This is a genomic window from Amycolatopsis sp. NPDC004378 (genome assembly GCF_053602455.1).
In genome coordinates, this window is record NZ_JBSGDR010000001.1 from 500,079 (window position 1) to 556,419 (window position 56,341).

51 protein-coding genes, 1 tRNA gene and 1 pseudogene (1 of these 53 running past the window's edge) are annotated in these 56,341 nt (G+C 71.9%); 21 read left to right on the plus strand and 32 right to left on the minus strand.

What is annotated here, in order from left to right; translation table 11 throughout:
* Positions 1 to 776: 776 nt before the first annotated feature.
* From ACWEN0_RS02485 to ACWEN0_RS02500, 4 genes are read left to right on the plus strand one after another with little or no spacing between them, the layout of a single operon-like run.
* Positions 777 to 2,807, plus strand: coding sequence for a hypothetical protein (locus ACWEN0_RS02485; protein ID WP_451968238.1), 2,031 nt, complete (start codon positions 777 to 779; stop codon positions 2,805 to 2,807).
* Complete coding sequence (locus ACWEN0_RS02490) at positions 2,794 to 3,231, plus strand: hypothetical protein (protein ID WP_451968239.1); 438 nt, start codon at positions 2,794 to 2,796, stop codon at positions 3,229 to 3,231. The genes ACWEN0_RS02485 and ACWEN0_RS02490 overlap by 14 nt, the downstream gene beginning before the upstream one ends.
* A 53-nt stretch (positions 3,232 to 3,284) precedes the next feature.
* A complete protein-coding gene (locus ACWEN0_RS02495; RefSeq protein WP_451968241.1) occupies positions 3,285 to 3,707 on the plus strand; it encodes a hypothetical protein in 423 nt (140 codons plus the stop codon).
* A gap of 25 nt (positions 3,708 to 3,732) precedes the next feature.
* Positions 3,733 to 4,587: a ferredoxin gene (locus tag ACWEN0_RS02500; protein ID WP_451968242.1), complete on the plus strand. Its 855-nt coding sequence runs from the start codon at positions 3,733 to 3,735 to the stop codon at positions 4,585 to 4,587.
* Here the strand turns inward: ACWEN0_RS02500 and ilvA are convergent.
* A complete protein-coding gene (gene ilvA / locus ACWEN0_RS02505; RefSeq protein WP_451968244.1) occupies positions 4,572 to 5,774 on the minus strand; it encodes a threonine ammonia-lyase in 1,203 nt (400 codons plus the stop codon). The two genes, ACWEN0_RS02500 and ilvA, sit on opposite strands and share 16 nt — an antisense overlap.
* 94 nt (positions 5,775 to 5,868) lie before the next feature.
* Here ilvA and ACWEN0_RS02510 point away from each other — a divergent pair, with 94 nt between their 5' ends.
* Together ACWEN0_RS02510 and ACWEN0_RS02515 are read left to right on the plus strand one after the other, a co-directional pair.
* A complete protein-coding gene (locus tag ACWEN0_RS02510; RefSeq protein WP_451968246.1) occupies positions 5,869 to 6,141 on the plus strand; it encodes a hypothetical protein in 273 nt (90 codons plus the stop codon).
* A gap of 81 nt (positions 6,142 to 6,222) precedes the next feature.
* Positions 6,223 to 6,696, plus strand: a complete 474-nt coding sequence (locus tag ACWEN0_RS02515; RefSeq protein ID WP_451968248.1) for a TIGR03618 family F420-dependent PPOX class oxidoreductase — start codon at positions 6,223 to 6,225, stop codon at positions 6,694 to 6,696.
* A 12-nt stretch (positions 6,697 to 6,708) separates the two neighbouring features.
* On the opposite strand, the gene ACWEN0_RS02520 is transcribed toward ACWEN0_RS02515, so the two are convergent.
* The 6 genes from ACWEN0_RS02520 to ACWEN0_RS02545 form a co-directional block, all read right to left on the minus strand.
* Positions 6,709 to 7,866, minus strand: a complete 1,158-nt coding sequence (locus tag ACWEN0_RS02520) for a cystathionine gamma-synthase (protein ID WP_451968250.1) — start codon at positions 7,864 to 7,866, stop codon at positions 6,709 to 6,711.
* 34 nt (positions 7,867 to 7,900) lie between these two features.
* The gene (locus ACWEN0_RS02525) at positions 7,901 to 8,344 is read right to left on the minus strand and encodes a hypothetical protein (RefSeq protein ID WP_451968252.1); all 444 of its coding nucleotides are present in this window, start codon (positions 8,342 to 8,344) and stop codon (positions 7,901 to 7,903) included.
* A 48-nt stretch (positions 8,345 to 8,392) separates the two neighbouring features.
* Positions 8,393 to 8,785: a hypothetical protein gene (locus tag ACWEN0_RS02530; protein ID WP_451968254.1), complete on the minus strand. Its 393-nt coding sequence runs from the start codon at positions 8,783 to 8,785 to the stop codon at positions 8,393 to 8,395.
* Positions 8,786 to 9,189: 404 nt separating this feature from the next.
* Entirely contained in the window at positions 9,190 to 10,836 is a 1,647-nt protein-coding gene (locus ACWEN0_RS02535; RefSeq protein WP_451968255.1) for a hypothetical protein, read from the minus strand.
* A 128-nt stretch (positions 10,837 to 10,964) separates the two neighbouring features.
* Positions 10,965 to 12,335 carry a cystathionine beta-synthase gene (locus ACWEN0_RS02540; protein ID WP_451968257.1) on the minus strand — a complete coding sequence of 457 codons (1,371 nt, stop codon included), beginning with the start codon at positions 12,333 to 12,335 and terminating at the stop codon, positions 10,965 to 10,967.
* Between the two features lie 346 nt (positions 12,336 to 12,681).
* Positions 12,682 to 13,611, minus strand: coding sequence for a pentapeptide repeat-containing protein (locus ACWEN0_RS02545; protein WP_451968259.1), 930 nt, complete (start codon positions 13,609 to 13,611; stop codon positions 12,682 to 12,684).
* Between the two features lie 113 nt (positions 13,612 to 13,724).
* Between ACWEN0_RS02545 and ACWEN0_RS02550 the strand changes: the two genes are divergently transcribed.
* Complete coding sequence (locus tag ACWEN0_RS02550) at positions 13,725 to 14,945, plus strand: acetyl-CoA C-acetyltransferase (protein ID WP_451968261.1); 1,221 nt, start codon at positions 13,725 to 13,727, stop codon at positions 14,943 to 14,945.
* Between the two features lie 71 nt (positions 14,946 to 15,016).
* Here the strand turns inward: ACWEN0_RS02550 and ACWEN0_RS02555 are convergent, their stop codons facing one another.
* From ACWEN0_RS02555 to ACWEN0_RS02570, 4 genes are all read right to left on the minus strand, one after another.
* Positions 15,017 to 16,552, minus strand: a complete 1,536-nt coding sequence (locus ACWEN0_RS02555) for a DHA2 family efflux MFS transporter permease subunit (RefSeq protein ID WP_451968263.1) — start codon at positions 16,550 to 16,552, stop codon at positions 15,017 to 15,019.
* Positions 16,553 to 16,618: 66 nt separating this feature from the next.
* The gene (locus ACWEN0_RS02560) at positions 16,619 to 17,887 is read right to left on the minus strand and encodes a YeeE/YedE family protein (protein WP_451968265.1); all 1,269 of its coding nucleotides are present in this window, start codon (positions 17,885 to 17,887) and stop codon (positions 16,619 to 16,621) included.
* Positions 17,888 to 18,036: 149 nt separating this feature from the next.
* The gene (locus ACWEN0_RS02565) at positions 18,037 to 18,738 is read right to left on the minus strand and encodes an LppU/SCO3897 family protein (protein ID WP_451969815.1); all 702 of its coding nucleotides are present in this window, start codon (positions 18,736 to 18,738) and stop codon (positions 18,037 to 18,039) included.
* Positions 18,739 to 18,932: 194 nt separating this feature from the next.
* Complete coding sequence (locus ACWEN0_RS02570; protein ID WP_451968267.1) at positions 18,933 to 19,766, minus strand: Bax inhibitor-1/YccA family protein; 834 nt, start codon at positions 19,764 to 19,766, stop codon at positions 18,933 to 18,935.
* 320 nt (positions 19,767 to 20,086) lie between these two features.
* Between ACWEN0_RS02570 and ACWEN0_RS02575 the strand changes: the two genes are divergently transcribed.
* The 4 genes from ACWEN0_RS02575 (at position 20,087) to ACWEN0_RS02590 (ending at position 25,609) form a co-directional block, all read left to right on the plus strand.
* Complete coding sequence (locus ACWEN0_RS02575; RefSeq protein ID WP_451968269.1) at positions 20,087 to 21,547, plus strand: MSCRAMM family protein; 1,461 nt, start codon at positions 20,087 to 20,089, stop codon at positions 21,545 to 21,547.
* Positions 21,548 to 21,552: 5 nt separating this feature from the next.
* Positions 21,553 to 22,230 carry a class F sortase gene (locus ACWEN0_RS02580; protein WP_451968271.1) on the plus strand — a complete coding sequence of 226 codons (678 nt, stop codon included), beginning with the start codon at positions 21,553 to 21,555 and terminating at the stop codon, positions 22,228 to 22,230.
* A gap of 101 nt (positions 22,231 to 22,331) precedes the next feature.
* The gene (locus tag ACWEN0_RS02585) at positions 22,332 to 24,326 is read left to right on the plus strand and encodes an SDR family oxidoreductase (protein ID WP_451968273.1); all 1,995 of its coding nucleotides are present in this window, start codon (positions 22,332 to 22,334) and stop codon (positions 24,324 to 24,326) included.
* Between the two features lie 131 nt (positions 24,327 to 24,457).
* The gene (locus ACWEN0_RS02590) at positions 24,458 to 25,609 is read left to right on the plus strand and encodes a cell division protein DivIVA (RefSeq protein ID WP_451968275.1); all 1,152 of its coding nucleotides are present in this window, start codon (positions 24,458 to 24,460) and stop codon (positions 25,607 to 25,609) included.
* A gap of 60 nt (positions 25,610 to 25,669) precedes the next feature.
* Here the strand turns inward: ACWEN0_RS02590 and ACWEN0_RS02595 are convergent, their stop codons facing one another.
* The 4 genes from ACWEN0_RS02595 to ACWEN0_RS02610 all read right to left on the minus strand — a co-directional run bounded on the left by ACWEN0_RS02595 (position 25,670) and on the right by ACWEN0_RS02610 (position 28,196).
* Positions 25,670 to 26,995: an amidase gene (locus tag ACWEN0_RS02595; protein WP_451968277.1), complete on the minus strand. Its 1,326-nt coding sequence runs from the start codon at positions 26,993 to 26,995 to the stop codon at positions 25,670 to 25,672.
* Between the two features lie 26 nt (positions 26,996 to 27,021).
* Positions 27,022 to 27,624, minus strand: a complete 603-nt coding sequence (locus tag ACWEN0_RS02600) for a helix-turn-helix transcriptional regulator (RefSeq protein WP_451968279.1) — start codon at positions 27,622 to 27,624, stop codon at positions 27,022 to 27,024.
* 63 nt (positions 27,625 to 27,687) lie between these two features.
* Positions 27,688 to 27,942, minus strand: coding sequence for a WXG100 family type VII secretion target (locus ACWEN0_RS02605; protein ID WP_451968281.1), 255 nt, complete (start codon positions 27,940 to 27,942; stop codon positions 27,688 to 27,690).
* Positions 27,939 to 28,196: a WXG100 family type VII secretion target gene (locus ACWEN0_RS02610; protein WP_451968283.1), complete on the minus strand. Its 258-nt coding sequence runs from the start codon at positions 28,194 to 28,196 to the stop codon at positions 27,939 to 27,941. Before ACWEN0_RS02610 ends, ACWEN0_RS02605 begins: the two co-directional genes overlap by 4 nt.
* A 229-nt stretch (positions 28,197 to 28,425) precedes the next feature.
* On the opposite strand from ACWEN0_RS02610, the gene ACWEN0_RS02615 reads away from it, so the two are divergent.
* Together ACWEN0_RS02615 and ACWEN0_RS02620 are read left to right on the plus strand one after the other, a co-directional pair.
* Positions 28,426 to 31,626, plus strand: a complete 3,201-nt coding sequence (locus tag ACWEN0_RS02615) for a BTAD domain-containing putative transcriptional regulator (RefSeq protein WP_451968285.1) — start codon at positions 28,426 to 28,428, stop codon at positions 31,624 to 31,626.
* Between the two features lie 220 nt (positions 31,627 to 31,846).
* A complete protein-coding gene (locus ACWEN0_RS02620) occupies positions 31,847 to 35,446 on the plus strand; it encodes a BTAD domain-containing putative transcriptional regulator (protein WP_451968287.1) in 3,600 nt (1,199 codons plus the stop codon).
* 44 nt (positions 35,447 to 35,490) lie between these two features.
* On the opposite strand, the gene ACWEN0_RS02625 is transcribed toward ACWEN0_RS02620, so the two are convergent.
* From ACWEN0_RS02625 to ACWEN0_RS02645, 5 genes are read right to left on the minus strand one after another with little or no spacing between them, the layout of a single operon-like run.
* A complete protein-coding gene (locus ACWEN0_RS02625) occupies positions 35,491 to 36,867 on the minus strand; it encodes a GH1 family beta-glucosidase (RefSeq protein WP_451968289.1) in 1,377 nt (458 codons plus the stop codon).
* The gene (locus ACWEN0_RS02630; protein ID WP_451968291.1) at positions 36,864 to 37,679 is read right to left on the minus strand and encodes a carbohydrate ABC transporter permease; all 816 of its coding nucleotides are present in this window, start codon (positions 37,677 to 37,679) and stop codon (positions 36,864 to 36,866) included. The genes ACWEN0_RS02625 and ACWEN0_RS02630 overlap by 4 nt, the downstream gene beginning before the upstream one ends.
* A complete protein-coding gene (locus tag ACWEN0_RS02635; RefSeq protein WP_451968293.1) occupies positions 37,676 to 38,581 on the minus strand; it encodes a carbohydrate ABC transporter permease in 906 nt (301 codons plus the stop codon). Before ACWEN0_RS02635 ends, ACWEN0_RS02630 begins: the two co-directional genes overlap by 4 nt.
* Positions 38,582 to 38,587: 6 nt before the next feature.
* Positions 38,588 to 39,847 carry an extracellular solute-binding protein gene (locus ACWEN0_RS02640; RefSeq protein ID WP_451968294.1) on the minus strand — a complete coding sequence of 420 codons (1,260 nt, stop codon included), beginning with the start codon at positions 39,845 to 39,847 and terminating at the stop codon, positions 38,588 to 38,590.
* Positions 39,848 to 39,862: 15 nt separating this feature from the next.
* Positions 39,863 to 40,441, minus strand: a complete 579-nt coding sequence (locus tag ACWEN0_RS02645; protein WP_451968296.1) for a response regulator transcription factor — start codon at positions 40,439 to 40,441, stop codon at positions 39,863 to 39,865.
* Positions 40,442 to 40,592: 151 nt separating this feature from the next.
* On the opposite strand from ACWEN0_RS02645, the gene ACWEN0_RS02650 reads away from it, so the two are divergent.
* The 3 genes from ACWEN0_RS02650 to ACWEN0_RS02660 are packed head-to-tail and all read left to right on the plus strand — an operon-like array spanning position 40,593 to position 43,088.
* Positions 40,593 to 41,765, plus strand: coding sequence for a glycoside hydrolase family 3 N-terminal domain-containing protein (locus ACWEN0_RS02650; protein WP_451968298.1), 1,173 nt, complete (start codon positions 40,593 to 40,595; stop codon positions 41,763 to 41,765).
* A gap of 46 nt (positions 41,766 to 41,811) precedes the next feature.
* Complete coding sequence (locus tag ACWEN0_RS02655) at positions 41,812 to 42,681, plus strand: oxidoreductase (protein WP_451968300.1); 870 nt, start codon at positions 41,812 to 41,814, stop codon at positions 42,679 to 42,681.
* Positions 42,681 to 43,088: a hypothetical protein gene (locus tag ACWEN0_RS02660; RefSeq protein ID WP_451968302.1), complete on the plus strand. Its 408-nt coding sequence runs from the start codon at positions 42,681 to 42,683 to the stop codon at positions 43,086 to 43,088. Before ACWEN0_RS02655 ends, ACWEN0_RS02660 begins: the two co-directional genes overlap by 1 nt.
* A 368-nt stretch (positions 43,089 to 43,456) precedes the next feature.
* Here the strand turns inward: ACWEN0_RS02660 and ACWEN0_RS02665 are convergent, their stop codons facing one another.
* A complete protein-coding gene (locus ACWEN0_RS02665; protein WP_451968304.1) occupies positions 43,457 to 43,699 on the minus strand; it encodes a hypothetical protein in 243 nt (80 codons plus the stop codon).
* A 318-nt stretch (positions 43,700 to 44,017) separates the two neighbouring features.
* Here ACWEN0_RS02665 and ACWEN0_RS02670 point away from each other — a divergent pair, with 318 nt between their 5' ends.
* Positions 44,018 to 44,194: a zf-HC2 domain-containing protein gene (locus ACWEN0_RS02670; protein ID WP_451968306.1), complete on the plus strand. Its 177-nt coding sequence runs from the start codon at positions 44,018 to 44,020 to the stop codon at positions 44,192 to 44,194.
* Between the two features lie 336 nt (positions 44,195 to 44,530).
* On the plus strand, positions 44,531 to 45,550 hold the full coding sequence (locus ACWEN0_RS02675) for a glycoside hydrolase family 19 protein (RefSeq protein ID WP_451969817.1): 1,020 nt from the start codon (positions 44,531 to 44,533) through the stop codon (positions 45,548 to 45,550).
* Here ACWEN0_RS02675 and ACWEN0_RS02680 read toward each other — a convergent pair.
* From ACWEN0_RS02680 to ACWEN0_RS02700, 5 genes are all read right to left on the minus strand, one after another.
* Complete coding sequence (locus ACWEN0_RS02680; RefSeq protein ID WP_451968308.1) at positions 45,541 to 46,296, minus strand: thioesterase II family protein; 756 nt, start codon at positions 46,294 to 46,296, stop codon at positions 45,541 to 45,543. The genes ACWEN0_RS02675 and ACWEN0_RS02680 overlap by 10 nt on opposite strands.
* A 110-nt stretch (positions 46,297 to 46,406) precedes the next feature.
* Positions 46,407 to 47,234 carry a dioxygenase family protein gene (locus ACWEN0_RS02685; protein WP_451968310.1) on the minus strand — a complete coding sequence of 276 codons (828 nt, stop codon included), beginning with the start codon at positions 47,232 to 47,234 and terminating at the stop codon, positions 46,407 to 46,409.
* Between the two features lie 78 nt (positions 47,235 to 47,312).
* Positions 47,313 to 48,194 (minus strand): AraC family transcriptional regulator, encoded by an 882-nt coding sequence (locus ACWEN0_RS02690; RefSeq protein ID WP_451968312.1) that lies wholly within the window; start codon positions 48,192 to 48,194, stop codon positions 47,313 to 47,315.
* A 128-nt stretch (positions 48,195 to 48,322) separates the two neighbouring features.
* Positions 48,323 to 49,450 (minus strand): thioester domain-containing protein, encoded by a 1,128-nt coding sequence (locus ACWEN0_RS02695; RefSeq protein WP_451968314.1) that lies wholly within the window; start codon positions 49,448 to 49,450, stop codon positions 48,323 to 48,325.
* Positions 49,451 to 49,671: 221 nt separating this feature from the next.
* Complete coding sequence (locus ACWEN0_RS02700) at positions 49,672 to 50,298, minus strand: TetR/AcrR family transcriptional regulator (protein WP_451968316.1); 627 nt, start codon at positions 50,296 to 50,298, stop codon at positions 49,672 to 49,674.
* 59 nt (positions 50,299 to 50,357) lie between these two features.
* Between ACWEN0_RS02700 and ACWEN0_RS02705 the strand changes: the two genes are divergently transcribed.
* Positions 50,358 to 51,566: a cytochrome P450 gene (locus ACWEN0_RS02705; RefSeq protein ID WP_451968318.1), complete on the plus strand. Its 1,209-nt coding sequence runs from the start codon at positions 50,358 to 50,360 to the stop codon at positions 51,564 to 51,566.
* A 27-nt stretch (positions 51,567 to 51,593) separates the two neighbouring features.
* Here ACWEN0_RS02705 and ACWEN0_RS02710 read toward each other — a convergent pair whose 3' ends face one another.
* Positions 51,594 to 52,364, minus strand: a complete 771-nt coding sequence (locus tag ACWEN0_RS02710; RefSeq protein WP_451968320.1) for a DinB family protein — start codon at positions 52,362 to 52,364, stop codon at positions 51,594 to 51,596.
* Between the two features lie 314 nt (positions 52,365 to 52,678).
* Between ACWEN0_RS02710 and ACWEN0_RS02715 the strand changes: the two genes are divergently transcribed.
* On the plus strand, positions 52,679 to 53,020 hold the full coding sequence (locus tag ACWEN0_RS02715) for a hypothetical protein (RefSeq protein ID WP_451968322.1): 342 nt from the start codon (positions 52,679 to 52,681) through the stop codon (positions 53,018 to 53,020).
* 171 nt (positions 53,021 to 53,191) lie between these two features.
* Here the strand turns inward: ACWEN0_RS02715 and ACWEN0_RS02720 are convergent, their stop codons facing one another.
* The 3 genes and pseudogenes from ACWEN0_RS02720 to cas1 all read right to left on the minus strand — a co-directional run bounded on the left by ACWEN0_RS02720 (position 53,192) and on the right by cas1 (position 54,885).
* On the minus strand, positions 53,192 to 53,692 hold the full coding sequence (locus ACWEN0_RS02720) for an SMI1/KNR4 family protein (RefSeq protein WP_451968324.1): 501 nt from the start codon (positions 53,690 to 53,692) through the stop codon (positions 53,192 to 53,194).
* Positions 53,692 to 53,964 (minus strand): annotated as a pseudogene (locus tag ACWEN0_RS02725) (hypothetical protein); the annotation flags it as partial. The pseudogene ACWEN0_RS02725 and the gene ACWEN0_RS02720, both read right to left, overlap by 1 nt.
* A gap of 279 nt (positions 53,965 to 54,243) precedes the next feature.
* Positions 54,244 to 54,885, minus strand: coding sequence for a CRISPR-associated endonuclease Cas1 (gene cas1, locus ACWEN0_RS02730; RefSeq protein ID WP_451969819.1), 642 nt, complete (start codon positions 54,883 to 54,885; stop codon positions 54,244 to 54,246).
* Between cas1 and ACWEN0_RS02735 the strand changes: the two genes are divergently transcribed.
* Complete coding sequence (locus ACWEN0_RS02735) at positions 54,817 to 55,362, plus strand: hypothetical protein (RefSeq protein WP_451968325.1); 546 nt, start codon at positions 54,817 to 54,819, stop codon at positions 55,360 to 55,362. The two genes, cas1 and ACWEN0_RS02735, sit on opposite strands and share 69 nt — an antisense overlap.
* A gap of 156 nt (positions 55,363 to 55,518) precedes the next feature.
* Here ACWEN0_RS02735 and ACWEN0_RS02740 read toward each other — a convergent pair.
* Together ACWEN0_RS02740 and ACWEN0_RS02745 are read right to left on the minus strand one after the other, a co-directional pair.
* Positions 55,519 to 55,595: transfer RNA gene (locus ACWEN0_RS02740), tRNA-Leu, on the minus strand.
* Between the two features lie 24 nt (positions 55,596 to 55,619).
* Positions 55,620 to 56,341, minus strand: the 3' portion of a protein-coding gene (locus ACWEN0_RS02745; protein WP_451968327.1) for a ricin-type beta-trefoil lectin domain protein. The gene runs 616 nt beyond the window's last position; the window shows 722 of its 1,338 coding nt (coding positions 617-1,338); its start codon lies beyond the right edge, outside the window; the stop codon is at positions 55,620 to 55,622.

A 56,341-nucleotide genomic window follows, 5' to 3' on the forward strand; every position in this document is an offset into this window, starting at 1 on the left:
GCCCGTCGCCCACCCGTGGCAGCGACAGCGCCCCCACGCACGGTGGAGATAGCAGCCCGTCGCCCACCCGCGGCGGCGACAGCACTCCCACGCACAGTGGGGATGGCAGCCCGTCGCCCACCCGTGGCAGCGACAGCGCCCCCACGCACGGTGGAGATAGCAGCCCGTCGCCCACCCGCGGCGGCGACAGCACTCCCACGCACGGCGGGGACAGCAGCCCGTCGCCCACCCGCGGCAGCGACAGCGCCCCCACGCACGGTGGGGATGGCACTCCTTCGCGCGCCGCTGACAGCCCGTCGCACGGCGGGGAAAGCGCGCCATCGCGAGCCACCGACGGCAGCCCGTCGCCCACCCGCGGGAGCGACAGCAGCCCCGCTCACGGCGGGGACAGCACTCCTTCGCGCGCCGCCGACAGCAGCCCATCACCCACCCACAGCGGGGAAAACGCACCTTCGCGAGCCACCGACGGCAGCCCGTCGCTCACCCGCGGCAGCGACAGCAGCCCCGCTCACGGCGGGGACAGCACTCCCTCGCGCGCCGCCGACAACGGTCCGGCGCCGAGTCGCGGCGAGGGTGGTGGCTCCTCGCCCGCCGGGCGGTCCGATGCCCCCGGCTCGCACGAAACCCCCAGCAGCGCCGCACCTCCGCGCACCGACGGTGCCACCACCGCCAGCGGCACCGCGCCGACCGCACCGCGGACCGGCGATCCCGGCACGGTTCCGTCGCCGCGTGGTGGGGATGGGGCCTCCTCCGTCCCGCCGCAGGGTGGCAGCCCGATGATGGGGGGCGGCATGCCGCCCGGCGGAACTCCCGGTGGCGGCCTCGGCGGCGGCTCCCCGCGCACCGGCGGCGGTGGCGGCTGGACCGGCACCCCAGGCAGTCCCGGCCACACCCCGGACGCACCCGGCCGCCCACGCGCAGGCAGCCCCGACGCCCGCACCGGCGCACCCGACGCACCCGGCCGTCCACGCACCGGCGCACCCGACGCACCCGGCCGCCCGCGCACTGGTGGGCCCGATCGGCCGCACACGCCGGAACCCGCCGCCCGGGGCTTCGGGCCCGGCACGCACGGCCCCGACACCCGGCCCGGCGGTCCCGGCCACACCGGTCCCGGCGGCACCCACGAGCACGGCACCCACGAAACCGGCCCCGGCCACCACGACCCGGACGGCGGCACTCCGCACCACGACTCCGCACCGCTCACCCCGGAAGAGGTCAACGCGCGGCACGCGGAAAGCACGCCCTCCGGCAGCTCCTACCACGCCGGCGACCCGGACATGGGCGACCTTCCGCACCGCGTGCTGCCCGACCCGGACGGGCGCTACACCGTCGACGTGCACGTCACCCCCGATGGGCACGCGCGCATCGGTGATCGGCTCTACACGCCCGAGGAGTTCGCGGACATCCTGCGCCGCAACGGTGACTACGATGGCCGGCCGATCCGGCTCATCGGGTGCGACGCCAGCTCCAACGACTTCGCGCACCGGCTTTCGCGGGAGCTCGACACCGAGGTCATGGCGCCGACCAAGCCCGCGTGGACCGACTCGCACGGGCGGGTCTTCTCCTCCGACTACGAGATCGGGCCGGACGGGAAGATGCGGCCGCGCATCCCGCCGGACGGCGAGTGGAACACCCACCACCCGGACGGCTCGTCGCACCGTGCCGGTGAAGACGGCTTCGCTCCCGACTCGCACCACGGCGACCAGCACGACGTCGACGCCGACAGCGCCCGGCACCGCGGCGACGACGACGGTTCGCCTTCGCACGCGGACGAAGATGACGACGACCTCTTCGACAGCAGTGCCTGGAACGACTACGAAGTCCCGCGCACCGACCCGAAGTTCGACGAGAAGTTCGTCGACTACGACCGGCCGGGGCACGAGCACCCGCACGACTCGCCGGAGAACCCGTACCACCGGCCGCCCGAGTCGCCGCAGGAGATCGCGTCCGGGCCGCGCGCGCGGGACCGCACCGAGCCGGGCGACTTCTCGACGCCGGTGCCGACCCACCCGAAGGTCCTCGCCGGCCACGAACTGAAGCCGAACACCGAATACCACGTGGTCAACCGGACCAGGAGCGGCGAGATCGCGTCCGAGACGCGCTTCTACACCGACGCCGAAGGCAAGATCAAGTGGGTGGAGGCCACGCCCGGCGGTGGGCGGACGGCGAGCGGCGCGAAGCTGCAGGCGAACCCGGACTTCAACTACCCGCTGCTGCCCGACTGCCAGTACCGCGTCGACAACTTCAACGACCCGTCGAAGAAGCTCGACTACCACACGGACGCCCGCGGCCAGACGGAAGCGGCGACCGGCCAGCCGGAATACCGCGCGTCGAACGAGGACTACCGCGACGCCGGCGGCAAGTACACCGGCCAGGGCCGGGCCGGGCACGAAGGCCAGAACGCCTACCGGGGCGACCCGCAGCACGGAGAAGTCCGGTGGGCGGGCGGTCACCTCATCGCCACCGAGGCCGGTGGCGCGCCGGGCTACGGCAACATGCACGGGCAGATGGCCGCGTCCAACAGCGGGCACGCGCGCGACGGCTGGGACCCGCCGGAGACCTGGCGGCGGCAGGAGGAACAGCTCGCCGCGTACCACAACCCGCCCGACCGCGAGGTCGAGCTGCTGCAGGTGAGCACGCCGCGGCGGGCCGACGGACTGTCCGAAGAGGACGTCATGCGGTGGCGGGTCACCGAGGTGGACCCGGAGACGGGCCAGCGGGTTTCCCGTGTCTACGAAAGGGTGTTCGTCAACGTGCCGGAGAACATCGACCCCAACGCGACGGTGAGGCGCTATGGCGAGCCCTGACGAGCTGATCCCGGCGATCTTCGCCGAGGTCGAGCGGGTGCTGCCGCCGGACTGGCGGCGCGCGACGTTCCGGGTCTGGGCGACGGTCGTCGCGTACCAGACCGAGCTGACGGTCGTCCTGGCGGACGGCAGCTCCCCCGAGGTCGCGCCGCCGGCGGTGACGAACGTGCTCGCGGCGCTGCGTGAGGCGATGTACCAGCCGGGCCGCGGCACCTGGTTCTCCGCGGTCTTCACGCTGCGCGCGGGCGAAGAGCCGGAGGCCACGTTCAACTACGACCAGGACCCGCGGTGGTTCCCGGAGCTGCCGCCGGTGGCGTTCGCGCGCGACCTCGCCGCGTTCCCGCGCGCGGACGAGTGGATCCCGGACTGGCTGCGCCGGGTGCTCGCCGACGCGGCGGCCATGGCGCCGGGTTCGGAAGACTAAGGTCGGATCGACGAATCTTCGCACCGGTGGACGAAAACGGAGGACCGGACAGCATGACGCTGACCCCCATCGAGCAGAACGAGCTGCTCGGCGAGATCTCGAAGATGCTCATCGACGCGGCGCCGCCGAACTGGCAGCGGCTGATCTTCGACTTCATGGCCGTCGGCAAGCACGTGAACGTCGGCATGGGTGCGGCGCTGGACAACGGCGCCCGGCAGTCCGTGCCCGCGCCGCGGGAGCTGTCGAAGCCGCTTTCCAAGCTGCGCCGCGGGATGTACGCCGACGGCCTCGGCACGTGGTACTCGATGGACATGGTGATCGACCGGCCCGACCGGTTCCACGCGCGCTTCAACCGGGACAACGAGCCGCCGTTCCAGACGCCGCCGGCCCCGGAGCAGTACGCGCTGGACCAGGAGCGCTTCCCGCGGACGCCGGAGAACATGCCGGAGTGGTTCCGGGCGAAGCTGCCGTCGTGAGCCGGCCGAACCGGAGGGGATGACCGTGAGCCAGCCACCGGGGCCGCCGCGCCCGGACCAGCAGCAGGAGATCGTCCGGCAGATCGGCATGGCGCTCGCCTCGCAGGCGCCGCCGGGCTGGCGGCAGCTGCGCGTCGAGTACCGCGCCGCGGGCCGGCACGTCGAGGCCGACCTGCTCGTGACGGGCCCCGACGGGCTGCCCCGGCCGGCGCAGCCGCACCCGGAAGCCGTGCGGCTGCTCGGGGTGCTGCGGTCGGGGATGTACCGGCCGGGCTTCGGCACCTGGCTGGGCGCGATCCTCGTCTTCGACCCCGCGCAGGCCCCGGACGTCGACTTCGTGCGGCCGGACCTCGAGCCGCCGTTCCGGCAGCGGCCGCCGGCGATCGGGTTCCAGGACGAGCTGCGGTTCTTCCCCCGCGCCGACGAGAACATCCCGGCGTGGCTGCGCGAGCGGGCCGGGATGGCGCGCGCCACCCCGCCGGTGGCCGACGGCGAGGTCCGCACGCCGCGGATCTACGACGGTCTCGACGCGTCGGGCAAGCCGCTCGTCCGCCGTCAGCCGCTCGTCCCGGCCGAGGCCGAACGGGTCCTGGCGTACCTCGACGCGGCGCCGGTCATCCTGGCCTCACGCAGCCACGGCCCCGACGCCTTCGCCCCGGAGCGCGAAGACGCCGTGCCGATGAACTTCCGCACCGACGGCGCGTGGGCCTGGCCCGGCGCGGTCGCGTACTACCTGCGCGAGCACGGCGTCCCGCCGGACCCGGACCTGGTCGCCCACATCCGGGCCCGCCGCTTCGCCGCGCCCACGGAAGTCCCCGAACCCGCCAAGGACCTCGCCCTGGCGGCGATCACCGGGGAACAGCCTCAGACGACGGTGTAACCGGCGTCCATGAGCGCGGCCTCGACCTCTTTGCAGTGCTCGGGTCCGCGGGTTTCCAGCGCCAGCACGACATCCGCCTCACCGAGGTCGAGGCTGCCGGAGATCCGGGAGTGCTCGACGTCGAGGACGTTCGCGCCCAGCCCGCTCACGCACGACAGCACGCCGACCAGCGACCCCGGGCGGTCCGGGACGCGCAGGTGGAGCCGCAGGTAGCGGCCGCCGGCGGTCATGCCGTGCTGGATGATCTGCAGGAGCAGCACCGGGTCGACGTTGCCGCCCGAGAGGATCGCGACCACCGGGGGCTCGAAGACGCCGGGGTGCTGCAGCAGCGCCGCGACCGTCGCCGCGCCGGCGGGCTCGACCACCAGCTTCCGGCGCTCCAGGCACAGCAGCACCGCGCGGGAGAGGGACTCCTCGGTCACCGTCACGACGTCGTCGACCAGCGACGCGACGTGCGCGAAGCTGACGGCGCCGGGCTCGCCGACCGCGATCCCGTCGGCCATCGTCGAGGTCGAGCTCAGCCGGAACGGCGCGCCCTGGGCCAGCGACGGCGGGTACGCCGCCGCCTCCTCGGCCTGCACCCCGACGACGCGGACGTCCGGGCGCACCGCCTTCACCGCCGACGCGACCCCGCCGACCAGTCCGCCGCCGCCGGTGGCGACCAGGATCGTCTTGACGCCGGGTACCTGCTCGAGGATCTCCAGGCCGACCGTGCCCTGACCGGCGATGACGTCCGGGTGGTCGAACGGGTGGATGAACACCGCCCCGGTGCGCTCGCCGAACTCGATCGCCGCGGCGAGGGTCTCCTCCAGCAGCGCGCCGTGGAGGTGGACGTCGGCACCGTAGCCGCGAGTGGCCGCGAGCTTCGGCAGCGGCGCCCGCAGCGGCATGAAGACGGTCGACTGGGCGCCGAGCAGCGACGACGCGAGCGCGACGCCCTGCGCGTGGTTGCCGGCACTGGCGGCGACGACGCCGCGGGCGCGTTCCGCCTCGCTCAGCCCGTGGATGCGGGTGTAGGCGCCACGGATCTTGAACGACCCCGTGCGCTGCAGGTTTTCGCACTTCAGGTGCACCGGACCGCCGTGGAGCCGGCGCAGGTCGCGCGCGTGCTCCATCGGCGTCACCCGGGTCACTCCGCGTAGGAGTTCCCGGGCGGCCTGGATCCGCTCGATGGTCACGAGTTCCATGGCCGGGATGATGCCACTCAGGAACTCCACAGGTTGACCGGGCGGGTGGCCGGGTACCCTGGGCGTGTCAACGCACGGTAAACAGGGAGCAACCATGGCACGGGGGAACGACGCGGACGCCGCCCGACGGAGTCGCGCGACCCGGTCGGCCGGCCTGCTCCCGCTCGTGATCGGCGTGGCCTCGGCGGCCGCGCTCACCGGTGCCGCGTACTTCACCGTGGGCAGCGCCTCGTGCGGCGCCCCGGCCCAGTACATCCGCCACGACAGCCACGTCGAGCTGGTCGGCGGCTGCGTGGACGGCTCGAAGCTGCCGGCGGCGGGCACGCCCAAGACGGGCGGCGTCGTGCACGGCAACTACAACCCCTGACCAGGTGGGTTACCCCGGTGTGCCCCCGGAACAGAAAAGTGCCTTCTTCCGCGGGGTTCCCGCGTCCCCGATGATCACCTCGTGACCACCGTCCACGAGCCCGGCCGCGGTCCGGGACCCGCCAAGCCCACCGAAGACGCGCTGAGCGAGCTGCTCCGCGGCCACAGCTTCGGGGCACTGGCCACGGTCAACCGGGCCGGCTTCCCGCACCTGTCGACCGTCGCCTACGCCTGGGACCCCGGGGAACGGGTCGTGCGGATCGGCTCGACGGCGGGCCGGGCGAAGGTCCGCCAGCTCGCCCGCGACCCGCACGCCTCGCTGTACGTCGGCAGCGACGACCACCTGGCCTTCGCCGTCGCGGAAGGCGTGGCCGAAGTGTCACCGGTGAGCGTGGTGCCGGGGGACGAGACCGGGCGGGCGCTGCTCGCGATGCAGGCACCCTTCACCGACCCCGCGGACGAAGCCGTGTTCCTGCGGAACATGGTCGAAGACCGCCGCGTGGTGATCACGCTCCGGGTGGAGCGCCTCTACGGCGGCGGTCTCGAGGTGAGCTGACCCGGGCGAGGGTCAGCCCAGTGCTTCGAGCAGGTCCGCGACCAGGTCGCGGCCGTCCTCGATGCCGACCGACAGGCGCAGCAGGTCGGCGGGTACCTGGAGGGTCGAGCCCGCCGTGCTCGCGTGGGTCATCTTGCCCGGGTGCTCGATCAGCGACTCGATGCCGCCGAGCGACTCGGCCAGGATGAAGAGCTTGGTGCGCGACGCCACCTCGAGCGCCGCCGCCTCGCCGTCCGCGTGGCTGAACGACACCATGCCGCCGAAGCGGCGCATCTGCTTCGCCGCCGTCTCGTGGCCGGGGTGGTCCGCCAGGCCCGGGTAGTAGACCTTCGCGACCTTGGGGTGCTTGAGCAGCGCCTGCACGACCAGCTCGGCGTTGTCGCTGTGGCGCTCCATGCGCAGGGCGAGCGTCTTGATGCCGCGCAGCGTGAGCCACGCGTCGAACGGCCCCGGCACCGCGCCCGCGGCGTTGCGCAGGTAGAACAGCTGCTCGCGCAGCTCGTCCTCGTTCGTGATCACCGCGCCGCCGACGACGTCGGAGTGGCCGCCGAGGTACTTCGTCGTCGAGTGCAGGACCACGTCCGCGCCCAGCGAGAGCGGGTTCTGCAGGTACGGCGTCGCGAAGGTGTTGTCGACCACCAGGCGCGCGCCGGCCTCGTGCGCGACCCCGGCCAGCGCCGCGATGTCGGCGATGCCGAGCAGCGGGTTGGTCGGCGTCTCGCACCAGATCAGCTTGGTCTCGGGCCGGATGGCCGCGCGCACCTCGTCGAGGTTCGCCAGGTCGGCGACGGTGTGCTCGACGCCCCACAGGCTGAGCACCTTGTCGATCAGGCGGAACGTGCCGCCGTACGCGTCGTTGCCGAGCACGAGGTGGTCACCGGGGCGCAGGGTACTGCGCAGCACCACGTCGGAGGCCGCCATGCCGGACGCGAAGGCCAGCGCGTGCCGGCCGCCTTCCAGCGAGGCCAGCGCCTCTTCCAGCGCCGAGCGGGTCGGGTTCGCGGTGCGCGAGTACTCGTAGTCGCCCTCGCGGGTCCCGCCCACGCCGTCCTGCGCGTAGGTCGAGGTCTGGTAGATCGGCACGATGACGGCGCCGGTGCGGGGGTCGGGCTTCTGACCGGCGTGGATCGCGCGGGTCTCGAATCCCAGTACGGAGTAGTCGTCCACCATTGGCTAAGCGTACGGCGACGCCCTGACATTCCCGTCAGGTGGGATGGATCTCAGCACCACACCACCGCGCGGTGGGCGCGGACACGGAGAGCAGCAACGTCGCCAGCGCGGGCGGCACCACGAGCGCCAGCGCCGTCAGCCCGCCCATCGCGAGGTCGCCGGGGCCGCCGAAGTCGACGAAGGTGAGCCCGGCCGCGGCGAGCGCCGTGGACGTCAGGGTGGCGAGCAGGGCGGCGGTGCTGCCGGCGATGCAGCCGATCCGGCCGGCCGGCTGCCGGCGCAGCAGCAGGACACCGCCGGGAACCAGCGCGGACGCGAGCACGACGTCGACCGCGGCGTGGACGCCGACCCGGCCCGCGTCCTCCGGGAACCGCACGAGTGCGACGACGTCCAGGACCAGCCCGACGAGGTAGAGCAGCCCGCCGAGCAGAGCGAGCACCGCCGCGGCGATGGCGGTCCGGCCTTCGGTCCCGGTCATGGCCACCGAGGATACGGCCGGTCACCGTCCGTGTTCGGAGCGGCCCGGTCACCAGGTCCGCGACGAATAGGCGCCCTGGCCCGACAGCACCGGCAGCGTCGGTGTGCGGTACCTCAGGTAGCGGAACGTCGGCGGCAGGAACGCCAGCACCAGGACGAGCACCGACAGCCCGGCGAGACCGACACGGTCCACCATCGCGAAACCGCCGTGGGTGAACATCGCGTCCGTGAACCGGGCCAGCGGGACCCCCACCGAAACCGGCTCGGTCAGCAGCGCCCCCATCGCCAGCAGCGCGCCGACGCCGAGCAGGACCGCGCCCGCCGTCGCGCGGAACAGCGTCACCAGCGCCCCCAGCAACAACACCAGCCCGGCGACGAGGTAGCCGGCCAGGTCCACCAGCACCAGAGCCGGCAACGCGCCGAGGCTGAATTCGGCGGGCATGTCGAGGAAAGTGCGGACCGGTACGAATCCCGACCCGGCCGCGGCCGCGAGACCGAGCAGCGCCGCGAGAACCGCCGTTACTCCGGATGGCCGAGCCGATGAATACGAATGCGAATGCGACACCGGGTAATGCGGACCGGTCACAACTCCCCCATCGGGCAGAACACGGGACGACGGCGCTCACCCTAGTCCGGAAACGGGAGGTGGAACGGAAAAACAACGGAATTCGGCCGGACGGCGGAACCCAAGATCATTTTTGTGCGGTAGCGGCAGAAATCCTGTCACGCGATCACCGCGACCGCGCCAACCCGTTTTTGTCCTGTTCGGACAATTGCGAATTCGGCTATAAATGCAGCGTGCCCCGGAGCCGAATGGCTCCGGGGCACGAGAAGCGGTGTACTAGTTCACCATTGCTGCTGAGGTGGCTGACCGGGCTGGCCGAAGCCCCCGCTCGGCGGGCCCTGCTGGCCCGGCGGCGGGCCGTAGCCCTGCGGCGGCTGCCCCGGCTGCTGCGGGTAGCCCTGCGGCGGCTGGCCCGGCTGGCCGTACCCGCCCGGCTGGTGCGGCTGCGGCTGCTGCGGGAAACCACCGCTCGACGGCTGCGGGAACCCGCCGCTGGACGGGTTGGGCCCGCCCGGCTGGCCGTACCCCGGCGGCGGACCGTAACCCTGCGGGGGCTGACCCGGCTGGCCGTAGCCACCCGGCTGACCCTGCTGGCCCGGCTGGCCGTAGCCACCCTGCTGGCCCGGCTGACCGAACTCGCCCGGCTGACCGAAGCCGCCACCCGGCTGGCCCGGCTGGCCGTAGCCCGGCTGCGGACCGGGCTGCCCCGGCTGGCCGAATCCGCCCGGCTGCTGCGGACCACCGAAGCCCGGGGGCGGGCCGCCGAAGCCCTGCGGCCCGGCCGGCGCGGCGGCGCCGCCGTCGAGACCGACGAACTTCGCGGTCGCCGGCAGGAGCCCGAGCACGCCGACGATCAGGATGAGCACGCCGAGGATCAACGGCGGGAGGCCGATGCCCGTGGCGTTCTCGATGTCCGCGCCGAGTCCCTTGAGCTGGTCGAGGAAAGCGGCGTTCGGGGTGGTCCCCACGAGGAGCAGCACCGAGAAGAGCGCGACCAGCGCACCGCTCGCGGCGACCGCGATCGGCAGGATCTTCTTCAGCGACGCGGGCAGTTTCCCGGCGAGCGCGAGGCCGGCGCCGGCCGCCAGCGCGACCAGGCTGAAGACCAGCAGCAGGATCACGTAGAACCACAGCGTGCCCGGCGAGGCGGTGCCCGCCTGGTCCAGGAACTTGTTGAGCGCGTCCTCGCTCGGCGCGCCCTCGAGGCCCTTCGCGTAGTCGCTGACGTCGCCGATGTAGACGAACGTGAAGATGAGCGCGACGAGGGCGAACACCGCGACGGCACCGCCGGCGATCAAGCCGAACATTCCGGGGCCGCCGCCTGAAGCCGGCGCACCGAACTGCGGCTGCTGCGGACCACCGAACCCGGGCTGCTGCGGGCCGCCGAAGCCGGGGCCGCCGAAGCCCTGCGGGGGCTGGCCCGGCTGGCCGTAGCCCGGGGGCGGGCCGGGCTGGCCGAACCCGCCCGGCTGACCGGGCTGGCCGTAGGCCCCCTGGTCGCCCGGCTGGCCGAAGCCGCCCGGCTGCTGGCCGAACGCCGCGGCCGGGTTGTCGGCCGCGCTCGGCGGCGGGGTGTACGGGATCGCCGGCGGCTGGGAGCCCGGCGGGACCAGCTGCGTGGAGTCCGCGACCGGGGCGTCGCCGCCGCCGACCGGGTTCACCATCTGGGTCGCGTTCGCGTCGACCGGCGGGACCACCTGGGTCGCGCCCGCCCCGCCGTCACCCGGCTGGACCGGCTGGACGACCTGGGTCGGCTCCGGCGTCTCACCGAACGGCGAGCCGCCCTGGTGCGGCTGGCCCGGCTGCACGACCTGCGTCGGTTCCGGGCTGCCGAACGGGTCGTCCTGCTGCGGCTGGGGGCCACTCGGCGGGCCTTGAGGTGGCTGGCCGCCACCCCACGGCTGGTTCGGTGGCTGCGGTGCACTCATGTGGGTCTTGAACCCCCTTGACGAGGACGCGAAAGTGTTCTATTCGCGTCCACGCTATCGGATCACCCGGCAGGTCGCTCGTAACGCCCCTGCCGGGTCCGCCGATTAAGATTTTTCTGGGCAGCCGTTCACCGGCCGGCCAGAAAGCCCAGGAGGTCGTGCCGGGTGACGACCCCGGCCGGCTTGCCGTCGACCAGCACGAGCGCGCCGTCCGCGCCCTCGAGCGCGGTCATCGCGGCCCCCACCTGCTCGCCGCCGCCGATGGTCGGCAGCGGCGGGGACATGTGCCGGTCGAGCCGGTCGGCGAGCTGGGCCTTGCCGGTGAACAGCGCGTCGAGCAGGTCGCGCTCGTTGACCGCGCCGACGACCTCGGCGGCCATCACCGGCGGCTCGGCGCTGACCACCGGCATCTGGCTGACGCCGAACTCCGCGAGGATCGCGATGGCTTCGGCGACCGTCTCGTTCGGGTGCGAGTGCACGAGGGCGGGCAGGTGACCGCTCTTCTTCGTGAGGACGTCCGCGACCGTCGCGCCCGAGGAGTCGGGCGGCAGGAAGCCGTAGGAGGACATCCAGGTGTCGTTGAAGACCTTCGTCAGGTAGCCGCGGCCGCCGTCGGGCAGCAGCACGACCACGACGTCGTCCTCGGTGAGCCGCTCGGCGAGCTTCAGCGCGGCGGCGACGGCCATCCCGCAGGAACCGCCGACCAGCAGGCCTTCCTCGAGCGCGAGCCGCCGGGTGATCTGGAACGAGTCGGCGTCGGAGACCGGGATGATCTCGTCGGCGATGTTCCGGTCGTAGGTGTCCGGCCAGAAGTCCTCGCCGACGCCCTCCACCAGGTACGGCCGGCCGCTGCCGCCGGAGTAGACCGAGCCCTCCGGGTCCGCGCCGACCACCTGCACGCGGCCGTCGCTGACCTCCTTGAGGTACTTGCCGGTGCCGGAGATGGTGCCGCCGGTGCCGACGCCCGCGACGAAGTGCGTGATCTTGCCTTCGGTCTGCGTCCACAGCTCCGGGCCGGTGGAGAGGTAGTGGCTCTCGGGGTTCTGCGGGTTGGCGTACTGGTTGGGCTTCCAGGCGCCGTCGATCTCGCGCACCAGGCGGTCGGAGACGTTGTAGTAGGAGTCCGGGTGCTCGGGCGCGACCGCCGTCGGGCACACCACGATGCGGGCGCCGTACGCCTTGAGCACGTTGCGCTTGTCTTCGCTGACCTTGTCCGGGCAGACGAACACGCACTGGTAGCCCTTGCGCTGCGCGACCATGGCGAGACCGACCCCGGTGTTGCCGGACGTCGGTTCCACGATCGTGCCGCCGGGGCGCAGCTCGCCGGAGCGCTCGGCCGCCTCGATCATGCGCAGCGCGATGCGGTCCTTGACCGAGCCACCCGGGTTCAGGTACTCGACCTTGGCCAGCACGAGCGGCTTGAGCCCCTTGGTCAGTGAGTTCAGCTTGACCAGCGGGGTGTTGCCCACGAGGTCTGCGATGTGCTCTGCGTACTCCACGGCGCCAGCCTAAACGGCCGACCCGTGGCCCTGTCCACTCGTGGGCGCCGGCCCGGGTGGGTCTCCGGGTGCGCGCCGGCGATGCCGGGCCGCGAGCCGCGAGGTCGGACCGCCCGGCGAAGAACCCGAAGCGGCCACCAAGCCGCGTGTCCACGCCGGTTCCGGCCCGAGGGCCGCCGCACGCCGAGCCGTCATCCCGTCCCGGAGGTGCCACCCGGTGCCGGCCGTGCTCCGACACCCCGTCCGCAGGAGCGTGGTCATCGCCGTTCACCTCCCGGTCAGGAAGGGCGATCCCGTTCCTTGACGGGACGATCTCGCCGGCTCACGGGTTGCCCCGTTCCGGAAGTCAGCCGGGTTCTTCGTGGACGAGGGCGGCCCACTCCGGCTCGTCCGGGATCGGTTCCGCGCGCCACCCCGGCGGCCAGCGGCGGCGCGGCCCGCGGTCGGCGCGGGTGAACGCACCGGTCAGGCGCACTTCCGTGCGGCGCCCGAAGTCGACGCCGCCCGCGAACCGCGCCCCCGCGAACGATTCCCCGGTGCCTTCGAAAACCACGGACCGGAAGTCCGCCGTCTCCCGGAACTCCGCGTTCTTGAAATCGGCCTTGCCGGTGAACGTCGTGTTCCGGAACGCCGTGGCGCCGGTGAACGTGACGTCGAGGAACACCGCCGAGCGCACCCGGCAGTGCGTGAACGTCAGCTTGACCAGCGTGGCGCCGACCAGGTCGAGGTCGATGTCCGGCCAGAAGGCCGGGTCCTCGCGACGCAGGTGCAGGATCAGGATCCGCTGGGCGGTCAGCCGCACCTGCAGCTCGCCGGGCGTCTCCGGCGACTCGTCGTCCGGGTCGAAGGGCATCCGAAGGTACGCGCACAGGACGTTGACGATGGTCTGCCGCTGCGGCTCGTAGTCCTGGGCCAGGCGTTCGAGCGCGTAGAGGCCGGCGAGGCGGACCGGGGCCTTTTCGCTGCCGAGCTGGTCGGCGGCCTTGCTGTACATCTCGGTGACGCGGCGCTCGGTCGCGTCGTGGTCCTTCTGGACGAGGTCGAGCTCGGCCGAGCGCTGCCGGCGGGCGGCGAGCAGCAGCGCGGCGGCGCCCCCGGCGCCGACGACGATGTTGGCCGCGGTCCTCAGCGCGTCGAGCCGGACGGAGTCCTCGGGCCGGCCGCTGCCGAGCAGGACCAGCAGCAGCGTGGCCGCCAGCGCGGCGGTCAGCAGCAGCCCGGCGCCCCACAGGAGGATCGTCCGGGTCTTCAGTACGCGCTCGACCTCGTTCGCCACAGAGGTCGATAGTGCCAGGAGTGGCGCAGATCGCGTTCGACTTTGCCGGCGGCGTCCGGCGCGGCACTATGGTGAGCGCACGCTTAGCTCGCCGATACGAGGATGTGTCCGCCATGCCCGAAGCCGTCATCGTCTCCACCGCTCGCTCGCCGATCGGCCGCGCCGGGAAGGGTTCGCTGGTCAGCATGCGGCCCGACGACCTGACCGTGCAGATGATCCAGGCGGCGCTGGCCAAGGTGCCGCAGCTCGACCCCGCCGACATCGACGACCTGATGCTGGGCTGCGGCCTGCCGGGCGGCGAGTCCGGGTTCAACATGGGCCGCGCGGTCGCCGTCGAGCTCGGCTACGACCACCTGCCCGGCTGCACCATCACCCGCTACTGCTCGTCGAGCCTGCAGACCACGCGGATGGCGTTCCACGCGATCAAGGCGGGCGAGGGCGACGTCTTCATCTCGGCCGGCGTCGAGACCGTGTCGCGGTTCGCCAAGGGCAGCTCGGACTCGTGGCCGGACACGCACAACCCCCTGTTCGCCGACGCCGAGAAGCGCACCGTCGCGACCGCCGAGTCGGGCACCGACAGCTGGACCGACCCCCGCGAAGACGGCCTGGTCCCCGACGTCTACATCGCGATGGGCCAGACCGCGGAGAACCTGGCGCGGCTGAAGGGCGTCACGCGCGAGGACATGGACGAGTTCGGCGTCCGCTCGCAGAACCTGGCCGAGAAGGCCATCGCGGACGGCTTCTGGGCCAAGGACATCACCCCGGTGACGCTCCCGGACGGCACGGTCGTCTCGAAGGACGACGGCCCGCGCGCGGGCGTGTCCCTCGAAGGCGTCTCCGGGCTGAAGCCGGTGTTCCGCCCGGACGGCCGCGTCACGGCGGGCAACTGCTGCCCGCTCAACGACGGCGCGGCCGCGGTGGTCGTCATGTCGGACGTGAAGGCGCGCGAGCTGGGCCTGACGCCGCTGGCGCGGATCGTCTCGACGGGCGTCACGGGCCTTTCGCCGGAGATCATGGGCTACGGCCCGGTGGAGGCGTCGAAGCAGGCGCTTTCGCGCGCGGGGCTGTCGATCGGCGACATCGACCTGGTGGAGATCAACGAGGCGTTCGCGGCGCAGGTGATCCCGTCGTACCGCGACCTGGGCATCGAGCTGGACCGCCTGAACGTCAACGGCGGCGCGATCGCGGTGGGCCACCCGTTCGGCATGACGGGCGCGCGCATCACCTCGACGCTGATCAACTCCCTGCAGCACCACGACAAGCAGTTCGGCCTGGAGACGATGTGCGTCGGCGGCGGCCAGGGCATGGCGATGATCCTGGAGCGCCTTTCCTGACCCCGGCTTCGTGAGTGGTCAGGGCGGTCGGAACCGCTCTGACCACTCACGACCAGCCGTGGCAGACCCCGCTAGTGGACCATTGCCGGCGGGGCGGCCACCTCGCCGTCTTCGGAGCCGGCCGGGGTGGCCGGTTTCGTCTTGGGCAGGAACAGCGCCGGGATCACGCACAGGACCACCAGGACCAGGGACCAGACGAACGTCGTCGAGAACGCGTCCGCTGCCAGCACCGTCGCCGCCGTGTGGGACTGGGGGTTCATGATCGCCGCCGTGGCCGCGAGCTGGCCCTGGGCCGTCGGGACGCCGAACTTGCCCGCCAGCAGCGCCGCCAGGACCGTGGCCATCGCCGCCGAGCCGATCGCGCCCGCCGTCTGCTGGACGATGTTCGTCGCCGTCGAGGCCCGGGCCATGTCCTTCGGCTGCAGCGTCTGCAGGGCCGACGTCGTGATCGGCATCATCGTGCAGCCCATGCCCAGGCCCATCACGAACAGCGCCGACAGCAGCGCCCAGTACGGCGTGGTCGCCGTGACCTGCGTCAGCACCGCCATCGAGCCGATGATCAGCACCAGGCCCGGCAGCACGATCTTGCGCGCGCCCACCTTGTCGGCCAGCCGGCCGGTGACCGGCATCATCAGCATCGCGCCGAAGCCCTGCGGCGCCAGCAGAAGCCCGGCGTGCAACGTCGTTTCGCCGCGCACCAGCAGGAAGTACGTCGGCAGCAGCATCATCCCGCCGAGGAACGCGACGAAGAACAGCGACATCGTCACCATCGCCACGGCGAACGACCGGTTCTTGAACAGCCGCAGGTCCACCAGCGGGTTCGCCACGCGCAACGCGCGCAGCACGAACGCGACCAGCAGCACCAGCCCGGCCAGCGCCGGCAGCCACACCTCGACGGCGCCGACCCCGCCCGCGGACGGGATCTTCGAGACGCCGAAGATCAGCGCCGCCAGCCCTGGCGACACCATCAGCATGCCCGCGAAGTCGAAGCGCGAAGCCGCCTCCGGCTCGTCCTTCGGCAGCACGCGCCACGCCAGCAGCAGCGTGACCACGCCGATCGGCACGTTGATGAAGAAGATCCAGCGCCAGCTCACCGCGTCGACCAGCCAGCCGCCGAGGATCGGGCCGCCGATCGGGCCGAGCAGCATCGGCACGCCCAGCACCGCCATCACGCGCCCGATCCGCTGCGGGCCCGCCGCGCGGGTCAGGATCGTCATGCCGCACGGCATCAGCATGCCGCCGCCGAAGCCCTGCAGGACGCGGAAGAGGATCAGCGTCTCGATGTTCCAGGCCGCGCCCGCGAGCATCGAACCCGCCAGGAACAGCACGATCGCGACCATGTAAAGACGCTTGGTGCCGAACTTCTCGGACGCCCAGCCGGTGACCGGGATCACGGTGGCCAGCGCCAGCAGGTAGCCCGTGGCGACCCACTGGATGACGTCGAACGACGTCGAGAACTCGATCGTCAGCTTCTGCAGCGCGACGTTGACGACCGTGGTGTCGAGGATCGCCATGATGGCGCCCAGGACGACCACGGAAGCCACCTTGAGCACCCCGGCGTCGAGCGCGTCACCGTTCGGCGCCGAGCCGGTTCTTTGCGTAGTCATAAGGAGATTTCCCCCGGTTTCGTGGATTCGTCCGCGAGCGTACCGGGGGCCTCCGACAAAAACCGCTCAGCAGATGCTGTCCGTCGGCACCGGGTTCGCCAGCCCGAACAGCGGCCGCAGCTTCACTCCGATCCACGTGCCGCCGAGCGCGAACACGCCCCACAGCCAGCCGTGCAGGCTGCCGGTCGAGATGCCGCCGAGGTACGCGCCGATGTTGCAGCCACCGGCCATGCGCGCGCCGACGCCCATCATGATCCCGCCGAGGACCGCCGCGACGGCCGTGCGCCACGGGATCGAGCTGTGGATCTTCCAGGCGCCCGCGGCCGCGGCGGCCACCGCCGCGCCGATCATGATCCCGATGTCGGTGAGGCTGTTCTTGTCCTTCCAGATCGGGCCGGCCAGCGACGTCGCGTTCGCCTTCTGCCGCCAGAACTCCCACGTCTCCGGGTGCAGCCCGAACACCTGCAGGATCTTGGCTCCCCACAGGGAAAACGCGCTCGTGACGCCCCAGATCCCGCCGGACACCAGGAACACCGCGCCCGCGAGCACGCCGAGCACGACCGCACCGGTGAGCATCGGCCACGAGCCGCGGAAGATCCGCGCGATGCCGCGCGCGGTCGGCACGGCGTCCACCGGCGGCGGCGTGCGACGGCGCTGCACCACGCGGGTGACGAGCACGATCCCGGCGAGCACGGCGATCGTGATCACCCACGAGCCGAACCAGCCGACGTGGTCGGCCAGCAGCACGCCCTTCAGCTCCGGCCACCCGCTCAGCACCGGGTACGCCCAGGTGTAGAGCACGGACCCGGCGACGAACCCGCCCAGCGTCAGGACGATCGCCGACTGGCCGGACCCGACCGCGAACAACGTGCCGGACGCGCACGCGCCGCCGAGCTGCATGCCGATCGCGAAGAGCGTCGCGCCGACGAAGAGGGCGAGGCCGAGCGGGCTGGCCGCCGGGGCGGGCTTGCTGCCGAAGAGCCCGCTGCCGGTGCCGGCGATCAGCGCGATCAGCGTCGCGGCCGTGCCGAGCAGGACGGTGTGGGCCCGCAGGCCCTGGCCGTTGCCGACGGCGATCAGCTGTCGCCACGCGGACGTGAAGCCGAACCGCGAATGGAACAACGCGAGCCCGAGGCCCAGGCCGAGCAGGAGGAGGACGCCGAACTTGGCGCCGTAGGACGCCCACACGTACCAGGTCAGGCCCACCGCGAGGACGCCGGCGACGGCCAGCGGCACGACGCGGGCGGGCTCCTCCGGCCGCGGCACGGGCGCGGCGCAGGAGGTGGGGAAGTCGAGGAACTTCTTTTCCCCGGCGGGGGATTCGGTCGTCGCCACCGGAACTCCAGGCTAGGACGGGCAGGACGACTCAAATTAGGTCCGGTGATCGCTTCGGCGCAGCCCGTCGCACAGTGTGGGACGAACGGAGCAATCCGGGTACGCCGAAGGCCCCTCCGCGAGCGCGCGAAGGGGCCTTCGAACGGGAGTTATTCGTTGGTCTTGACGCACATCGTCGTCGCCGGCTCCGGGTAGATCGCGACGCGCGTGGCGTCCGTGCCCTCGCAAGCGCTTTCGCTCGCCTGACCGGTGGCGACCTTCACGATCTCCGCGTCCTTGGCGGGGTCGGCACACGGGACCTTCTGGTAGCCCTTGGTCTTCGAGCTGAAGTTCGCCAGGCAGTCGCCCTGCTTCGCGTTGATCATCAGGCACAGCTTGTACGAGCTGCGGCCGCTCACCGAGTAGGTGTCGTAGCCGGAGTCGGCGCCGCCCGGGCAGGCCTGGCTCGAGCTGTCCAGCTTGACGCCGATCTTGACGTTGGCCTTCGGGTCGGCGCAGTCGGCCTTCGCCGGGTCGTCGCCGCCCTGGACGAACTCGGTGATCGAGAGGCAGTCGCCGACGGCCGAGCTGGCCGGCGAGTTGCTGAAGGACACGATACCCACGACGATCGCCACGATCACGACGACGCCGATGATGCCGAACCGGATGATCGCGCCGGTCTTCGACTTCTTCGGCACCGGCGGCGGACCGTACTGGCCCGGCTGCCCGGGCGGGAACTGCCCCGGCGGCGGGCCGTACGGGCCGGGCTGGCCCTGCGGCGGAGTGCCCGGCGGCGGGCCGTACTGGCCCGGCTGGCCGAACTGCTGCGGCTGACCGCCCGGAGGCGGCCCGTACGGATCGGGCTGACCCACCGGCTGCTGGCCCCCGGGGGCCGGAGGGGGAACGCTCACTGTGAACCTCACACATGTGAAATGAAGAACCGACCGGCACATCAAACACGCAGGGTGAGCATGAACGGCAGCGGGGTCCCCAAATGCATGAATTACCCACAGAAAAGGCGCCCCGTTGGTTACGGAGCGCCTTCACTGCGGGACTGTGAGCCAGGTTACTCGCGGAGGTAGGACAGCAGCCGCAGGATCTCCAGGTACAGCCAGACGAGCGTCGTCATCAGGCCGAACGCGGTGTACCAGGCCCACTTCGACGGCATGCCCTCGCGGATCATCCGGTCCGCCTGGTCGAAGTCGAGCAGGAAGCTGAACGCCGCGATGCCGATGCACAGGATGCTGAAGGCGATGGCGAGCGGGCTGCCGTCGCGCAGCGGGTTGAACCCGAAGGCGAACGAGCTGATCAGGTTGAACAGCATCAGGATCGCGACGCCGAAGACGGCCCCGACGATCCACTTGGTCAGCTTCGGCGTCACCTTGACCGCGCCGGTCTTGTAGACCACCAGCATGCCGACGAAGACACCGACGGTGCCGATGATCGCCTGCAGCGCGATGCCCGGGTAGACGACCTCGAACACGCCGCTGAGCGCGCCGAGGAAGAGCCCTTCGGCCGCCGAGTACACGAGCGTCAGCGGGCCGCTCGGCTTCCGCTTGAAGATGATCACCAGCGAGATGACGAGCCCGACGAGCAGGCCGCCGATCATCGCGCCGATCAGGGCGCCGGAGAGCCGGCCGGTCTCGGCCAGCGTGTTCTGGGCCCAGATCGCGGTGATGATGCCGACGACGAGCGCGACGGCGAGGCTCATGCCCGTCTTGATGACGACGTCGTCCACGGTCATCGGGCGGTCGCCCTCGCCGGAGGTGACCTGGCCGGGTCCGTACCCGGGCACGCCGCCCTGGGTCTGGTTGAAGCCCACCGGGGGGCCGTACTGGCCGTATGTCTGCGTTCCGCCGTGCGGCAGGTTGCGGAACGCCGGGTTGCTACTGGAACGCACCTGATCCTCCTGGATCTGCTGCTTCGTGGATCGACGCTGCATGGGGTTCAACGACCGCCGGAGCCGGGCGGTTCCCGTCGAGTAAAGACGACTTTACTCGACGGCGGGCCACTGGCCTCGGTGGACACGGTATGCGACGGAGATCACGACCGTTCGGCGACCGCCACCCGAAGGGCGGTAGACGGTCCGGGTCTGCTCGGGCCACGCTCACCTGGCGTGCACGATCGTTCACCGAACGCGTGCCGGGGAGTTGATCAATCGCGTGACCTGCGGAGACGGACCGTCGTCGCCGCACGTCCCGACGGAGGGGCCTGCACACCATGGGGTGGTCGACACATCCGCGCGCGGTTCGCCGCGTGCTCACCGGACTGATCGCCACGGTCCTGCTGGGCCTGCTCTCCGTGACGGCCGGCGCCCCCGCGGCGTCCGCCGGCGTCCAGGAGGGAATCGGCAACCGGGCCGGCGGCCAGCAGGGCACGGACAAGAAGGTCTGGCTCGGGTCCTACGTCGTCGGCGGGCAGCAGGTCTTCTGCGTGAGCTTCCTGCTGCGGGCCCCCGACACCGGCGAGGTCTACAAGCCCGGCGACGAGCTGCTGACGAAGTGGGGCACCAAGCTGCCCGCCGACCAGGCGGCGAACATCTCCTACCTGCTCCTGCGCTACGGCGACACCAAGAACCCGGACGAGGCGACCGCGCTCGCGCACCTGCTGCACTCGTGGACCGCGGCGCCGCGCACGCCGGCGGACCTGAACCCGGACCTGCCCGTCGACAAGATCGCCTACGACGCGCCCGGGCACCTCGCGTACCTGCGCGAGAACCTCGCCGGCGCCGCGAGCGCGGTCGACCGGCTGAAGGCCGAAGCGGAGGCCAACCGCGGCCCGTGGACCGCGTCGATGACCACGCCGAAGGGCGACCAGCACCTCGGCGAGCCCGCCGAGTGGACCGTCACGGTCAAGAACGCCGGGGGCAAGGGCGTCCCGGACGTCCCGGTGAAGCTGACGGCGACCGCCGCGACGCTCGGCGAAGCGGATACAGCGGGCAGCGCGGGCAACTCGAGCCCGCAGGGCGCCGCGAAGGACGTCACCCTCAAGACCGGTGCCGACGGCACGGTGAAGGTGAAGCTGACCCCGGCCGGTGACCAGCCGAAGCTGGTGGCGTCGCTGGCCGCGCCCGCCGACCGGCCGTACGTGCGGGTGCCGGTGAACACCGGCGTCCAGCGGGTCGTCTCCACCGGCGGTGAAAAGGAACTGACCGCGCAGGGTGTCGTCAACGTCGCGAAGCCGGGCAAGGTCCAGGTGACCAAGACCGACGCGAACACCGGCAAGGGCGTCGGCGGCGCCGTCCTGCGGGTCACCGGCAAGGACAGGACCTCGCCCGCGCTCGGCCAGGACGGCAAGCCGCTCACCGGCGCCGACGGGAAGCCCGCGGTCGTCACCACCGACGGCGCGACCGGCGGCGTGACGGTCGAGAACCTGCGCGCGCCGCAGGAAATCTGCGTCGTCGAGGCCGGGCCGCCGCCGGGTTACACGAACGCCTACGACCCGCAGAACCCGCCGTCGGCGTGCGGCACGGTCAAGCCGGGCGAGACGCTCGCGCTGACCGTGGTGAACAAGCCGAACGAAGTGCCGCGCGCGATCCCGGCCGGCGACCGGCCGGTCACGCAGGCGCGGGGCGCGGTCGAGACGAGCTACTCGGTGCCGGGCCTGGCCGGGCTCGGCCTGCTGGTGCTGCTGGGCGCCGGGCTGGTCGGCTTCGCCGCGCGGCGGGCGTCGCGGAGGTAACCGGCGTGGCAGGCAAGGGCCGGCTCGCCGCCGGCTTCGCACTCGGCGCGGCGACGGTGCTCGCCGTCCAGTTCGGCGCGTCCGTCGCCGCCTCGCCGCCGGTGAGCGTGGTGGCCGGGACGGCGCTGCCCGCCGCGCTCTCTGCACCATCGCCTTCGCCCGCCCCGCCGCCGGTGACCCCCGCGGCCCCGGCGGCGCAGACGCCGACGTCGGTCCCGCCGGCGCCGCCACCGCCTCCGCCACCGCAGGGGCGGGGCACCGTCCGGCTGCCCGCGGGCGGGACGGCCACGCTGGTGCGCAAGGACCTCGGCCCCGGCGGCGAGCTGCCCATCCCCGCCGACCTCGGCCAGGCGACGTGGTGGGGCGCCGGGCTCGACGCGGCGGGCGGCGCGAGCGTCTTCGCCGGGCACGTCAACTGGCGGGGCGCGACCGGGCCGTTCGCCGAGCTCTGGACCACGGACATCGGCGGCCTGGTGACCATTGTGGACAGCGCGGGCCGGACCTGGCGCTACCGGGTTTCCCAGCTGCTCACGGTGCACAAGGACGACCTGGCCGCCCGGGCCGACGACCTGTTCGGCCAGTCCGGCCCGCACCGGGTGGTCCTGGTGACGTGCGGCGGCCGCTGGGTCGGCGGCGCGGAGGGCTACGAGGAGAACCGCGTCGTCGTCGCGGACCCAGCCTAAGTTACCGGTGAGTAACTTCACGTCCCGCCACGGTGGTCAGTGACGCCCGCATGCAGCACAATGCCCAGGGTCAGGCAGCGGCGGTGAGAGGTGTGAAGACGATGGCGACGTTCTTGGTGACCGGGGCGACCGGACTGATCGGGCGCCAGTTCACCCGGCTGCTGCTCTCCCGGCCCGACGCCGACCGCGTCGCGCTGCTGGTGCGCGCATCGAGCCGGGCCAAGCTGGCCGCGCTGGTCGACCAGTGGCCGCACTCCGACCGCGTCACGCTGGTCACCGGGGACCTCGGTGAGCCGCTGCTCGGGGTGTCCGAAGCGGACCGCGAGGAGCTGCGCGGCCACGTCGACCACGTCGTGCACCTCGCCGCGCTCTACGACCTCACCGCCGACGACGAGGAAAGCATCAAGGCCAATGTGGACGGCACGCGCAGCGTCGTCGACCTCGCCGCGGACCTGCGCGCCGGCTGCCTGCACCACGTCTCTTCCGTGGCCGTCGCGGGCGACCACGAAGGCGTCTTCACCGAGGAGATGTTCGACGCCGGGCAGCGGCTCGTCACGCCGTACCACCGGACGAAGTTCGAGGCCGAGAAGATCGTCCGCGAACAGGACCGGGTGCCGTGGCGGGTGTACCGGCCCGCCGTCGTCGTCGGGAACTCCGAGACCGGCGAGATGGACAAGGTCGACGGCCCCTACTACCTCTTCCCCGCGATCAGCAGGCTCGCCGGGCTGCCGGACGTGCTGCCGATCGTCGGCCCGGACCTCGGCGACACCAATATCGTGCCGGTCGACTACGTCGCCAAGGCACTGCTGGAGCTGGTGGTCAAGCCCGGGCTCGACGGCCGCGCGTTCCACCTGGTCAACCCCGAGCCGCAGCCGGTCGTCTCGGTCTACAACGCCTTCGCGAAGGCCGCGGGCGCGCCGACGATCACCGCGCAGCTCGGCGAAGGCCTCTCGAAGCGGATCGTCGGGCTGGTCAAGCTGACCGAGCACATCCCGGGCGTCACCATCGCGCGCGACGCCGTGCTCGAGCGCTTCGGCATCCCGCCGGTGCTGCTGGAGACGATGGCGTTCCCGTCGGTGTTCTCCTCGGCCGAGACGCGCAAGGCGCTCGCGGGCAACGTCGAGGTCCCGCGGCTGGAGGAGTACGCGCCGGCGCTGTGGCGCTACTGGCGCGAGCACCTCGACCCGTTCCGCGCGCGCAAGCACGGCCCGCGCGGCGAGCTGGACGGCCGCCGCGTGATCATCACCGGCGCGTCTTCGGGCATCGGCCGGGCGACGGCGCTGAAGGTCGCGGCCGCCGGCGGTGTCCCGCTGCTGGTGGCGCGCCGCCAGCACGAGCTCGAAGAGGTCCGCGACGAGATCGTCGCCGCCGGCGGCACCGCGTCGGTGTACCCGGCCGACCTGACCGACGAGGACTCGGTGCACAAGGCCGTCGACGCGATGCTGGCCGAGCACGGCCGGATCGACATGCTGGTCAACAACGCCGGCCGGTCGATCCGCCGGTCGATCCGGCTGTCGTACGACCGGATGCACGACTACGAGCGCGCGATGGCGATCAACTACTTCGGCGCGGTCCGGCTGATCCTCGCCGTGCTGCCGCACATGTCGGAGCGGAAGTTCGGGCACATCGTGAACGTGTCGTCGATCGGCGTCCAGGGCATCGCGCCGCGCTTCTCGGCGTACGCGGCGTCGAAGGCCGCGCTGGACTACTTCTCGCGCATCGCGGCGACCGAGACGCACGGCGACGGGATCACCTTCACCACGATCCACATGCCGCTGGTGCGCACGCCGATGATCCGCCCGACGAAGATCTACGACGCGTTCCCGACGAAGTCGCCGGAGCAGGCCGCGGACATGGTGCTGAAGGCGCTCGTCGAGCGGCCCAAGCACATCGGCACGCCCGCCGGGCAGGCGATCGGGCTGGCCTACACGCTCACGCCGGGCCTCACGGACGCGATCGCGTACCAGGGGTTCCGGATCTTCCCGGACTCGGCCGCGGCGGGTGGTTCGGGCGGGCTCAAGATCGGACGTGGCGAGAAACACCTCTCGCGCGCGGCGATGGCGTTGGCCCGGCTTTCGCGCGGCTTCCATTGGTGACCCTGCCGTTGGTGACTCTGCGTTTCCCGGGTGCGGCCGTTCCGGCGACTCGCCGCCGGAACGGCGACACGTGTTGGTGATTTGTTAAGCCGAAGGGCGTAAGCGGTGCGTGCCCGGGTACGGTCGGGCCCATGGTTCCTGAGCGCGACCCCGCCGCAAGCGCCCTCAACGGCCTCCTCCCCCTTCGTCGTGAGTACACGCAGGCCTGGCACGGCTACGACCGCAACGAGGTGCGGCAGTACCTCGACCACGTCGAGGCGCAGCTGCGCCGCGTCCTCAGCGAGCGCGACACCGCGGTGCAGCAGGCCGCGGCCGCGGCCCGCGAAGCCGAGTCCGTCCGGCAGCAGGTCGCGTCCCTCGAAGCCCGCATCGAGGAGCTGAAGAAGCCGCCGGAGCGGCTCGAGGACCTCGACGAGCGGATGCAGCGCACGGTGACCCTCGCCCAGGCTCGCGCGGACGAGATCATCAAGCGCGCCGAGGCCGCCGCGGAGAAGACGTGGGCGGGCTCGACCGAGGCGTCGACGAAGCTGCGTGAGCGCTACTCGAAGCTCGTCGCGGAGCTCGACAAGCAGGCCGACCTGCTGCACTCGGAGCACGAGAAGGCGCTGTCCGAGACGCGCGCCGAGGTCCAGCGGCTCACGGTCGAAGCGGCCCAGCGGCGGGAACTGCTCGACAACGAGGCGGAGCGCAAGCGGCGGAAGCTGGAGCGCGAGTTCGAGGCGTCCCAGGCGGCCCAGAAGGCGGCGCTGGAGAAGCACGTCGCGGACCAGCGCACGGCGAGCAAGAACCAGGCCGAGCGCCGGCTCGCGGAAGCGACCGCGGAGGCCAAGCGGCGGCTCGACGAGGCGACGGCGGAGGCGAAGCGCCGCCTCGACGAGGCGACCACCCAGGCGGCCCAGCGCACGACCGCGGCGAACCGCAAGGTCGAGCGGCTGGCGGAGATCCGCGAGCAGGCCCGCAAGAGCCTGGCGCAGGCCGAGGACATCCTCAACCGCAGCGAGACGCAGCTGGCGACGCTGCCCGAGGAGGCCGTGATCCCCCAGGCGTCCAAGCTCGTGGGCGGCGACACGCCCGACTCCCAGACCACTCCGGCCGCGCCAGTGGTCCCGGTGGTGCAGCCGTCGATCCCGTCGGCGGCGAAGCCGGCGGTCAAGGCCGCGGCGCCGGCCCCCAAGCCGGCGGTCAAGCCGGGGAACTCCCACGGCCCGGCGACCAAGCCGGCCAACGGGAACGGCAACGGCGCCAAGCCGCTGTCGCCGACGGCGAGCAAGCCCGGCTCCTGAGCAGTTCGTGAAGCCCACCTTGCGAGTTCCGCAAGGTGGGCTTCACGGCGTCCGGGGGCGTCAGCCGCGGGCGGTGCGGGGCCAGGGGTTGGCCGACTCCAGCTGGGCCGCCAGGCCGAGCAGCAGCGACTCCTCGCCCGGCCGCGCGATCAGCTGGACCGACGTCGGCAGCCCGGACCGGACCGAGCGGCCGACCGGGACCGTGATCGCCGGGTAGCCGGCGAGGTTCCACTGCCCGGTGAAGCCGGCCAGGCGCGTCGACGGCAGGACGTTCGTCAGCCACCGCCGCTCGTGCCAGCGCCCCGCCTTCACCGGCCAGTGCGACAGCGTCGGCGTCATCAGGACGTCGTGCGCCGCGAAGTACTCCTCCGCGCGGGCGACCCACCGGTCGCGGGTGCTCGACCGGATCAGGCCCGCGCGCATCAGCAGCCGGCCCGCCCGCACGTGCGTGCGCGTCCGGCGCTGGAAGCGGCGGAAGTCGAAGTCGCGGGCCTGGACGGCCGGGCCCGCGCACCAGCGGGCCGTCATGCCCGCCACCATCGTCGCCGGGTAGCGCGGGGCCGACGGCGAGATCGCGTGGCCCGCCGAGGCGAGCAGGCCCGCCGCCTGGGAGACCGCCGCGACCAGTTCTTTCGGGACGGGCGTGCGCAGCAGCGGCACGGTCGTCGTCATGCCGATCCGCACGGACGACGGCGAAGGCACCGCGGCCAGGTCCGGGGCGCCGGCCAGCACCGAGAACAGCAGCGCCGCGTCGGCGACCGTCGTGGCCAGCGGGCCGTGCACCGACATGCCGAACCAGCCGCCCTCCGACAGCGGGCCCGCGCCCGGCTTCAGCCCGACCAGGCCGCACATCGCCGCCGGGAGGCGGACCGAGCCCATGCCGTCCGTGCCGTGGGCCAGCGGGACCAGCCCGGCCGCCACGGCCGCCGCGCTGCCGCCGGACGAGCCACCCGACGCGTACGTCGGGTCCCAGGGGTTGCGGGCGATGCCGTCCGGGGTGTCGCTCATCGGCCAGACGCACAGTTCCGGCACCCGCGTCAGCCCGACGAGCACCGCGCCGGCCGCGCGCAGCCGGGCCGCGATCACGCCGTCTTCCTCGAACCGCGCGGACGGCCCCGCCTCGGAACCGTGCGAGGCGAACTCGCCCGCGATCGCGGTGACGTCCTTGACGGCCACGGGCACCCCGGCCAGCGGCAGGGACGCGAGATCGGGCCGCGCGGCCACCTCGGCGGCCTCCGCCAGCGCCTCGTCGGCGCGCACCCGGCGGAAGGCGCCGACGACGCCGTCCGCCGCGGCGATCCGGTCGAGGGCTTCCTTGGTCACGTCCACCGGGTCGAGCTGCCCGGCCCGGACGGACGCCGCGATCTCCGCTGCGGTCAACACCATGATCGTGACCCTAGCCGCACCAGGGGTCAGATGGCGCCCGCCCGCAGCGCGTAGGCGACGGCGTGGGCGCGGTTGTTGAGGCCACAGCGCGTCATCAGGCCGTAGAGGACGTTCTTCACGGTCCGCTCGGAGTAGCACAGCTTGGCGGCGATCTCTTCGGTCCCGAAGCCCTCGGCGACCAGCCGCAGCACGTCGCACTCGCGCGCGGCGAGCCCGGACAGCGTGAGCCCGTTCGGCTCCAGGACGTCCTTGCGCATCCGCTGGACCTGGGAGAGCAGCGCGCCCTGCAGCCGCGGCGGCAGGTTCGCCGTGCCGTCGCCCGCGGCGAGCACCGCCGTCACCAGCTCGGCGCCGCCGGTCTCGCGGCGCGGCAGGATCGCGACGACGCCGCTCTCCAGCACCGCCATCAGGTCGCTCTCGCGGAAGTGCTCGACGACCAGCACGACGTGCGACGCCTTGGCCGCGCGGATCTCCCCCAGCACCGCCTCGGTGACGTGTTCTTCCATCACCAGCAGCACGTCGGGCACGAGGTCGGTGACCCGGACGTCCGGATGGGACTCCAGGAGGGTCACCGCGCCGGCGTGCGTGATCGGGTCCGAGGCGAGGACGGCCACTTCGACGGGCTTCATGACAGCAGTGTGAACTGCGTGTCTTCACGCCTTCCCTATTCCGTCTTCACGCACGTGAAGGAATCACCGCACCCCGCGGCCGAGCTCGCCGAACGCCGCCCGCGCCCGCGCCACGCACGCCGGCATCCGCGCGGCCGCCCGCGCCCAGTCCCGCTTCGCGCGCAGGTACTCCTCCCGCGCTTCGGCCGTCCAGCCGGCCAGCTCCGGCTCCACCGACGACTCCAGCTCGGCGAGCAGGTCGCCCAGCTCGCCGGTGATCGCCCCCATCCGGTCCAGCACCAGGTCCGCGAAGCCGAGTTCGAGCTCGTGCCGGGTCATGACCGCCGGGGCCGCGGCACCCGGCCGCCGGTCGCCTCGACCAGCCGCGCCAAGCTCGCGAGGATCACGTCGAACTCCTGCTCCCAGTCGCTCATCGCCTGGCCCAGCCGCACGGACGCCTCGCCGCGCCACGAGGCCTGGACCATCGCCATCCCGCTGTCGACAGCGCGCAGCCGGGCACCCGCCGTCTCGATGGCGTACGCGAACCGGGCGGCGGCCCGCTTCATGTCCTCCGTCGGCGCGGCTGTGGCCATTCGGGCTCCTCGGGTCTCGGGGGCGTCCCGAGGGTGGCGCACGCCGTCGGCGCGGCGGAACCCCGGCCCGTGCCCCGTTGCCCGAATGTCCGCCATCCTTGCCTGCCGGTTCACCGCGGCCGCGTATGCTCACGTCAGGCATCCGGCGCGTGACGGTTCGTCAGCGCACGAAGGGAGATCGATGTCGGCTGCGGAAGGCTCCGCACCGAGACTCCAAATGCTCGGCCCGGTGAAAGCCTGGCAGGGGGACACGGAGCTCGACCTCGGCTCCGCGCACCGTCGGACGGTTCTCGCGGCACTGGCGATGAACCCGAACCGCACGGTCTCGCGCGAGGAGCTGATCGACGCCGTCTGGGGCGAGGCGCCGCCGCAGAGCGCGCAAGGATCCATCTACACCTACGTCTCCGGCCTGCGGCGCGCCCTCGAACCCGGCCGCGCCAAGGGCGAGGGCCCGCAGCTGCTCGCGTCGATCGGGTCCGGCTATTCGCTGCGCCTCGACGCCGGCGCGATCGACGTCCACCGCTTCGAAGCGCTGCGGGAGCTGGCTCAGCGCAAGCAATCCGCCGGCGATCTGCGAGGTGCGCGCGAAATCCTCGACGAGGCACTGGACCTCTGGCACGGCGTCCCGCTGTCCGGGCTGCCCGGGCCGTTCGCCGCGGCGCAGCGCGCCCGGCTGGCCGAGGTGCGGCTGGCGACGATCGAGCGGCGTGCCGAGATCGTGCTGGAATCGGGCGGGCACGCCGAACTCGTCGCCGAGCTGACCGCGCTGACCCGCGAACACCCGTACCGCGAAACGTTGCGCGGCTTGCTCATGCGCGCCCTGGCCCGCTCGGACCGGCGCACCGAGGCGATCGCCGTGTACACCGACGTCCGGGACAAGCTGGTCGAGTCGTCGGGCACCGAGCCGGGGCCCGCACTGCGGCGGATTTACGAGCAGCTGCTGGAAAAACCGGCCCCGAAGCCGCCGCCGGCCCCCGTGCGCGTGACACGGTTCCCCGTGACGTCACTTCCGGATCGCGCGGACGTCTTCGTCGGCCGCGAGGCCGAACTGGCCCGGCTGCGCGAAGCCGTCGCCGATCTCGAGGCGGGCGCCGGCCGGTCGCTGTGGCTCGAAGGCGAACCGGGCAGCGGCCGCACCGCGCTGCTGGCCGAGCTGCTCACCATGGCCCAGGACCTGAAGCCCGCCTTCGCCGCGGCGGACGCGCTCGACCAGCGGTTCGCGCTGCGGCCGTTGCTCGACGCGCTCGGCGTGCACCCGCGGGCCACCGACGAGCGCCGCGCGAACCTCGCCGCGCGGCTCGGCGAGCAGTCCGGCGAAGACCCCGTCGACGGCCTGCTCGGGCTGGTCCGCGAGCTGTGCGCGGAAGCGCCGCTGGTGCTCGCGATCGACGACCTGCACTGGGCCGACGACACCACGTTGCGCGTCTGGCGCTACCTGAGCCGGGAGACGCGGCAGCTGCCGCTGCTGCTCGTCGGCGCGTCGCGGCCCGTGCCACGGCCGGCCGCGCTCGACGAGCTGCGAGCTGAGCTCGACAACGATGTCACCGTGCTCGCCCTGCCGCCGCTGACCGAGGCCGACACGCACGAGCTGGCCACCGAGCTCGTCGGCGCGCCACCCGGGCCGGGCCTGCGGACACTCGTGTCGTACGCGTCCGGGAACCCGCGCTACGCCAGGGAAATCGTCGAGACGCTGCTGGCGCAGTCGATGATCGTGCTCGACGGCGTCCACGCGCACCTGGACGGCAACTCCTGCCAGACCATCCCGGCGCCGCTGGGGTCGCGGATCACGCTGTACCTGAGCTTCCTCTCCAGCGGCACGCGCGACACGCTGCGCTGGGCCGCGTTGCTGGGGCGGGCGTTCTCGTTGTCGGACATCGCCGTCGCCACCGAGCGGCCGCCCACGGCGCTGGTCGGCGCGGTCGACGAGGCGATCACGTCCGGCGTGCTCGTCGAGTCGGGTGACCGGCTGGCGTTCCGGCACCCGTTGCTGCGCCGCGTGCTCTACGAAAAGACGCCCGCGGCGATGCGCGTGGCGCTGCACCGGCAGCTGGCCGAGGCGTTCACCGCCGCGGGCGCGCCCGCCGACCGCGTCGCCGAGCAGCTCGCCGCCGCGCCCGCGCAGGTTGACCCGTGGGTGACCGCCTGGCTGCTGGACAACATCGGCACGGTCGCCACCGAGACCCCGCGGGTCGCCGTCGACCTGCTGCGCCACGCCGTCACGCAGGGCGCGCTGCCGCCGGACGCGCGCGAGACGCTGACCGCGACCCTGGCCCGGCTGCTGTTCTGGCTCGGCCGGGAGCCGGAGGCCGAGGCGCGCTCGGTCGTCGCGCGGACGTCGGACAGCAGGCGTGCGGCCGAAATGCGCTGGATCCTGGCGTACGTCTACTACCGCCGCGGCGACTTCGCCGAGGCGACGGCCGAGCTGAAGCGGACCCTCGACGACGCCGACGTCCCCGAGACGTGGCGCGGGCGGCACGAATCCCTGCTGGCGACGCTGGAAAAGCTCGGCGACGAGACGGACCTGGTGCCGGCCGGGCTGCACCCGCTCGACGACGCGGCGCTGTCCGTGCCGACCATCGACAGCCTCGACGAAGCCGCCGAACCCCTCGACGCGGCCCGGCGGATCGCCGCCACCCGCGCGGTGCCCGGCGAGATGCACCTGGCCGGTGCCGTGCACTACTACTGGCTGGGCCGCTGGGCCGAAGCCCTCGAAGAGCTGGACGCGGTGATCCGCGATCGCGCGGAAACGACGTCGTACGTCTTGCGCAGTCCCGGCTCGCTCCTGCTCGTGCACGGCGTCGGCGCGCTGATCGCCGGGCACCGCGGCGAGCCGGCGCAGGCCCGGACCCACGTCGACCTGGCCGGGCGGCAGCACTGGCCGCAGGGGCTGGAGCCCGACGGCGGCGACTTCCTGCTCGCGGCCCGGGCCCTGCTGGCCGAGCAGGACGGCCGGCCCGAGGCCGCGCTGGCCGCGTTGCTGCCGCTGCTGGAGGAGAACTACCCTCCCGCCGCGCGGCACCAGTGGCTGCCGGACCTCGTGCGGCTCGCCGGGCAGCTCGGCGACACCGAACGCGCGCGCCAGGCGCTGCGCCTGCTGGAGACCGACGGCGAAGTCCCGCCCGCGCACGCGGCGGCGGCCGCGCACTGTCGCGGCCTGGTCACCGGCGACCCCGAACCGGTGCTGACGGCGGTCTCCCACTACCGCGTCGCGGGCCGGCTGCTCAAGCAGGCCAAGGCGAGCGAGGACGCGGCGATCCTGCTGGCCCGGACGGGCCGGCTCGACGCCGCCCGGACGGAGTTCCGGGCCGCGCTGACCGCGTACACCGGCATGGGCGCGGTGTGGGACGTCCGGCGCGCGGAGAGCCGCATGCAGCCGTTCGGCATCCGGCGCGCCAACGCGGTCCGGCCACGCGCCGCCGCCGGGGAGTAGGTCCGCCGCGGGCATATCGATCGGGTGATCGGTACTCGGCCCGCCCGAAGCCGGGATCATCCGGCCACCGCGCAACCCTTCCGGGCTTGCCACGTCAGTAAGCTGCCGGAGAAGTCGGCACCGAGAGATGTCCGCCGGGGTCCTGGGGGCCCGCCCCCGGCGGGTTCGTCCCCAGAGGGAACGGAACGGCATGCTAGGGGAAGCGGACACCAGTCTGCGAGTGGGCTTGCTCGGCCCGCTACGGGCCTGGCGCGGGGCGGCCGAAATCGGCCTCGGCCCCGCTCGTCAGCGTGCCATCTTCGCCGTGCTCGCGGTCAACGCCGGCCGTCCGGTCCCGCGGGCCGAGCTGATCGCCGGGGTCTGGGGCGACGCCGCGCCTGCGAGCGTCGAGGGCAGCGTCCACACATACGTCTCGGGGCTGCGGCGGGCGCTCGAACCGGACCGGTCGCGCTGGTCGGCCGCCAGCGTCCTGGTGTCGGACCCCGCCGGGTACTCATTGCTGCTCGGTGAAGACGCCCTCGACGCGGCCGTCTTCGAACGACATCGCGAAAGCGCGCAGCTGCTCCTCGACCGGGGCGACCCACGGGCGGCCGTCACCGAGCTGGACGCCGCCCTCGCGCTCTGGCAGGGCGAAGCGCTTTCCGGCGTCCCCGGCGAGTTCGCCGAGCGGCACCGCGAATACCTCGCCGAGCTGCGGCTCAACACGCTCGAGCGGCGCGCGCAGGCGTTGCTGGCCCTCGGCGGGCACCTCGACCTCGCGCCGGAGCTGGCGGTGCTCGCCGGTGAACACCCGCTGCGGGAGTCGCTGCGCGAGTCGCTCATGGTCGCCCTCTACCGCAGCGGCCGGCCCGCCGACGCGCTCGACGTCTTCCGCGACGCCCGCGCCACCCTCGTCGACGAGCTGGGCGTCGAACCCGGCCCGGCGCTCCAGCGGCTCCACCAGCAGATCCTCGCCCAGGACCCGGCACTCGACGCGCCCGCGGCGCCGGTCGAGGTCACCGGGCACCGCCTCTTCGGCCGCGAAGCCGAGACGGCGAAGCTCGCCGAGCTCGTCGCCGACGTCCGGGCCGGGCGCGGCCGGGCCGTGTGGATCGAAGGCGAGGCCGGGATCGGCAAGTCCGAGCTGCTCGCCAGCTCGCTGCCGGACGGCCCCGGTTTCCAGCGGCTCGCGGCGGCGGCCGACGAGCTGAGCACCCGGTTCCCGCTGCAGGTGATGCTGGAGTGCCTGGCGATCGACGCGCATTCGGCCGACCCGCGGCGCGCGCGGGTCGCGAACGAGCTCGCCGGCGAGGGCCCGGTCCGGCGCAGCTGGGGCCCGGCCGACCCGGTGCTCGGCGCCGTCGACCGGCTGCTGGCCCTGGTCGACGAGCTGTGCGCGGACTCGCCGCAGGTGCTCGTGCTCGACGACCTGCAGTGGGCCGACGAGGCGTCCGTGCTGGTCTGGCACCGCCTGTGCGCGGCGACCCGGCAGCTGCCGCTGCTGCTGGTGGCCGCGACCCGGCCGGCGCCGGACCGCGCCGAGCTCGCCCAGCTGCGCCGCGGCGTCCAGGCGCGCGACGGCGTCGTGCTCGACCTCGGGCCGTTGACCGGCGAGGACGTCGGCCGGCTGATCGAGGACCGGATCGGTGCGGCCCCCGGGCCGGGACTGCGCGAGCTGGCCGCCCGTGGTGCGGGAAACCCGTTGTACGTCAAGGAAATGGTCGACGTCCTGGTGCAGGCCGGGGCCGTCGAGCTGAGTGGCGGTCAGGCCGACGTCGACGAGCGCGAGGAGTTCGAGGCGCCGCGCTCGCTGGTCGCGGCGGTGGACCGGCGGCTCGACTTCCTCCCCGCGCGGACGCAGGAAGTGCTGCGCTGGGGCGCGTTGCTGGGCATGGAGTTCGCGGTCGGGGACATCGCCGCGGTGCTCGGCACGCGGCCGTCGGACCTGCTGGAGCCGCTGGAAGAAGCCGTCGCGGCGAACGTCCTGATCGACACCGGGACGCAGCTGGCGTTCCGGCATCCCCTGCTCCGGCAAGCGCTTTACGACCGGCTGCTCGCCGGGACGCGCGCGGCGCTGCACCGCCAGGCCGCCGAGGCGCTCGCCGGGATCGGCGCGCCGGTCAAGCGCGTCGCCGAGCAGCTGGTCGCCGCACCGGCCACTGTGGACGAATGGGTGCTGGACTGGCTGACGGGCCACCACGCGGCCGTGTCGAACCGGGCGCCGCTGATCGCCGTCGAACTGCTGGAGCGGGCACTCGCCACGTGCCCCAGCGACGACCCGCGCCGCGAAATCCTGCTGGTGGCACTGGTCAAGGTGCTCTTCCGGCTGGAGCGCAACCCGGAAAGCCTGGCGCAGCAGGCCCTCGAAGTCGCCACCGACCCCGACTCCGTCGAGGAGGTGCGGCACGTGCTCGCGGCCCTGAAGCACCGCCGCGGCGACACCGAGGGCGCGGTCGCGACGCTCGGCGCGTCACCCGACGACCCGGCCGTGCCGGAGCTCTGGCGGGTGCGGCACCGGCAGCTCCTGGCGAACTTCCGCCGGGGCGACCTGTCCGATTTGGACACCGCGGAGAAGGCCGCGCACGAGACGAAAGCGCTCGCCGGCGGCGACCGGTACCTGACCGCGCACGCGCTGCAGACGTTGTGGCTGGTCGATTCCGTGCGCCGCGAGCACGACTCCGCGCTCGCGCACATCGACGCGGCGATCGACGCGGTCGGCGACGAACACGAGCTGGCCGACCTGCACCTCGACCTGCTCGACAACCGCGTCTTCACGCTGCAGAACCTCGACCGGCTCGCCGAGGCGAACGAGGCCCTGCGCGCGGCGGGCGAAGTCGCGGCGCGGCACGCGATGCCCGTCGGCCTGCAGGTGTCGGTCGCGGTCCACCGGTACTGGGAGGGCCGCTGGGACGAGGCGCTGGTCGAGCTGGACACCGTCACCGAGGACGGCCCGGCGATCACGTTCTACGGCCTGCGCGAGCCCGGCCCGGCGGCGCTGCTGCTGCACGGCGTCGCGGCGCTGATCGCGGGCCGCCGTGACGACCGCGCACAGGCCGCGGCTCACCTCGACGCGGCGGAGGAGTACGCCCCGGCCACCGGCGCCGAGCGCGAGAGCTTCGACTTCCTGCTGGTCGCGGACGCCCTCGCCGCGGAGCAGCGCGGCGACCGGGCCCGCGCGATGACCGTCCTCGAACCGATCCTCAACCCGACGTACGCGCAGATGATGCTGCGGCACCAGTGGCTGCCGACGTTCGTCCGCCTGGCGATGGAGCAGGACGACCGCGTCCGCGCCGGCCGGGCGTTGGCGGTGTGCGAAGAGGAAGCGGCGAAGGAGCGACGGCCGGCCCGGGCGCACGCGGCGGCGTCGTGGTGCCGCGGGCTGATCGAGGAGGACCCGGCCGCGGTCCTGGAGACGGCGGAGCACTTCCGGGCGGTCGGCCGTCGCCCGGAGCTGGCGACGGCATTGGAAGACGCGGCGGTCCTGCTCGCTCGAGCCGGTCGGTTGGACGCGGCCCACGCGGCGTTCGAGGAGGCCGCGGAGCTGTACACGGCGTTGGGAGCCCGCTGGGACCTGCGCCGGGCGGAGACCCGGCTGCGCCGGCTGGGGGTCCGCCGCGGCGCGATGTTCGCCGCGATCCGCCCCGGCCACGGCTGGGAGTCCCTGACACCGATCGAGGTCCGGATCGCGAGCCTGGTCGCCGAGGGCCGGTCCAACCCGGACATCGCGACGGAGCTGTCCCTCCCCCGCCGGACGGTGCAGGCCCACGTGGCCCGCCTGCTGGGCAAGCTGGAAACACCGTCCCGCTCGGGCGTCGCCGACGCCTTCCGCCGACGCCCCTGACCGTGTCGACCCTCGAATCACGCGTGATCGGAGGGTCGACACGGCTAGTCCGGGAGGGCGTTGGCCTTCGCGATCCGGCCGAGGAAGCGGCCCGAGTCCTTGACCGTGCGTTCCTGGGTTTCGAAGTCCACGTGCACGAGGCCGAAGCGTTGCGAATAGCCCATCGCCCACTCGAAGTTGTCCAGCAGTGACCAGGCGAAGTACCCGCGGACGTCCGCGCCGCCGCGAATCGCGTCGTGGACCGCGTGCAGGTGCTCGAGGAAGTAGTTCACGCGGGCGGCGTCGTGCACCCGGCCGGCCACCACGGTGTCCACAAAGGACGCGCCGTTCTCGGCCACCACCAGCGGCAGCCCGCCGGACCGCGTGGAAATCCAGTCGAGCAGCGAAGTGAGCGTCGAGGGCGACTGCTCCCACCCGAACGCCGTCAGCGGTGGCGGAGCGGGCAGGACGTCCAGCCCCCGCAACCCCGGCAGCGGGCAGTTGCTCGGCCCGAGCGGGTCCTCGAGCGGCGTGACGCGCGCGGGCGCGTAGTAGTTGACGCCCAGCCAGTCGATCGCCGCCGCGATGGTGTCCGTGTCGCCGTCGCGCACCGAGGCCGCGAACCGGCCGCCGTGGTGCGCGACGTCGGCCACGACGTCCGAGGGGTAGCCGCGGCCCAGCACCGGGTCGAGGAAGAACCGGTTGTGGATCCCGTCGAACTTCCGCGCCGCCTCCTCGTGCGCCGGCGACGTGCCGTCCGCCAGCGCCGGGGCGAAGTTCAGCGCCAGCGAGAACTCGTGCCCCGGCCGCGCCTGCTCGGTCAGCGCCCGCGTCGCCAGGCCGTGCCCGAGCAGCAGGTGGTGCGCCGCGACCAGGGCCGTGTCGTAGTCCTGGACGCCCGGTGCGTGCACCCCGCTGCCGTACCCGAGGAACGCCGCGCAGAACGGCTCGTTGATCGTCGTCCACTGGTTGACGCGGTCACCGAGGGCGTCGTGGACCACCGCCGCGTACTCGGCGAACCGGTACGCCGTGTCGCGGGCCGGCCAGCCGCCTTCGTCCTCCAGCGCCTGCGGCAGGTCCCAGTGGTACAGCGTCAGCACCGGCACGACGTCGCGGCGCAGCAGCTCGTCCACCAGCCGGTCGTAGAACGCGAGCCCGGCCGCCGACGCCGTCCGCCCGTCCGGCATCACCCGCGGCCACGCCACCGAGAACCGGTACGCGCCGAGGCCCAGGTCCGCGAGCAGCCCGACGTCCGAGGCGTAGCGGTGGTAGTGGTCGCAGGCGACCTCGCCGGACGCGCCGTCCTGCACGTTGCCCGGCACCGCCGCGAAGGTGTCCCAAATGGACGGGCCGCGGCCGCCTTCCCGCACCCCGCCCTCGACCTGGTAGGACGCGGTCGCCGCGCCCCACAGGAAGCCCGCCGGAAACGAAAGCTCGGTCATACTGGCGCTCCTCTCAGGATCCCCCGGACGATGTGGCGGCCCAGCACCAGGAACAGCGCGATCACGGGCAGCACGCCCACGGTCGCGCCGGTGAGCATGAGCGCGTAGTCGGTGTAGTACCCGCTGGCCAGCTGGGACAGGGCGACCTGCACCGTCGGGGTTTCGTTCGGGTCGAGGACCACCAGCGGCCAGAAGTAGTCGTTCCAGGTGGCCATGAACGTGAGCATCGCGAGCACCGCGGCCGCCGGGCGCAGCGAGGGCACCGCGACGTGCCAGTACGTGCGCAGGATCGACGCGCCGTCGACGGTCGCGGCGTCGACGAGGTCCGCGTCGATCGCGTTCTCGCACGCCTGGCGCATCCAGAACACGCTGAACGCGCTGAGCAGCCCGGGCACGATCACCGCCTCCAGCCGCCCGTACCAGCCGAGGTCGCCGACCACCAGGTACAGCGGGATGACGCCAAGCTGGGCCGGCACCATCGCCGAGCCGACGACGAGCAGGAACAGCGTGTTGCGGCCGGGGAACCGCAGCCGCGCGAACGCGAACCCGGCCAGGCTCGCCAGCACGACGTTGGACACCATCACGGTGCCCGCGACGATCAGCGAGTTCCCGATGGCGAGCCAGAAGTCGACGGTGTCGAACACGCGGCGCACGTTCTCGAAGAGGTGCCCGCCCGGCAGCAGCAGCGGAGACGTCTCCCCGATCGCCGAGTTGTCCCTTGTGGACACCACGAACGACCAGTACAGCGGGAAGATCGACGCGCCGAGCACGCCGACGAGCACGACGTAGACCCAGCCGCCGGGGCGCTTCACGCGGCCCTCACGAACCGGCGCACCAGCCGGTAGTTGACCAGCGCGAACAGCGCGCAGATCACGAACATCACCCACGTCAGCGCGGCCGCGTAACCGGCGTCGAAGTGCGTGAAACCCTTCTCGTACAGGTACATCACGAGGGTCTGGAACTGGCGGTCGTTGCCGCCGGTCCCGCCGGACCCGCCGGCGTCGAACAGCTGCGGCTCGGCGAACAGCTGCAGGCCGTTGACCGTGCCGGCGATCGCGGTGAAGGCCAGCGCGGGCCGGATGCCCGGCACGGTGACCGACCAGAACGTCCGCCACCGCGAAGCGCCGTCCAGCGCCGCGGCTTCGTAGAGGTCGCCGGGCACGGCCTGCATCGCGGCCAGGTAGATCAGCGCGTTGTAGCCCGTCCAGCGCCAGAGCACCATCGACGCCACCGCGAAGTGCGACGTCCAGGTCTTCGCCTGCCAGTTCACCGGCGCGACGCCGAACCAGCCGAGGACTTCGTTGACGACGCCGTAGTCGCGGCTGAACAGCTGCCCGAACACGAGGCCGACCGCGACGACGGACACGACGTTCGGCAGCAGGATCCCGGTGCGCCACCAGGTCGCGCCGCGCAGCGGCCGGTCGAGCAGGGCCGCGATGCCCAGCGCCAGCAGGAACTCCGGGACGGCCGCCATCAGGAAGATGCCGACGGTGTTGCCGAGCGCGTTGTAGAAGCGCGGGTCGGTGAGCAGCTCGCCGTAGTTCGCGAGGCCGAGGTAGCCCTGGTCGCCCTCGAGGAGGTTCCAGTGCCGCAGCGACACCCACGCGGTGTACAGCAGCGGGAACGCGCCGAAGACGACGAACAGCCCGAAGAACGGCGCGACGAGCAGCAACGGCGTGACCTTGCGGTCGAAGCGGGCGAGCCGGTGGTGCACGCGCAGCTACTTCAGGACGGCTTGCGCCTGCTGGACGGCTTCCGCCCAGGCCTGGTCGACGCTCTGGTCGGTCTTGTCCTCGATCCGGCCGAGCGCGCGGCCGAACTCGGGCCGGACGTCGGCGTCGCGCAGGCCGCGGTAGTTGGGCCGCAGCTTGTCGGCCGACGCGGCGAAGATCCGGCCGATCGGCGCGTCCCCGAAGTACGGGTCGGTGTGCGCGACGACCTGCGGGTCCGTGTACACCGACGGCTCGCTGGGCAGGATGCCGTCGGAGAGGAAGAGCTTCTTCTGCTGTTCCGGCGCGGTCAGCCAGCGCGCGAGCTCGTACGCCTCTTTCGGGTGCTCGCTCTGCTTCGGCACGGTCAGGAACGAGCCGCCCTGGTTGCCGCTGCTGCCGGGCACGGTCGTGACGTCCCACTTGCCCTTGGTCGCGTCGCCGCCGGCTTCCTTGATCTGGCTGAGCATCCAGGCCGGGCAGGCGACCGTCGCGAAGCTGCCCTGCTTGATGGCGACGTTCCAGGCCTGCGTGAACGTCGTCGCGGCCGCCGTCTGGCCCTTCGCGGCGATGCCGCCGGCGAGGTAGAAGGCGGTGCGCACGCTGGGGTTGCGGTCGGCGATGAAGGAGTCGTCGGCCGCGGAGAAGTAGTTCTCGGGCGACTGGTTGAGCATCGCCGTGTAGACCGTCCCCGCCGAGTCGGCGAACTTCACGTTCGGCGTCTTCTCGGTGAAGCGCTCGGCCGTGGCCGCGTAGGCGTTCCAGTCCGGCATCAGCTTCGCGACTTCGTCGCGGTCGGCCGGCAGGCCCGCGGCCTGGAACAGGTCGCGGCGGTAGCAGAGGGCGAGACTGCCCATGTCGGTGCCGAGGCCCAGCACGAACGCGCCGTCGGTGCCCTGCGCCCACTTCCAGGGCGCCCACTGCTTTTCGAGGTCGCGCGCGCCGTACTGGGCGAGGTCGACGAACTTGTCCTTCGCCTTGCGGTACTGCGGGATGTACTGCTCTTCGATGGCGACGACGTCGGCGGCGCCGTGCCCGGTGGCGAGCTGCGTCGCGAGCCCCTTGTGGTGGGTGTCGAAGTCGGTGACGCGGTTCTGCACCGTGATGTCCGGGTGCAGCTTCTGGTACTCCGCGATCAGGGGTGCGTAGCCGAATTCGCCGAAGGTGGCGATGGTGAGCTTCGTCTTGCCACCGGCGTCACTCGGGCTGCAGGCGGCGAGCAGGACCAACGCGGCGGCCACGGCGGCCGTCCGGCGGGTGAGCGTTCGCACAGGCGTGAGCTTCCCTCAGATCACACCGGCCCGCACGGCATAGGCGACCGCGTGCGGCCGGTTGCGCAGGTTGAGCCGGTTGGTCATGGCGTAGATGACGTTCTTCACGGTCCGCTCCGAGTAGCAGAGCTTGCCCGCGATCTCGGCAGTGTCCCAGCCTTCCGCCATCAAGCGAAGCACATCCACCTCGCGCGGCGTCAGCGACGCCCCCGCGCCCTCGCGGGCCAGCGCTTCGACCTGGTCGCGCAGCGGCGCCGTGCGCCCGCGCGCGGCGGCGAGCACGCTGTCGGTGAGCCGGTCGAGCGCGGTCCGCGGCAGCACCACGGAGACGTGGCAGTCGGCCAGCAGGCTCAGGTGCCCCTCGTCGACGTGCGCGGCGACGAGCACGATCGCGGCGGGCGACTCGGTGGCGGCGGCCCGCAGCGCGGCGACGACGTCGCGGTCGACCTGCCCGACGGCGAACACCAGCACCGACGCCTCGGCGCGGCGCGCACGCGGGACGACCAGCAGCTCCGGCCGCGACTTCAGGTGGTTGGTCAGCCCCGTGAGCGCGATCGGGTCCGACGCCCACGCGGTCACTCGCACCTGGTCCATCGAGGCCCCTCCCCACTGTCCGTGTCCTGGTGGTGTCAGTCTGCTGAGGCCGCCTTCACGAATTCTCTAGCTCGCGTGGAGCCATTCTTCACGCCGTGAAGTCGGCCCGTCGTCTACCGTCGAGGCGCAAGCGAAACGCGTGAAGGGACCGATGAACCGCCGAAGTCCAGCCACCTCCGGGGTGGCGCTGTGCACCGTCCTCGCATCCCTCCTGGTCACGGGCTGCCAATCGGCGTCCGTGCCGGGTTCGGCGGTTCCGTCGGCGCCGTCGCCCCGGGCCCTCCCGGCTTCGACGCCCGCGCCGGCCCCGACGTCCGGCTTGGCCCGGCCCGGTGACTGCGCATCGCTGGTGCGCGGCCTCGACGTCCGCCGCCAGGTCGCGCAGCTGGTCGTCGTGGGGGTGTCGGGCGACAACCCGGGCGCCGCGGTGTCGCTGGTGCGCGACAACCAGGTCGGCGGGATCTTCATCGGCGGTAACGCAACAGCGTTGTTGAAAGAGCGTGCCCTGGACGCCGTCCAGGCCGCGGCCCAGCTCCCGGTCGCGGTTTCGGTCGACGAGGAGGGCGGCCGCGTCCAGCGCATCGACGACCTCGACGGCGACATCCCGTCCGCGCGCGAGATGGCCGCGACGAAGTCGCCGGCCGAGGTCCGCACGCTGGCCGCCGACCGCGGCCGCCAGCTGCGCGCCCGCGGCGTGACCGTCGACTTCGCCCCGGACACCGACGTCACGGACGCCCCGGACGACGACGTCATCGGCGACCGCTCCTTCAGCCCCGACCCGGTGCGCGTGAAGACCTACGCCACGGCGTTCGCCGCGGGCCTGCGCGACGCGGGCGTCCACCCGGTGCTGAAGCACTTCCCGGGCCACGGTCACGCCTCGGGCGATTCCCACCAGGGCACGGTCGTGACGCCGCCGCTCGCGCAGCTGCGAGCCGTCGACCTGGTGCCGTACCGCGACCTCGCGGACTACGGGCCGGTGTCGGTCATGGTCGGCCACCTCGACGTGCCCGACCTGACCAACGGCGTCCCGGCGTCGGTGTCGCCGGCCGCGTACCAGCTGCTGCGCGGCGAATTCGGGTTCACCGGCCCGGTCGTGACCGACGACCTCGGGGCGATGAAGGCGATCACGGCGCAGTACCCGCTGCCGGACGCGGTTCTGAAGGCCCTGCAGGCGGGTGCGGACGAGGCGCTGTGGTCCTCGGGCGGCCGGGTGGACGAGGTGCTGAACCGGCTCGTGCGGGCCGTCCAGTCCGGGGAGCTGCCGAAGGCCCGCGTGCAGGAGTCGGTGACGCGGGTGCTGCGCAGCAAGGGCGCGTGCGGCTGATCCTCCCTAAACTCCTCGGCGGAACGCCACCTACCTGAGGAGCGGAATGGCAAACCTGGGCGGCACTTTCAGCCTCGGCGGGGAAGTCCCCGTGACCCGGATGGGGTACGGGGCCATGCAGCTGGCCGGCCCCGGTGTCTGGGGCCCGCCGCGCGACCACGACACCGCTGTCGCCGTGCTGCGCGAAGCCGTCGAAAGCGGTGTCACCCACATCGACACCAGCGACTACTACGGCCCGCACACCGTCAACGCGCTGATCAAGGAGGCCCTTCACCCGTACCCGGAGGCGCTGACGATCGTGACGAAGGTCGGCGCGCGGCGGACGCCGGACAAGGCGTGGCCACCCGCGTTGTCCGCCGGCGAGCTGACCGAGGCCGTGCACGACAACCTGCGCAACCTCGGCGTCGAGGCCATCGACGTGGTGAACCTGCGCCTGGGCAACGCCGCCGGCGACTACCCGGTGCGGATGTCGCTCGCCGAGCCGTTCGGGGTGCTCGCCGACCTGCGGCAGCAGGGCCTGATCAGGCACTTGGGCGTCAGCCACGTCACCGCGGAGCAGCTCGACGAGGCGAAGGCGATCGCACCCGTCGTCTGCGTCCAGAACCAGTACAACCTGGCGCACCGCGAGAACGACGACCTCGTCGACAAGTGCGCCGCCGAGGGCATCGCCTTCGTGCCGTACTTCCCGCTCGGCGGGTTCAGCCCGCTGCAGTCGGGCATCCTCGACGAGTGCGCCGCCCGCCTCGGCGCTACGCCGATGCAGGTCGCGCTGGCCTGGCTGCTGCGGCGGTCGGCGTCGATGCTGCTCATCCCGGGCACGTCGTCGCTGGAGCACCTGCGCGAGAACCTCGCCGCGGCTTCGCTCGAGCTGCCGGCGGACGTCCTGGCCGACCTCGACCGGATCGGGGCCGCCTGATGGCCGAGTGGGGCGACCTGGTCGCGTACATCAGGCAGGAATACCGCGTGGTGCGCGACGATCCCGACGAGATCCGCATCCGGCTGATCTTCGGCGACGACCCCGACACCGAGCAGCGGGCGCAGGTCGTGGTCATCGCGCGCGAGATCCTCGACCAGCGCGAGGACTGGGTCCAGATCGCGACGCCGTTCGCCCGCCACGACGAGGTCGACCTCCTCGACGTGCTGACCGAGGTGGGCAACTCGACCGTCGTCGGCGGCCTCGCGGTGATGGGCGACCACCTCGTGCTGCGCCATTCGCTGCCGCTGATCAACCTGGACATCAACGAGTTCATCGACCCGCTCGAGCTGGTGGCGGGCGCGGCGGAGCTGCTGGAGCAGCAGTTCACCGGCCGCGACGACTACTGAGCGGGACCACTGCCCAGGGAGAGGCCGCCGAGCAGGGCGACGCCGAGGGTGCCGCCGGGCTGCTCACCGCGTCGAGCAGCCCGGCGGCCGACCCCGTCTCGTGCGGCCGGACGCGGTGCAGCCGCAACGGGACGAGGAACGTCAGCCCGGGTCGTCCTCGCGGCCGCAACCCGCTGACCTGCGGGTGAGTGCCCGCGACGGGTACCCGACGCGGTCCGCCCGCCAGCGGGCCGCAGGTGCTCGCCCAGGCCAAGGCCATCGCGGTGCAGCGGGCGGCGAGCCCACGCCAAAGCCGCCGCGCGCACCCCACAGCGCCCCGGCCGCCCGCGGGTGGCCGGGGCGGCGGTGGCCGCCCCGGCCGCACCCGATCAGCGTGCCTGCGGGATTCGCACTCTCACGGCCGGCGTCTGCAGGATCCGCTGCAGCCGGGCGCGGCCCAGCCGGTGGAGCATCTCCCCCAGCTCCTCCGGCGCGATACTGCCTTCGAGGTCCAGCCGCGTCAGTTTGACGACGCGGTCGATCTCCGCGGCCGGGAGCCGTCCCGCGAACTCCCCGGCCAGCCAGACCCCGACCTCGTCCACGACGTCAGCCGGCCGGCTCCTAACGGTCATCGCTCGCTCTCCTCGTTTCGGGTCGCCTTCACCCAGGTCGGGGCCGGAAAATCCCGGTCCGACGCAGGTCCGACGAAGTGACTCGCGAGCCATGACGCCGAATCGCGGAAATCGGTGGCACAAACGCTTTCCGTGTCCGGTCCGGTGAAATCCGTGACCGTTCCGTGTCACTCACATGGGCTGTTCGCCGCCGCAAGTTGTCGGCCGATCGGGTGGAAAACGGGGGAACCTCGCCCGTGCCGCGTACGGGACAGGACGCTGGAGACGTCCGGTAGTGCGGGCGTTCCCTTGCGGGACGCGGAAACGGAGACGCGATCCATGGCCCGGTACGACCGGACCGACCTCGGGGCGTACAGCCTGGGGTTGCTCGAAGCCGCGGAGGCGGCACGGGTGGAGCGGCACCTCGCGGCGTGCTCGGACTGCCGCCAGGAGGTCCGCGAGTTCGAGGCCGTCCGCTCGATGCTCGACCACCTCGGCCGCGCCGAGTCCACTTAGGACCACGAAGACCTGCGGTTTTCCAGGTATTGCCCGCGTGCGGGCACGAAAACCGGCGCGAGGGCGGGACACGCACGGCGAATCCGGAGTGCAGCGCAGGCGGTTCAACCCGGGAGACGAACGCGCACACCCTCTGCCCGGATCACCCGGTTTCTTGACTGGACTAGACCAATCTGCTCTAGTGACCGGTGTCACCCTCGTCCCGGCCGGATGAGCACACCCCCTCCGACACCGGGCGCCCCCGCGCCCGGGCTCCGTCGTGGCCGAAGGAGTGAGCCAGTCTTGAGAAGACGTCTTGTCGCGGTCCTGTCCGCATTCGCCGCCGTCGCCGGGCTCGTGCTCGGCGTGCCCGCCGCGACCGGCCAGGCCCCGCAGGCCGCGGCCGCCGCCTGCAGCGCGCCGAACTGGGTCGCGGGTCAGTGGTACGACGTGGGCGCGATCGTCCGCTACACCAACGGCGGCTACTACCGCGCCAAGAACGCCAACCCGGGCTACGACCCGGTCATCAGCACCTGGTACTGGGAGCCCTACGGCTGCGACACCGGGGGCGGCGGCACCTCCTGCAGCTACCCGAACTGGGTCGCCGGGCAGTGGTACGACGTCGGCGCCATCGTCCGCTACACCAACGGCGGCTACTACCGCGCCAAGAACGCCAACCCGGGCTACGACCCGATCATCAGCACCTGGTACTGGGAGCCCTACACCTGCGGTGGCGGCACCGACCCCGGCAACCCCGGCGCGTTCGTCGTCAGCGAAGGCCAGTTCAACCAGATCTTTCCCGGCCGCAACAGCTTCTACACCTACAGCGGCCTGACCGCGGCCCTGTCGGCCTACCCCGGGTTCGCGACCACCGGCAGCGACACCGTGAAGAAGCAGGAAGCCGCCGCATTCCTCGCGAACGTCGACCACGAAACCGGCGGGCTCGTCTACATCGTCGAGCAGAACACGGCCAACTACCCGCACTACTGCGACTGGGGCCAGTCCTACGGCTGCCCGGCGGGCCAAGCGGCGTACTACGGCCGCGGGCCGATCCAGCTGAGCTGGAACTTCAACTACAAGGCCGCGGGTGACGCCCTCGGCATCGACCTGCTGGGCAACCCCTGGCAGGTCGAGCAGAACGCGGCCGTCGCGTGGAAGACCGGGCTCTGGTACTGGAACACCCAGAGCGGCCCCGGCACGATGACCCCGCACAACGCGATGGTCAACGGCCGCGGCTTCGGCGAGACCATCCGCAGCATCAACGGCTCGATCGAGTGCAACGGCGGCAACCCCGCCCAGGTCGAGAGCCGCGTTTCGAAGTACCGCCAGATCAGCGCCGTCCTCGGCGTCGACCCCGGCGCGAACCTCTACTGCTGACGTGCCGCGAGCGGCTCGCCCGTCCACCGGGCGAGCCGCTCGCCGAGCAGGCGGCCCACCGCGGCCGGCTGGTCGTTCAGGTAGAAGTGCCCGCCCGGGAACGTCACCAGGTCGAACCCGCCGGACGTGAACGGCGCCCACCGCCGCGCCTCCGCCTCGTCGATCCGCGGGTCACGGTCGCCGATGAGCGCGACGACCGGGCAGCTCACGTCGGGCCCGGGCCGGTAGTGGTAGGCCGCCGCGGCCCGGTAGTCGTTGCGCAGCACCGGCAGCATCATGCTGACGAGCGGCTCGTCCTCCAGCACCCGCGTGTCGGTGCCGCCGAGCCGCAGGAGGTCGGCGAGCAGCTCGTCGTCGGTCCGCTCCTGGACCGGCCCCGGCGGTGGCGGCACCCGGCGCCCGGACACGAACAAGCCCAGCAGCGGGGCCTCGAACCGCCGCGCCACCTCGAACGCCAGGCTGCCGCCCATGCTGTGCCCGAAGAACGCCACCGGTCCGGCGGGCTCGGCGGCGAGCACCTCCGCCACCCGGTCGGCGAGCACGAACAGGTCGTCCACCAGGGGTTCGGCGTGCCGGTCCTGCCGGCCCGGGTACTGCACCGCCAGCACGTCGACCGCGGGGGTCAGCGCGGCCGAAAGCGCGTGGTAGGAGCTCGCCGCACCGCCGGCGTGCGGGAAGCACACGAGCCGCGGCGCGCCGGGTGCGGCGGGGTGGAAGCGCCGGAGCCACAGTCGGGAACGCGTCATACCGGCGAATGTCCCAGACCGGACGGGCCCGGGTCGTCGCCTATCGTGCGGAAGCCGGGCGGGTCCCGGCGCCCGGGCCCGGACCCGCCCGTTCCTCCCTCCTCAGGGGGTCACTCGGCCCGCCACAGCGCGGGGACGGCCGGGGGTTCCCAGCCCGCCTGGGCCGTGTGCCCCTGCAGGCAGACGTAGCTCTTGCCGCCGTAGGTGACCCGGGCGCCGGCCGCGTACGTGGTGCCCGCCGCCCAGGTGGTGCCCCCGGGCGGGGTGGACGTCGGGGGCGTCGAAGTCGGAGGCGTCGACGTCGGCGGGGTCTGCGGGACGTTCAGCACGAAGTCGAAGGCCGCCTCCTTCGCCGGGCCGCTGTCCCGCACGGTCATCAGCAGCCGCGCGTCGAAGAGCGAGTCGGTGTTGTTGCGTGGCTCGTTCGGGAAGTAGAGCTGCGTGGTCAGGATCGGCCGGCCCGGGGCCTGGACCTTGACGTGGATGTGCCGGGTCCGGCCTGGGTAGAGCCCGGGCACGATCGTCGTCAGCGTGAAGGCGCCTTGGGCGTTCGTGTACTGGTGGCCGCGGAAGGCGAAGCCGGCGCTGTCGTACGCGCCGTTGACGTCGGCCTGCCAGAAGTCCAGGAGCGCGCGGGTCACCGGCTGGCAGGCGAGCCCGAAGACGTAACCGGTCACGGTGAGGCGCGTGCCCGGCGTGCCGGGCGTGGTGAGGTCGGTGCGCTCGGGCGAGTCGGGTTTGAAGTAGGGACCCTCGATCTGGTCGGGCGTCGGGTCGTCGCCGTCGTGGCAGGACGGCGTCAGGTCCGGGGCCTGGCCGCCCGCGGCCGTGGTCCGGGCGAGCGCCGGGCCGCCGATCAGCGCGACCGGCGCGGCGACGCCCGCGGCCAGCGCGGCGCGCAGCACCGTCTTGCGGCTGAGCTTGCTGTCTTCGTCCATGCCTGCTCCTCGTGGGGGCGTCGGGAATCCCCTCGAACGTAGGCAGCGCACCGGGTGGGCGGCGATGGACTGGACCGGTCAGTCGTGGTGATTCTCCCCGGCGCGCCGGAAGTCGCCGGGGCTCAGCCCGGTCTCCCGGCGGAAGAACCGGCAGAAGTAGGCGGGGTCGGCGAACCCCACGCGGCTCGCGACCTGCCGCACGGTGAGGTCCGTGCGGAGCAGGAACCGCTGGGCCTCCCGGGTCCGCGCCTCGCGCAGCAGCTGCGCGGCGGTGCGCCCGGTCGCGGCCTTCACCGCCTCGGTGAGGTGGTCCGGGGTGACGCCCAGGCGTGCGGCGTGCGCGGTCACCGACCACAGCCCGAGGTCGGCGCGGCCGGCCAGCCGGGCGAACTCCGCCGCGACGGCCCCGGCGGGCGCGGGCGGCGGCGCTCCCAGCAGCCGTCCGGCCCGCGCGACGAGGACGTGCACGAGCGCCCGCAGCACCGACTCCTCGCCGTGGCGGTGCTCCTCGACGAGGTCCGCGATCAGCCGCGTGACGCCGGCGTCGGCGGACGCGTCGAGCTCGAGCCACGGCCGTTCGCTCAAGCGCCGCAGCTGTTCGCGGTCGCCGGGGTGGTCGAGGAGGAACTCGTCGGTGAACACGACGACGTGCCCGGTGAGGCCGCGCACCCCCGCCCACTGGTGCACCTGCCCGGGCGCGATGACGCCGAAGTGCGGCGGCCGCAGCGGCCGGCGCGTCAGGTCGACGACGTGCGCGCCGGTGCCGCCGGTGACGTGGACGAGCTCGTGGAAGGTGTGCCGGTGCGGGAACTCCGCGCGCGACAGGGGCCCGATCTCGTCGAACGTGCCGACCGCGAACGGCGGCGCGTGCGGGGCGGGCACCTCCAGCCGGTGCATCGGCAGCTCCCCGGCCCGCGGTGGCGGGCAGGGCGTCCCGGGCGGAACGGTGGTACCGCGCATGACCGAAAAGTCTAGACCAATCACCGCGTGGTTCGCCGCTTTTGCCCCGTTGGCCCCACGACGATGGTCGGGTGCGAAAACGGGGCCGGTCCACAGTGGACCGGCCCCGTTCGCGGGTACAGCGTCGCTTACGCGCGGCTGCGGCGCCGGTTCAGCAGCAGCACCAGCGCGCCGCCGCCGAGCAGCAGGCCGCCGATGGTGAACGGAACCGCGGCGTCGACACCGGTGTTGGCGAGCTCGCCGCCACCGCCGGTCGAGCCGGCCGGGGTGCTCGGCGCGGTGGTGCTCGGGGCCGTGCCGGCCTCGGTCCACTTCGCGGCCGCCTTGGCGGTCACCGCGGTCTTCTCCGAGTCGGCGACGATCAGCGACTGCGCCGGCTGCTTGTCGTAGTCCTCGGCGACGAACAGGCGGCCGGTGTCGAGCTGGCCGCTGACCTTGAGCGAGAACGAGCCGTTGCCCGGCTTGGCGTCCTTCGGGACGTCGACGAACAGCTTGCTGCCGTCCTTGACGTCGGTGGCCTTCAGCTCCTTGCCGTCGGCGTCGGTGATCTTGACGCCCTCGGGCAGCTCGCTGGTGAGCGAGGTGACCGAGCCGGTGGTCGCGACGTCGAACGGGCCGATCCGGGTGCCGGCGGCGCCTTCGGTCTTCTGGGCGGCGATGTTCAGCGTCGGCTTCGGCTGCGCGCTGATGCCGGTGTTGTCCTTGCCGGTCAGGTAGTCGTACAGCGCGGCGACGTCCGCGCCGGCGGCCTTGTCGCCGTCGCCGAGCGGGTTGCCGTGGTCGAGGTTCTTGCCGTCGCTGTAGTGCCACACGGCGGCCTGCGTCGCGGCGATGGCTTCGCGGTCGCTCAGCTTGACGCCGCCCGCCTTGGCGCCGAGCGCGTCGAGGCCGACACCCGGGTAGCCGTGGTGCAGCACCCAGTTGATCTTGTCGCGGTTGTCGTTGAACGGCGACTTCGCGTCCGGGTACTTGTTCCACGGGCGCTCGACCATGTCGACGTCGTTGCGCATGCGGACGGTGATCTGCACGCAGTAGAGCTTGAGGGCGCTGCCGTCGGACAGCTTGAACCCGAACAGCTCGGTGGCCGCGTGACCGCCGCCTTCGAGGTTGACCGAGTAGCCGTAGGTGCCGTGGTCGCTGACGCGGCCGCGCGCGGCGCCGTCGTCCGCGAGCGCCGAAGGGGCACCGATCATGACCGCGGCGGCCGCGGCGACGACCGCGATCCCGCCCCGCACGAGAGTGGACCTGACCTGCATAAATCTCCTATCCGAGCCCGAACCACGACGTTGGGGTCGCGTGGGACTGCCAATCCCCGACCACACGACCGCCGATTCGGGTGAGTGATCACCCGGTCAAGCGAGACCGGAGCTTACACGGAGCCCACACGTGCTACACAGGGTGTCCCTGTTATCTCGAATGGGTGAGAAACCTGCCTAAAACGGTCAGCGGAAAACGCGCAGGTCGCGATTAAATCGGTTCAAGATTCAAGCACTTCGGCGGGCCCGGAACGGAGCCCCGCCGCCATCCGGCCGATGACCCCCGCGTACTCCGCCTTCAGCCGGGGTTTGTCCACATCGGACGCCTCGGCCAGCGCCATCCCGGCCGTGCCGACCATGCCGAACACCAGTCGCGTCGTCGTCTCCAGCGGCTGCTCGTCGATGTCGCCGCCGTCGACGAGGGCCTTGATCAGCTGCTCGACGAGGCCGTAGGCGTACTGCTCCTCGGCCGCCTGCCAGCGCACCCAGCCGAGTGCGAGCGGCGCTTCCTGCCAGACGAGCTTGCCGTAGACGGGGTCGCAGCAGCGGTCGAGGAACGCGTCGAGGGCCGAGAACGCCGCCGACCACGGGTCCGCCGCCCGGGCCGCCGCGTTCGCGGACAGTTCCATCGCGTCCGTCTCGAGCTGCTGGAAGACGGCTTCGAACAACGCCTTCTTGCTGGCGAAGTGGTGGTAGATCGCGCCGCGCGTGGCCTGGATGTCGGCGGCGATGTCTTCGAGGGCCGTGCCGGCGAAGCCGTTCTCGGCGAACCGGCGGGTGGCCGCCGCCAGCAACGCGGCGCGGGTGGCCTCGGAGTACTGCTCCCGCCGGCTCTTGACCGTCGACATGCGCACAGCATAGGACATACACTGCGTATGTCACAGACGTCGTGTAGGTGGGGGTACCCATGACCGTGTCCGAGGAACTGCTGTTCAACCCGTTCGCGCCCGGCTTCTTCGAAAACCCGTACGAGCAGTACAAGATGCTGCGCGACGAAGACCCGGTGCAGGACCACCCGCTGGGGTTCTGGTTCGTCTCGCGCTACGAGGACGTGTCGGCGCTCCTTCGCGCCGGGTTGTCCGTGGACGTCACCAACCTGGCGGAGTCCCCGTTCGAGTTCTCCGGCGTCGACGAGGACGCGGGCGCGCTCAACCGCTCGATGCTCGACCGCGACCCGCCCGACCACACGCGGCTGCGTTCGCTGGTGACGAAGGTGTTCACCCGCCGCGCGATCGCCGCACTGGAGCCGAAGATCGCCGGGCTCGTCGACGAAGCACTGGACCGGATGGCCGACAAGGGCGAGTCCGACCTCGTCGAGGAACTGGCGTTCCCGCTGCCGTTCGCGGTGATCTCGGAGATGCTCGGCATGCCGCCGACCGACCACTCGCGGGTCCGCGAACTGAGCGGCACCCTGGTGCGCTCGCTGGAGATCGTCGCCGACGAGGAGACGGCCCGCGCCATCATGGCGGCGGACGCCGAGCTGACGGCGATCACCCGCGAAGTGATCGCGTGGAAGCGCGACCACCCGGCGGACGACCTGCTGACGGCGTTGATCCAGGCGGAGCACGACGGCCAGGTCCTGGACGGCGACGAGCTGGTGGCCCAGGTGGTCCTGCTGTACGTGGCCGGCCACGAGACGACCGTCAACCTGATCGCGAACGGCGTGAACGCGTTGCTGCGCAACCCTTCGCAGCTGTCGCTGCTTCGCGAGCGGCCCGACCTGGCGGCGAACGCGGTGGAGGAGTTCCTGCGCCACGACTCCCCCGTGCAGCAGACCCGCCGCGTCACGACGTCCCCGCACACGGTGGCGGGCAAGGAGATCCCGGCGGGCACGTTCGTCCTGGCCTGCCTCGGCTCGGCCAACCGCGACGAGCGGTTCTTCGGCCCCGACGCGGCGGAACTGCGCCTCGACCGCCCCGAAGCGCGTCACCAGGTTTCGTTCGGCGCGGGCCCGCACCACTGCCTGGGCGCGGCGTTGGCCCGGCTGGAAGGCCAGGTCGCGGTCGGCCGGCTCGTGCAGCGGTTCCCCGACCTGGGGTTCGCCGGGGAGCTGACGTGGAACGGCCGGATCAACCTCCGCGGGCCGGCGAAGTTCCCGGTCACCGTGCGCGCCTGAGGCGCTCCCGCCATTGCGGCTCAGATGTCATCGGCGCCGTTCAGGCACACCTGCTTCAAGCACCGCGAGGTCACGCACCGCATAACGGTGGTGCTCGGCCTCCTCCTTCAGCACCACCTTGAGGCACCGGCGCACGAGGTACTCCTGATCGGGATACATCTCGGCCGGCTTGCGACCGCACACCCGGTCAAGCTCGTCGACGGTCAGCCCGTCGACGAACCGCCGCATCGCGGCCATCCGGGCGAGCCTCGGCGCAAGCACGTCCTCCAGCGCCGGAGTGGCGTCAAGGGTGAGGCCGAGCTTCGCGACCTCCTCCGGCGGCGTCCCGCCGGCCGGGAAGCCGAGCGGGTGGTAGGGCGCGTCCTCCTCGAGCACGGCGCTTCCGAACCAGGCGTCGCAGGCGAACAGAAGATGCCGCTGCGTCTCGACGAAGGACCACTCGCCGTCGACCCGCTCGTGCAGTTCGGCCTCGGGCAGCCGCCGCGCCCGCTCGAGCGTCGCGCTCCACATGGCTTCGACCGCGCCCCAAGCAGCGCGGTAGTCCTCGGGAGAAGAGGCATCCCGCGCCAGCGCCCGCGCAGGCTCCCGGGCGTCGAGCTCAGCCTCGACATAGGCGGTCACGTCAACGTCATTGACGACGACGCGCCCGAAGTCACCACCGAGGTAGACATCGCTGCCGTAGCAGTCGACGATCTTCATGCCGTCCACCTCGCAATCGCGGATCTCGAGGCCGGCGAGGTCGCACAGGTGGACACGAGCACCGCGGAACTGGTCGCTCTGGACGTATTCGGTAGCCATCCCAGCAGTCTCACGCATCTGCCTCGCCCGCGCTGCGTTTTGCTGTAACCCGTCCTCACTTGTGTCGACCGTCAACGCTGGATCAGCCGAGTGACCGGGCCGAACACGCTTCCTGGCGTGGAATCGTGGCAGCTCACCGGCGATGCGACGTGCGGAAGTCCCACACCGCCCGCTCGGACGCCCCGGCCACAACGCGCGGCCACCCCCAAACCGGACCGGAGAAGCGAACGCCGCCAGCGCGCCAAGGAGTCGCTGAGCCAGTCTTCGACGAGAACGGTTCTACGTCCGGCTGGCTCGAGAAGTCGCGCTGGCGCATGCCGATCCGTCGACGCAACCACGATCTCTGCATCTGTCTCAACGACTCGGCGAAGAGTCTGGACCCTGGCACGTACGCCAAGCTGCCGGTTCGGGCGGGCCTGCTTCGTCTGGGCTTCCCGCCGGTCCTCGCCGAAGTTCTGAGCGCCACGACGGCATTCGGCGTCAAGCAGATTCTCGTTGCGCTGCCCCAAGCCCAGCTCGCCAAGACCCTTCGGGTCATGATCCCACTGGTCTGCCCCGACCTGGACGTCTGCCCGGCACGAGTCGAGGTCTTGAAAACCTACGCCGGCCCAACCCTGGGCGCGGAGCTGAAGGCGCTCGTCGCCGGGCTGCGTTGATCGATCGCCGCGCCTGATCCTCGATGTCCGGCGTGCCGGTCGGCCGAAGCCCACCGCTCATCAGGTCACCATGTCCGCCGTGCAGCTGGCCTGCCAAGGCGGGGATCCCAGCGGGAAGGTGCGGGCATGGACAGGACAGTTTCACCGGCAGCACCGAGGCGCACCTTCCAATTATCTGATAAATTGCACAGTTTCCAAATGGCCGGTGAATTCCCCATAGAACGAGTGGTTCAGCTCACCTCGGCACGAGCGGAGCAAAAACTCGGAGAAGTTTCCGTCGAAGAGCCAGCAATAATCTTCTTCATCGCCGACGACGACTCGCCACTCGTCCGGATCACCCTCGGTAAGCCAATAGCATTGTTCCTGACTAGTGTTGTTCCCCCAACACAGCAGGCCGCCAGCATCCGGATACACCGGGTAGACATAGTTTCCGGGAAACTCGGCAGCGAGACTCCGCAACGAGCTCGTCCGAACTTGCGCGTCAAGCAGGAGATTCAGATCCCGATCCGAACACGAAGGATGACACACTCGGAGATATTCGTTGATGAACATAGCCGGGACCACATCAGCAAGCGCCTTGTAGTCGGACGGCAGCCTCAATCCCAACTCTTTTTCCACCTCATTCCATTCAACAGGGATCGGCTTGACATCCGGAGAGCCCAGAATCTTCATCAAATCATCCACAGTCGCCATAAGTCGTCTCTCTCGTCGGATCCCGATTGTTGATTACCACGTGGACACATGTGCCCCGGTCGCCGATCGCGTTCACGATGATGCAAGCTGTAACAGACGGTCTCACTGCAGTCTTTGACCGCCTGCCTGACAACATTTTCAACGCGCTTCATCTGCGATCGATTCACATCGCAGGCATATCCTGCGACCAGATTCCCCAAGTCGTCTTCAACACCGCCCAGAACGTTGGCCAGCAGATGCAGCTTCCGAGCGTTCCATGTTGTCCTGCTTAGACTCCGCCTTCCGCCACGTTCTTATGCCCTCTGAGCGGGCGTCGCTTCCGAAGCCTACCGAGTTTCGGTGCACCTGACCTGCGGCATTGGAGATCAACGCGCGCACCTTCCCGAAGTCGATCTTCCGCAGCGACAAGCCAACCGTCGGATGCCAGGCTCCGAGCCCCTGAACAGCACACTTGCCCCGCGCGAACCTCGCCGTTTTGCCCGCGCTGCCCACTGTGACGGCCCCCACACGCTTGAGGGACGTCGCCGCGCTCAGCCGATGTAGAAATCAGCTCGTTCCTCGAGCCGTCGCCGGCCGAGGATGACTCTGCTGTCCAGGGCCGCTTTGTCCAGCTGGTAGATCCGGACCTGGTCTTCGTCTTGGTCGATGATGCGCTTGAGTGCCGCGCGCAGAGCCGTGACCTCACGCTTGGTTCGCAGTGCGCACTCGAACGTGCTGAGCTGGACGCGGGCCCCCTGCACTGACAACACCGCCGAGACCTCGTCGCGGCGGTCGTCGTCGCCGACGTCGTAGCACACCAGCAGCGTATACACAGCCGTTTCCCCTTCACCAGCGCCACGGTTGCGGCGTGTGTTCCGGCGTCCGGCCAGCAGCCAGTCGGCGATGGTGCGGGCCTGGGCCAGGATCGCCACCCGGTAGGACACGCGGGTCGCGGTCCGGCGGTGTGCCACCAAGGTCAGCAGACGGCGCCCATAGGCGTCGAGGAACGCGGCCAGTGCCTGTGTGGTCATCCGGCGGCCACCGTCGGCGGTGCGGTCGAAGCCGGCGGGGGTGATCTGGCCGGTAGCGATCAGCCGGGTGACCGCCGCGTCCACCACGACCGGGTGGAACTCCTCCATCAGGTCGAGGCTGAGGCTCGGACGTCCCTGGCGAGAAGTGTGCAGCAGTCCTATTTCGGGATCGAGTCCGGCCTGTGGGTCCGGGAAGAGGCGTTGATCGCCAAACTCAGCGAGTTCCTGTCCAGTCAGATCTTCGGCGCCTACCGTCGGTCCCTACTGTGGCATCGGACCCGCGAACTGGGCGAATCGAAGGCCAAGGAACGCGCGCAACGAATCGCGACGATCCTTCGGGAAATCGAAGCAACCGAGCTCAAGAGCAAACGGGCCCTTCGCAACCTCGAGCTGTTCGACAAGCCCGACGAGGCCCTGATCCGGGACGTCAACGATCGCCGGGCAGAGCTTCACCAAGCTACGGCTCGAAGCTCAGCCGGCCGAAGCGGAAGCGGCCAACCAGCAGGCAGCCAACCCAGACCTGCTCCAGCAACTACCCGCCGGAGAGATAGACCTGGGACCTCCCCGAAGACATCGCGCGCCGGCTCTTCGAAGCACTACGGCTCGAACTGCACTACGACCGGAACACCAACCGGCTGACCTGCCGCGTCACCCTGTCCGGCCCCACCATCGAAGCCGCGCGACGGGCCGCCATCGACGCAGTCACGACGCCGGCGCAACGCGCTGACCTGCGAGAAGACACCACCGCGGACACGGACAGTACCGAAAACGCTATCCCCACCGTTCCCATGCCTGTGGTGCCCCCGACGGGACTCGAACCCGCACTGAATCGATTTTAAGTCGACTGCCTCTGCCGGTTGGGCTACGGGGGCACCGCACACTCTAGGTTATGGACCTCAGTGCAGCGTCCACGACTGGTTCGCGCTGCCCGTGCACGTCCAGATCTGCAGGGGGGTTCCGTCCGCCGAGCTGGGGCCCGTTGCGTCCAGGCATTTGCCTGATGCCGGGTTCACCAGCTGGTTCGACGACGAGTGCGTCCACTGCTGGGCGCCCGTTCCGTTGCAGTCGTACAGCTGGACCTTCGTGCCGTTCGCCGTGCCGGCCGCCGCCACGTCCAGGCACTTGCCCAGCGCTTGCAGCGTGCCCGATGTCGATGTCCACTGCTGGGCGTTCGTCCCGTTGCAGGTGTACAGGTCGATCGTCGTGCCGTTCGCCGGTGACGCGCCTGCTACGTCGACGCACTTGCCGCCGTAGCCCGTGATCGTGCCGGCACCCGAGGGCGGGGGCGTTGTCGTGCCGCCGCCGGTGATCGCGTTGAAGATGCGTGAGTACGCGTAGCCCGTTGCGCGGTCGTAGTCCTGGAGCTCCCAGAACGACAGCTCCGCGACGCCGTTCTGGGCGGCGAACGTCTCCAGCTGCTGGGCGTCCGACTGGCTGAACTGGGCGCCGTCGTCGTTGCGGCCGGCGATCGGGGTCAGGCCCATCATCGCGTACGCCGCCGACGTCGAGATCCCGTACAGGCTCGCCAGCTGCGACGCCGAGGCGCGCGCCGCCGAGAGGGCGTCGCCCAGGACCGGCTGGCCGTCGTAGAAGTCCATCACCATCAGGTTGACCACGC

Coding starts and splice junctions, on each gene's coding strand:
- ACWEN0_RS02485 (WP_451968238.1), top strand. CDS start 777: ATGATGGGGGGCGGCATGCCGCCCGGCGGAACTCCCGGTGGCGGCCTC.
- ACWEN0_RS02490 (WP_451968239.1), top strand. CDS start 2,794: ATGGCGAGCCCTGACGAGCTGATCCCGGCGATCTTCGCCGAGGTCGAG.
- ACWEN0_RS02495 (WP_451968241.1), top strand. CDS start 3,285: ATGACGCTGACCCCCATCGAGCAGAACGAGCTGCTCGGCGAGATCTCG.
- ilvA (WP_451968244.1), bottom strand. CDS start 5,774: ATGGAACTCGTGACCATCGAGCGGATCCAGGCCGCCCGGGAACTCCTA.
- ACWEN0_RS02510 (WP_451968246.1), top strand. CDS start 5,869: ATGGCACGGGGGAACGACGCGGACGCCGCCCGACGGAGTCGCGCGACC.
- ACWEN0_RS02520 (WP_451968250.1), bottom strand. CDS start 7,866: ATGGTGGACGACTACTCCGTACTGGGATTCGAGACCCGCGCGATCCAC.
- ACWEN0_RS02525 (WP_451968252.1), bottom strand. CDS start 8,344: ATGACCGGGACCGAAGGCCGGACCGCCATCGCCGCGGCGGTGCTCGCT.
- ACWEN0_RS02530 (WP_451968254.1), bottom strand. CDS start 8,785: ATGCCCGCCGAATTCAGCCTCGGCGCGTTGCCGGCTCTGGTGCTGGTG.
- ACWEN0_RS02535 (WP_451968255.1), bottom strand. CDS start 10,836: ATGAGTGCACCGCAGCCACCGAACCAGCCGTGGGGTGGCGGCCAGCCA.
- ACWEN0_RS02550 (WP_451968261.1), top strand. CDS start 13,725: ATGCCCGAAGCCGTCATCGTCTCCACCGCTCGCTCGCCGATCGGCCGC.
- ACWEN0_RS02555 (WP_451968263.1), bottom strand. CDS start 16,552: ATGACTACGCAAAGAACCGGCTCGGCGCCGAACGGTGACGCGCTCGAC.
- ACWEN0_RS02575 (WP_451968269.1), top strand. CDS start 20,087: ATGGGGTGGTCGACACATCCGCGCGCGGTTCGCCGCGTGCTCACCGGA.
- ACWEN0_RS02585 (WP_451968273.1), top strand. CDS start 22,332: ATGGCGACGTTCTTGGTGACCGGGGCGACCGGACTGATCGGGCGCCAG.
- ACWEN0_RS02590 (WP_451968275.1), top strand. CDS start 24,458: ATGGTTCCTGAGCGCGACCCCGCCGCAAGCGCCCTCAACGGCCTCCTC.
- ACWEN0_RS02595 (WP_451968277.1), bottom strand. CDS start 26,995: ATGGTGTTGACCGCAGCGGAGATCGCGGCGTCCGTCCGGGCCGGGCAG.
- ACWEN0_RS02600 (WP_451968279.1), bottom strand. CDS start 27,624: ATGAAGCCCGTCGAAGTGGCCGTCCTCGCCTCGGACCCGATCACGCAC.
- ACWEN0_RS02605 (WP_451968281.1), bottom strand. CDS start 27,942: ATGACCCGGCACGAGCTCGAACTCGGCTTCGCGGACCTGGTGCTGGAC.
- ACWEN0_RS02610 (WP_451968283.1), bottom strand. CDS start 28,196: ATGGCCACAGCCGCGCCGACGGAGGACATGAAGCGGGCCGCCGCCCGG.
- ACWEN0_RS02625 (WP_451968289.1), bottom strand. CDS start 36,867: ATGACCGAGCTTTCGTTTCCGGCGGGCTTCCTGTGGGGCGCGGCGACC.
- ACWEN0_RS02645 (WP_451968296.1), bottom strand. CDS start 40,441: ATGGACCAGGTGCGAGTGACCGCGTGGGCGTCGGACCCGATCGCGCTC.
- ACWEN0_RS02650 (WP_451968298.1), top strand. CDS start 40,593: ATGAACCGCCGAAGTCCAGCCACCTCCGGGGTGGCGCTGTGCACCGTC.
- ACWEN0_RS02655 (WP_451968300.1), top strand. CDS start 41,812: ATGGCAAACCTGGGCGGCACTTTCAGCCTCGGCGGGGAAGTCCCCGTG.
- ACWEN0_RS02660 (WP_451968302.1), top strand. CDS start 42,681: ATGGCCGAGTGGGGCGACCTGGTCGCGTACATCAGGCAGGAATACCGC.
- ACWEN0_RS02665 (WP_451968304.1), bottom strand. CDS start 43,699: ATGACCGTTAGGAGCCGGCCGGCTGACGTCGTGGACGAGGTCGGGGTC.
- ACWEN0_RS02670 (WP_451968306.1), top strand. CDS start 44,018: ATGGCCCGGTACGACCGGACCGACCTCGGGGCGTACAGCCTGGGGTTG.
- ACWEN0_RS02680 (WP_451968308.1), bottom strand. CDS start 46,296: ATGACGCGTTCCCGACTGTGGCTCCGGCGCTTCCACCCCGCCGCACCC.
- ACWEN0_RS02685 (WP_451968310.1), bottom strand. CDS start 47,234: ATGGACGAAGACAGCAAGCTCAGCCGCAAGACGGTGCTGCGCGCCGCG.
- ACWEN0_RS02690 (WP_451968312.1), bottom strand. CDS start 48,194: ATGCGCGGTACCACCGTTCCGCCCGGGACGCCCTGCCCGCCACCGCGG.
- ACWEN0_RS02695 (WP_451968314.1), bottom strand. CDS start 49,450: ATGCAGGTCAGGTCCACTCTCGTGCGGGGCGGGATCGCGGTCGTCGCC.
- ACWEN0_RS02700 (WP_451968316.1), bottom strand. CDS start 50,298: ATGTCGACGGTCAAGAGCCGGCGGGAGCAGTACTCCGAGGCCACCCGC.
- ACWEN0_RS02705 (WP_451968318.1), top strand. CDS start 50,358: ATGACCGTGTCCGAGGAACTGCTGTTCAACCCGTTCGCGCCCGGCTTC.
- ACWEN0_RS02710 (WP_451968320.1), bottom strand. CDS start 52,364: ATGGCTACCGAATACGTCCAGAGCGACCAGTTCCGCGGTGCTCGTGTC.
- ACWEN0_RS02715 (WP_451968322.1), top strand. CDS start 52,679: ATGCCGATCCGTCGACGCAACCACGATCTCTGCATCTGTCTCAACGAC.
- ACWEN0_RS02720 (WP_451968324.1), bottom strand. CDS start 53,692: ATGAAGATTCTGGGCTCTCCGGATGTCAAGCCGATCCCTGTTGAATGG.